This is a genomic window from Desulfurispirillum alkaliphilum (assembly GCF_055378285.1).
The window spans coordinates 403,700-459,257 of record NZ_AP042405.1; the positions used below are offsets into that span (position 1 = coordinate 403,700).

A 55,558-nucleotide genomic window follows, 5' to 3' on the forward strand; every position below is an offset into this window, starting at 1 on the left:
CACCTTGCCATACTCTCCAGATGAAAAAGGGCAGACCGATTCCTGACAGTTTGCTGAAATACCTCAAAACACGCAGACAATTGAAAAATACTCAGGTGCAAGGCGCTCGCGAAGCGAGGAATGAAGCGTACTCCCCGTACGTTGCAGTGCGAGCAACACCGCAGATGAGGGTTTTTCAACAGCCTGCTAACGAACCTGCCCACGAGAACCTATCGCGGAGAGAACATTGCAACTGTTTCTACTGTTTATTGTCATTCCCCTGGTTGAGCTCTTTTTGCTGCTGCGGGTCGGCGCCATTATCGGCGCCCTCAACACCGTCGCCCTGGTGATTATCACCGCCGCTGTGGGAGCTTACTACGCCCGCAGCGAGGGTATGTCCGTGGTCTATCGCATGCAGCAGATGACTGCCCGGGGAGAAGTTCCCACCGTGGAACTGGTGGACGCCCTGATGATTTTCGGCGGTGGCGCGCTCCTGCTGACGCCCGGCTTTCTGACCGACGCCCTGGGGCTGGCATGCATCCTGCCCATGACACGGCCCTGGATGCGCCAGGCCATTCTCGGCCACTATCGTTCCCGCATACGGGTGTATCACACCGGAGAATCACACTCGGAGCAACAATCCCGTCGGTCACAACAGAATCAGGTGATTGATGTGGACTTCAAAGAAGAGAAAAAGGAATCCCGATTCCATGACCAGGATAGATCTGACAGGCAGTGACGCCTCCGGCGAGACCGCCTTTTTACTGCTGGGGAGCAACCGTACCCCCCGCGAACACTTCCTGCAACAGGCCATCGAGCTGCTCGGACAGCTGCCGGACACCCACATCACCTGGCAGTCTCCCGTGCTGCGGACGCCGCCCTACGGCTATACCCAGCAGGAAGACTTTCTCAATCAGGTGCTCCACCTGAAAACAGGTCTGCTGCCCCGCCAGCTCCTGCGGGCTGTCAAGGAGACGGAACAGCAGGTGGGAAGACGGGAAAGTTTCCGCTGGGGACCGCGGGAGATAGATATCGACATCATCTTTTACGGAAACTGGATGGTGCAGTCGCCGGAACTCATGATCCCCCATGGGGACTACCGGAACCGGGACTTTGTCCTGAAGCTCCTGCTGGAATTCGACAAAGGCCTGAAAGACCCGGTCACCGGAGAGGCCCTCCGGGATCGTTTACAGGAGCTTGAGAGAAAGACTCACGAGGGGTTGCACGAACCCGGCGGACAGGGATAGCTGCCCTTGCGCGAAGCGCTTTGGGACGTCCTGGAGCGCACCTTCATGAGAAGCCGGTAGAAGACAAAGCACAGGAAAATACCGACGATGATGGAACCGACTTCCCTGTCCATGCCGTCAGCCCTTTGCCCGCTCTTTGTACTCCCGAATAACCACTGAAAACTTCTCCAGGCCCTTCATATCAATGTGATGCTCCAGCATGCACGCCAGCTCCGAAGCCTTGGTCGAGGGAATATCCACAACGCTTTCAAAGAACTCCTTCAGAGTGTGGTGCTTCTGCAGTGTCTGCTTGGCGTGGCGCTCACCTTCTTTGGTCAGGGTAATGTACTGGTAGGGGTAGTAGTTGACCATGCCCAGATCCGAGAGCTTTTTCAAAGCCGATGTTACCGACGGCATCTTGACGGAAAGTGAGAGGGCGATATCCCTGGTACGGGCAACCTTGTTCTCCTGAACCAGGCTGTAAATTGCCTCAAGATAGTCTTCCATTGACGGTGTCATTTCAGGATGGCTCATGTTGTGTTACCTGCTTTCGCTATTTTACCAATTTGGATATGGCTTTGAACTCGCCTGTGCCCGCTTTGCCCAGCAGGTCAAACAGAACGCTTTCGGTATTTGTCACCACAGCGCCCATTTGCCTTGCCAGATCAAGGCCGCTCAGGTAATTTTCCTCGGAGCGGCTGCCGGCAGCGTCCTGCAGGAGATATACGCCAAAACCCGCTCCCGTGAGACTGCGGATGGTCTGGAACACGCAGATATGGGTTTCGATTCCGGCAATCACCACGTTGGCAATGCGCTTCTGCTCCAGCATCTGTTGTACTTCGTCGGTGAAGGCGGAAAAAGTGATTTTTTCCAGGACAGGGTCTTCCTCGCGCAGCAGCTCCAGCAAAGCAGGATCCGTGTGCCCCAGTCCAGCGGGATACTGCTCCGTGACACACAGCGGCACGCCGAGCATGTGGCAGCTCTGAATCATGATGGAGGTGTTCTTGAGGATACTTTCGCGGCGCGGCATAATCTGCGCCAGTTTCCCCTGTATATCAATAACCATGAAAAGCGTCGTAGCGGGATCAAGTGGATGGTACACGCGCCCTCTCCTTCTAACGGGGATTCTCGGTGCTGAAAGGAAAGTGAGTAAACCTTCCCCACGCACAACTCACAAAAGAAGACAGCCACAGCTGAGAACAGCCTGCTGGCTCAAAATAAAATCGCATTATACTGCTGCGCTTTCCCGCTAACCTTATACCATTTCGAGAAAAACACAAAGAGGATTTCACCTCCATGGGCACAACCGGTTTCCTTTTCATCATTGTCAGTGCATTTTCCCATGTACTCTGGAACGCCTTCCTGAAAGTTTCCAAGGATAAAGTCAGCGCCATTGCCATCATGATGATCGTCACCGTTCTGATTATGGGAGGTTTTGTGATCGTCAGCGGAGAGCTCCGCAATACCCTGCAGCCACCGGTCATTCTGGCCGCTGCAGGCTCCGGCTTTTTTTTCTTCCTCTACCAGTTTTTTGTGGCCCGCTCCTATATGCGCGGCGACCTGAGCGCCGTCTATCCTCTGACCGTCACAGGACCAATCTATATCCCCATCTGGGGCTACCTCTTCCTGGATGAACGCATCAGCCTCATCGGCTTTGCCGGCATCCTGCTCATCCTCTACGGCGCCGTCTCCATCCAGGCTAATCAGTTTCTACCGGGATCAAAGAAGCTGGTGCGCGGCAACTTCCGCGAAACGGGCGCCCACTTTGCCCTGCTGGCCGCCTTCTTCTACTCTTTTGGGGCCATCACCGACAAGATCGGCGTCACCGTCGGCACTGTCTACGCCTACACCTTTAACGTGTGCGTCGTCATGCTCCTGTTCCACCTGCTCTGGATGGTCTACACCCGCCATGGCGCCCACCTGCTCCAGGAAATGCGTCAGCAGCCCGGCATCCTTCTCCTGGGAGGCGTTGCCATGGCAATTTCCTTTGTCACCTTCCGCATAGGCCTGCAGGATATCCCCGCCAGCTACGCCACTGCCCTGCGTCAGGTCAGCAGCCTTTTCAGCATCGGCATCGGTTTCTTTATCTTTCGCGAAACTTTTGGTATAACGCGCATTATCGCTACGGTTATCATTGTGGCGGGAGTAATCCTGATCCGAATGGGGTGAGCCATGCTGTCCTTTGAAGGCTATGAACTGTTTCAAGAATACCATGACGAAAACACCGCCAATCTCACCATGTCCCTGCTGCGCAGCGCCGATATCGACTGCAAGCTGGAAAAGGCCAAATTTTCCGCAGAGCCGGTGAACTTCGCCGCCATGAGCCGTTTCAATGTCTATGTGCGCAAGGGTGAGCTGGAGACCGCTGAAAAAATCATGCAAACCCACGTAAGCGAGGAATAAAGCGCATGGAAGACTGCATCTTCTGCAAAATCGCGGCAGGCACCATTCCCTGCCGCAAAGTCCTTGAGGATGACGACATACTGGCCTTCCACGATATCAACCCCACGGCCCCCGTGCATGTTCTTATCATCCCGAAACGCCATATCCCGACCACCCTGGACTTCGAAGCCGGAGCCGACGACGCCCTGGCGGGCAAACTTATCACCGCCGCCGCCCGCATTGCCCGCGAACTGGGCATCGATCAGAGTGGCTACCGCCTGGTGTTCAACACCAATGGCGATGGCGGGCAGGAAGTCTACCACGTCCACCTGCACCTGCTGGGCGGACGTAAGTTCAGCTGGCCAGCGGGCTAGCCTCATCTTTGTGAATCAGAATTTTCTCATATATTCCAAGGAGCACCACAATGACCATCAAAGAGCAGTTGAACGAAGATATAAAACAGGCCATGCGCGCCAAGGACAAAATGACCCTGGAGGCCCTGCGCTTCCTGATGGCCGCTTTCAAGGACTTTGAAGTCAACAATCAGAAACGCGAAGCCGGCCTGAGTGACGAAGAAGCCGTGCAGATCATCCAGTCTTCCATCAAAAAGCGCCGCGAATCCATCGAGCAGTTTGAAAATGGCGGGCGCGCCGAGCTGGCCGAAAAGGAAAAAGCCGGACTGGAAGCTATCATGCGTTACCTTCCCGAACAGCTTGGTGAGGATGCCCTGCGCGCCATCATCAAGGAATCCGTTGCCGAGGCTGGTGCCAGTGGCCCCCAGGATATGGGGAAAGTCATGAAGGTCATTATGCCCAAAGTCAAGGGCAAGGCCGATGGCGCCCTGGTGAACCGACTGGTGAAAGAGGCCCTGGGATGAGCTTTACCGTCATCGACATCATCATTGTCGTCGCCCTGCTCCTGGCAGGAATCAAGGGTGCCCTCTCCGGATTTATGCGCGAAGTGTTCGGCCTGCTGGTGATCCTGGCCTCCCTGGTGGTCGCCTATTTCGGCTATGAAACCGTCCACGGCTCGCTGCTGAGCAACCTGCCCGAAGAGATCCCGGCCGGCGTCGTCGCCACCGTCGCCTTTGTCGTGGCATTTCTCATGGTATGGGCCACCCTCAACATCGTCACCATGATCGCCCAGCGCTTCATGAAGTTCAAGGAAGCATCCCCCGTCGGGCGCGCCCTGGGAGCCGTTATCTCCGCCGGCAAAGTGCTCGTCATACTCTCTTTTGTCCTGGCCGGTTTCCAGTACATTCCCCACAACCCCATGGAATTACGCCAGAAAGTGGAACAGAGCACCATTGGCAGTCCGCTGGCGAAAATGGCCCCCATTATCTTCCAGGGCTTCACCAGCATTCTGCCTGATCGCGAGGGACCCTCGCCCTTCAGTGGCCTGACTCAGCTGGGAGAGCTGGTCCCGGATATGGAGCGCCTTAAGCAGGAAGCCCGCAAAATCGGCAACAGCAACCAGGACTTCATGAGGAACCGCTGATGCTGGGATTTTACCGCATTGCCACAGCCCTCCCCGGATTGCGTGTGGCCGATGTGGCCTGGAACCGCGCGCAAATTGAAGAGCTGGCGATCAGAGCTCACCAGCAGCAGTGCGCCGTGGTCGTCTTTCCGGAACTCAGCCTGACCGGCTACACCTGTGCCGACCTGTTTCACCAGGAGAGCCTGCTGCAGGCTGTCCGCAAAGCGCTGGAGAGCCTGTGCCGGTTCAGCCGCGAACTGGATACCGCCCTGGTGGTTGGCGCTCCACTGCCCCAGCAGGGACGCCTGTACAATTGCGCCCTGGTCATACAGCGCGGCCATATCCTGGGCGCTGTCCCTAAAACTCACCTGCCCAACAAGCGTGAGTTCTATGAGCGACGCTGGTTTACCCCTGCCAGCGCGCTGCCGGAAAACAGCACCATCACCATCGGCGACGACAGCGTTCCCTTTGGCAGCAGACTCATCTTCCGCTGCGACCAGCACTATGCCTTCGCCATTGAACTCTGTGAAGACCTGTGGAGTGTCATCCCCCCCAGCTCCAGCCACGCCCTGGCCGGAGCCACCGTTATCCTCAACCCCTCCGCCAGCAACGAACTGGTAGCCAAGGCCGACTACCGCCGCGAACTGGTACAGAACCAGAGCGCTCGCTGCCTGGCGGCGTACGCCTACGCCGGCAGCGGTATCGGCGAATCCTCCACCGACCTGCTCTTCGGCGGACACCACCTTCTCTGTGAAAACGGCCTGGTGCTGGAGGAAAGTCCGCGCTTTGAGCGGGGCAACCACCTTTTCAGCGCCGATGTCGACTGCCAGAAACTCAGCCAGCTGCGCATGAGCGAAACCAGCTTTGCCGACAACCCCATCCCCACTGGATACCGCACCATACCCCTGCACCCCGTCCTTCCCATCGGTGAACTGCAGCGCTATATACCACCCCACCCCTTTGTTCCCGGCGACCCCCAGCGCCGCGACGAACGCTGTGAAGAGATCTTCAGCATCCAGACCGCAGCCCTTGCCAAACGCCTGAAGCACATAGGCTCACCCAAAGCCATCATCGGCATTTCCGGCGGACTGGACTCCACCCTGGCCCTGCTGGTAACCCACCGCACCTTTGCGCTGCTGGAACGGAACCCCAGCGATATCATCGCCATCACCATGCCCGGTTTCGGCACCACCAACCGCACCTATGAAAACGCCGTCACCCTGTGCAAAGCCCTGGAGACCGACTTCCGCGAAATCGCCATCAGCCAGGCTTCATTGGAACACTTCAAGCTCATCGGCCACGACCCCGCCATCCATGACGTCACCTACGAGAACGTCCAGGCCCGGGAGCGCACCGAAATTCTCATGAACATCGCCAACAAACACGGCGGCATCGTCATCGGCACCGGTGACCTCTCGGAAATCGCCCTGGGCTGGTCCACCTACAACGGCGACCACATGTCCATGTACTCCGTCAACTGCGGCGTCCCCAAAACCCTGATCCGCTACCTGGTGGAGTGGGTAGCCAGTCGCAGTGAAGACGCCATGGAAGAACTCCTCATGGATATAGTGAACACCCCCATCACCCCCGAACTGCTGCCCCGCGACGAGCAAAAGGAGTGCACCCAGAAGACCGAAGACATCATCGGCCCCTACGAGCTGCACGACTTCTTCCTCTACCACACCGTCAAGTACGGAGCCAGCACCCCCAAAGTACGCCATCTGGCCGCCCTCGCCTTTGCCGGAAAATACGACGAAGCCAGCATCGCCAGGTGGCATGAAATCTTCGTCAAACGCTTCTTCACCCAGCAGTTCAAACGCAGCTGCATCCCCGATGGCCCCAAAGTGGGCACCATCGCCCTGTCGCCCCGTGGCGACTGGCGCATGCCAAGCGATGCCAGCTTTGGCGGATGGCTGTAGGTATTGGGCGACATCCAGCAGGAGCAGACCAGAATCTATAGTCAATGACATTGTCCTGAATAAAGCAGAGAGCATTGAACGCTGCATTCGAAAAGTCGAAGAATACTCTTCGCGGGAAACCGGGCTTCACTTTGAGGCAGACCACCTGAAGCAGGATGCCATCGCGTTCAACCTGGTGCGAGCTGCCGAGCAGTGTATTGACCTGGCCAACCACGTGGTCAGGCGCAGAAAACTGGGCATACCTAAGGAAAGCCGTGATGCGTTTCGGCTACTGGCCAGCGGAGGTATCATTCCTGCCGAACTGGCCGATAAACTGGTGAAAATGGTGGGGTTCCGCAATGTGTTGGTGCACGAATACCAGCAGGTGAATCTCGCGCTCGTTATTGACGTGATTGAAAACCGCCTTGATGATCTGATTGACTTTACCCAACACGTGATACACACACAAAATGAGCTGGGCACCTGAACAACCATCATCACCCTTGCTGCCATTTGCGTCTATTGGCGTTCATTCGCGGTTCAGCGACCCTTGCCTTTTCAGCCGACGGCCAATGCGTCACAGTTTGTCGCTTCACTCTGCTATCAGGTAGGGTACAGTGATGAAGTCTTTTGTGGAGGAGCAGCCATGGACAAGAAATTCGACACCCTCCTGCGTCAGTGGAAAATGCTGCAGATGCTGCGGCGAAGACCCGTTCTCAGCACTCGTGAAATTCAGCAGAAGCTTCGCGATGATGGCTTCGAGGTAACCCTCCGCACCATCCAGCGCGACCTGCAGAAGCTCTCCGCCGTCTTCCCCATTGCCTGTGATGAGAAAAAACCCATTGGCTGGAAGTGGGCAAAGGATGGTGAATCATTTAGCATTCCCGGTATGGATACCACCACGGCCCTGACCCTGCGCATGGTGGATGAATACCTGGGCAAGCTGCTGCCAAAATCCTGCATGGCCTCCCTCTCCCCCCACATGGCACGCGCCAAAGCCATTCTGAGTGAGCAAGCCAGCAACACCCTTGGCCACTGGCCAGAGAAAATCCGTGTCATTCCCCGCTCCATGCCCCTGATTGCGCCACAGGTTGAACCGGAAGTTCTGGAAACACTCTACGACGCCCTGCTTGCCGGTCGGCGCTGCGAAGCACAGTACCGCAGACGTGGCGAAGAGCAGACCACTGAGTACATGGTGAACCCCCTGGGGCTGGTGGTAAACGATCAGATATTCTACCTGGTGTGCACCCTGCGCGAATACGACCATGTGGTGCTGCTGGCCCTTCACCGCTTTGAAAGCGCCCAGATGGTTGACACGCCCTCCCGCAAGCCAGCAGGATTTGACCTTGACGAATACCTGGCCAGCGGTGCCCTGGGCTTCGCCAACACCCCATCAAAAACCATTTCTCTGCAACTGCGCATATCCAGAGAGCTGGCGGAACACCTGCAGGAATGCCCCCTCAGCACAAATCAGACCCTGTCAGGCCAGGCCGATGCCGATGACCAATTCCTGCTCAAAGCACGCGTGCTGGACACACGGCAACTGCGCTGGTGGTTGCTGGGTTTTGGTGATCAAGTAGAAGTGCTCGCACCCAAGTCGCTGCGGCAGGAGTTTGCAGAAAAGTCAGCGAGGATGGCGCAGCGGTACGGGTAAAGATGAATTGGGGGTAATCGGTATCAGGGTAACTTGATATGCATAGAAGATACTACTTTCCTATACATATCGTGTTACTATGTATAAATAATCTGCCAAAACTATACAAAACAAGCCAGCGGAGCTCTCAAATGACATCTTTACCATCACTTACCGAGCTTGACCCTAACCGGTTTTTCAGTCGGTCAATCTTGAGGCAACTGGCCGCGTCCACTCGGCAGCTGGCGGAGTTGAAGGGTGTGGCTGCGTCTATCCCCCATCAAGAGATACTTATCAACACTCTTGGCATTCAAGAAGCAAAAGACAGCTCAGAAATTGAAAACATCATTACCACCCACGATGAGCTGTACAAAGATGACATTGCTTTGACGAACGCAGGAAATGCCGCAGCCAAAGAAGTCATGCGTTATCGCCAGGCTCTCTGGATAGGCTTTAAATCCGTGCAACAGACCGGATTGCTCCTTAACCAGCATATACTGGCAATGCAGTCTGAACTGGAGCTCAATGCAGCGGGGTTTCGCAAACTGCCAGGTACCGTTTTGAAAAACAGCTCCGGCCAGGTAGTCTACTCTCCACCCCAGAACGCTCAGGAAGTGATCAAACTGATGCGCGACCTGGAAGCATTTATCAATGAGCCGGAACGCTTCGATGTAGACCCACTCATAAAAATGGCGCTCATACACCATCAATTTGAAAGCATCCATCCCTTTTATGACGGCAACGGCCGCACCGGACGACTCATCAATGTACTCTACCTGGTCAAGGAAGGCCTACTTGACATTCCAGTGCTGTACCTCAGTCGCTATATCTCCCGCCACAAGCTCGACTACTACCGCTTGTTGCAAGCAGTCCATGAAAATGGGTACTGGGAAGAGTGGGTGCTGTATATGCTGCAGTCAGTCGAACACACCTCACGGGAAACCATCGCCACGATCAGGGCAATTCAGAACCTCTTTACAGACATGAAGCGCCACCTGCGCAGCACATATCGCTTTTACAGCCAGGATCTTCTGAACAACCTTTTCACCCATCCCTACACCAAAATCCAGTTTATCGAACAGGAACTGAATGTATCCCGCCTGACAGCCACAAAATACCTGGACACCCTGGCCAATGATGGAATATTGCAAAAACACAAGGCCGGCCGTTCCAGTTACTACGTCAATTCACAACTCTACCGCATACTGGCAGATATGGATTAATCGCCTACGGCACTGCGGCAGGAGTTTGCGGAAAAGGCGGCGAAAATGGCAGAGCGTATAGACAGAAAGGATGAGATTTGCTTCAAGAATTGTCTTTTCCGGAAAGACAGTTTTCAGAAAATTGGCTTTCAATTAGCGACATACTGAAATCCCTCGATATATGCAGGAAATGAAAATGCTCAGGTGCAAGGCGCTCGCGGATCGCAAATGAGGGTTTCTCTGCAACCCACTAATGATTTAAAGGATAGGTGATATGGTGAAATTAATATTCAACGTTCCTCCTTATTCGCGCTACTACCCTAATCTAAAGGAAACGGTAAGCGTTGCCTATTTAATGGCTAGTAACTGGGATGATTTTGGTTTTAAGTCGACATTTCATCTTATCGTTTATGATGCAAACGGAAAGGCACATGACATCGGGGTAGTGAAAATTGGCTATGTCGGTCAGATGAGTGGATGGACTCAAGAGAAACTCCCTAGTGACTTTTCAGCATTAGATGAAGCTTTCTTTGCGCTTGGTCAAAGCGATGAATATTATCAAAACCTGTATGCTTTGGATGAAGAGCTAAGGATATACATTTTAATACATTTAAATGACGTAGTGTATAATCATACTGTTTATGAACTCGCTATCAATGAAAAGGTAATGAAAGAATCTTTGCTCCGCGATGTGAGTATTGCTTCAATAAAAGGTCAATTTAGGCGAATACTTGAGGGAGGGAAACTGCGTTCAGAGTTCGATTTCTCTTATTCGCTACCGCAAGGAAAAAATACCGCTGGATTAGATATAAATTTTTATGTCAACCCAGAATCTAACCCGCCATCAAATATTCATGTTTTAATTGGCCGAAATGGCGTTGGCAAAACACATCTTCTTTATAAAATGGTTAAGGCTCTTGTATATAATAACACTACACAAGAAAATAACGGATTTTTTTTAGTTGGTCGCAGAAAATCAACAAGACGAGAAGATCTTCAAGAAATGTTTGCTGGCGTTGTATCTGTAGCATTTAGTGCATTTGACCCTTTTGAGCCGATACCAGAGCGACAGGATAAAACTGAAGGGTTAAGTTACGCTTATGTCGGCTTAAAACAAAAGTCTATAGCCAAAGGTGACGAGCACATTCCTATGAGCCGACCAATGCTTGATAGAGAGTTTTCCCTTTGTTTGAATAATATTCGCCGATTTGGATACCAAGATCTATTGATTAAGTCCATTCGAGATCTAGAAACTGATAGCCTTTTTAAAGACACTGCTCTCGCCGACATAGTACTTTCTTCGGCCCAAGATTTCGAGGAGAAGACAGGGAAGGTTTTTTCCGAGCTAAGTTCTGGGCATGCAATTGTTTTACTTACCATTGCTAAGCTAGTTGAAAAAACCGAAGAGAAAACCCTGATTCTATTAGATGAGCCTGAATCACACCTGCACCCGCCGCTACTTTCGGCGTTTGTACGCACGTTATCTGAATTACTATCTTATCGAAATGCGGTAGCGATTATTGCCACACATTCCCCAGTAGTGCTTCAAGAAGTACCAAAAAGTTGCGTATGGAAGTTGAGGCGCAGTGGTCTGAGCGCTATTGCTGAAAGACCGGAAACCGAAACTTTTGGTGAAAATGTTGGAGTGTTAACACGCGAGGCATTTGGGTTGGAAGTAACAGATTCGGGTTTCCATCGGATGTTAAAGAAAGAAGTTGAATCGGCAGACACCTATGAGCAAGCACTACGAAGGTTTGATGGTCAACTTGGCGCTGAGGCTCGAGGAGTATTGCGGGGACTGTTTCTCGACAAGGAGTCGGAAAAAGGTGAAGCATGAGAGTAGTTGTTAAACCAAAACTGACCGCAAAAGATGTGTATGAAACTTGCACAAGCAAAGTTCGAGATAAGACACTCAGGAAGAGTTTTCGTCAAATCACAGATTCTATAGAGGCAGCTGACTGGGAATACCAAGAGAAGTCTGCGGAGAAAAAATGGTTCTTGATTGAAATTGGCGATGATGTTGACAGCATGGTGAGCAAGGCCGAGATGGAGAAAGTTTACACGCAAAGAATGGTTGGACAAAAAGCACCTGGAAGACCAATATACGACCAACTAAAAAACGCTGCGCCAAATGGTATCTGTCCGTTATGTGGTCAGCGAACAGTCACAGATTTAGACCATTTTCTACCAAAAGTTAATTTTCCCTTGCTAGTCGTCGTGCCGCTGAATTTGACACCAGCATGCTCGGATTGCAATAAAGCAAAATCAGATAAGGTTCCTGGCTGCGGAGGCGAACAAACTCTGCATCCTTATTATGATGATGTTTCTCGTGAACAGTGGCTCTTTGCTGAAGTAAAAGAAACAACCCCCGGATCTATTCGGTTTTATACATTGGCTGTTGATAATTATGATGAAGTGTTAAACGAAAGAATTAAATTTCACTTTAAAGAATTGAATCTTGGAAACTTGTATATGTCGAATGCAAACGCGACCGTGTCGGAAATCCATTTTCGATTAAATTCACTTCATAGTAAAGGTGGAAAAGATGCCGTAAAGGCCTACCTCAAAGAAGAGGAAGAATCACGGCGAAACAATCACGTTAACTCTTGGAACACAGCAGCTTACCAAGCGATGATGAACAGTGATTGGTTTTGTGATGGTGGGTTTAATGAATTTAAAAGAAATTAAAGCGTGTTAAAGCAATAGAACTGCCACCTTGCTCTCAACATGCCCCCTGAAACACTTTTCAAACTGGACGGCATCTCCTAACAGCTTACTGAAATACCTCAAACCAGGCAGGCAATTGAAAAACCTTCAGGTGCAAGGCGCCCGCAAAGCAAGGAGTGAAGCGTACTCCCTGTACGTTGCTTCGCGTGAGCTTCCAGCGAGCAACACCGCAGATGGGGGTTTTTCAGCAGCCTGCTAAGCGACACATCCTGTCGCCGCCCTATGTCAATATGCCCCCATAAACACTTCAGGAGGGCGACATGGATCGGTTCGAACAACTCACAATCTGCCAGTATATCCTCAATATGCTTCAGGCCAGGGCTTTGCAGAGTGTGCGCCAGCTCACAGAGGTTGTGGATTTTCTTGATGCCCGCAGTGAGGATATCGGCCTGCGGTTGCCGCCGTCCCTCTCCGAATTGGCCAACAGCGGGTATGATGATCGCCCCAAGGCCGACAGGAGCAGCCGAAAGAAAGTCCATGGAGCGCTTGTAAAGCTTCTCGAGGCTGCGGTAGCAGAGCTGCCAAAAACCCTTCCGGGCATGCTGGAGCGCAACATTCGCCAGCTCTGCAAGGCCCTTGGGCTGGAGGAGGTTGACCAGCAAATCCTGGGCATTATGTTGCGCTGTGACTGCTATGAGCCACTTGAAGAAATACTCAACTCCTGCTACCGAAAATTCGACAGTGTTTCCAGCACACTTGCCGTCTTACTCGGCGTCAAACGCGACCTGATCAACAGCAGACTCAAAGCAGGCGCGCCATTGATGAGCCTTGGCATCGTTGAAAAGCTGGATCAGAGGTCCCGCCACTTTGTTCATTCATACGAAGTGGGGAGCACCTTCACCGATGCCATTTATGCATCTGAGGGCGATGCAGAAGATATCTGCCACTCCATCACCGGCAATCCCCTCCAGGCAAACCTGCGCTGGAGCGACTACGAACACATGGCTTCCACGCGCGAGAAGCTGGAGAGGTTTCTGACCCAGGCAGCGGGAAAGCACCTCAAGGGCGTCAACATTCTCATCTACGGGCCACCGGGAACGGGCAAGACCGAGTTTTGCAAAACCCTGGCCCAGCGCCTGAAGATGGAGCTCTATGCGGTTGCAGAAAGCGATAATGGCGGAGAAGAGCCTACCCGCCGCGAGCGCATCAGCTCCTACAATCTCTGCCAGCGGCTCTTTGCCAACAGTGGCGATAAGCTTCTGCTTTTTGACGAAATTGACGACCTGTTTGACATGTCTCCGTTTGCTGGACTCTTTGGCATTTCCCCGAAAGGCCGCTCGTCTTCAAAGGTTTACATGAACCGCATGCTTGAAGAGAACCCGGTCCCCACTTTCTGGATCATCAACAACGTCCAGCTTCTTGACGAGAGCATTGTGCGGCGCATGTCTTTGGCTATCGAAATGCCAAATCCCCCGGCAAATATGCGCAAGAAGCTCTGGCGGCGCATTATACGCAGCCAGAACATCAACCTCGGCAACAGGGATATCGAGCAGCTCAGCCAGGTGGATGTCTCCCCGGCCATAGCCAACAGTGCCACCATTTACGCCAGTGCCATGGACAACACCTTGGACGACTTTCGCTTTGCCGCTTTCGGCCTGATCAAGGCCATTAACGGCGGTAAAGAAAAAGCTGAAGTGGGATCAGGCGGGGCAAACCAGCCGTATATGGAGAACCTCACCAACTGCAGCGCAGACCTTGAAGAGCTGACCAGCGCTCTGATCAAAAGCCCATCCAGAAGCTTCTCCCTGTGTCTCAGTGGCCCGCCGGGTACCGGGAAAACCGCCTACGTGCGGCACCTGGCCAAAAAACTGGACATGCCCGTTCTCGTCAAGCGCGCCTCCGACCTGCTGGATATGTATGTGGGCCAGAATGAACGCAATATCGCAGCCGCTTTTACGGAAGCACGGAACACGGAAAGCTTTCTGGTCTTTGACGAGGCCGACTCCCTGCTTTCCGATCGCCGGAACGCTGTGCGCAGTTGGGAAGTCTCCCAGGTCAACGAAATGCTGACCTGGATGGAGTGCCACCCCCTGCCATTTGCCTGCACCACAAACCTGATGGATCGCCTCGACCAGGCATCACTGCGCCGCTTCACCATCAAGTGCCAGTTCACCAACCTCAGCACTGCACAGGTTGCCCAGGCCTGCAGGCACTTCCTGGGCATTCGGGTTCCCATGGAAACGCTGGGCGGACTTACGAGCCTGACACCGGGAGACTTTGCCGTCGTGAAACGCAAGGCGGAAATCCTTGGCAAGCTGCGCGACCAGCAGTACCTGCTGAAAATGCTGCGCGAGGAAATGGAGGCCAAAGAGGGAGTGGCGAATGCCAAAGGCATTGGATTTCTTTCCACTTGCGGTTGAGGAGTTCATGGCGTATTTACGCCAGTATGGCTCCCACCCACGAGCAGTTATTGAAGTGGATTGAGGCTGCGGTTACTCCATTGCCCCATGTACCCTTCCCATGATGCAGGACACATGGGGCAATTGTTTTACTGACAAAGAGCGGTTTTCTCTTTATTTTACCTGGTGCATACGTAACTATTCACGGTATACGGCAACAAAAAAAGAGGGTCTCACACAAAGCCCGCAAAGCCCCTCAAGAAAGGCTGTTAAGAGAGAAAACCATCTCCCTCGCCCGTTCGCTGTGCTCACTCAAGCTGCGCAGACGCAGAGAAAATACAAGGTTAACTCTGAAGTTTCGCACCCCCGAAGCGGCAGGTTGTCGGCGCCGACCTGGATGCCATGCTGGGATGCCCAAAATGGTTCTGCACAGACTGCGTTTCTTGACATTGCCCTCAGCTTGTTTGTGAGTTTCTTTTGCCACTTTTGGGTCGCCAAAAGTGGCGCAAAAGCGACCCCCAGTGCTGTCCTTTTCAGCCGTCCGCTCGCCTGGAACTGGGGACCGCAAACAACCGCCCTCCGTGGCTTTTGGTTTACGGTTGCCGCCCTCGTGGCGGCAACCCTGCGGGTCCATAGCGTTCCAGTCTTCGCGGCCTGGCTGGGCCAGCACACGGGGGAGATGCAGAAGCAGGCCGTTCCCCCCTGAGCCCGTCCGGTGAGTGCGACGCCTGGCTGGCAAGACCCGAACGGGACACTCACAGGAAGTGAGTGGTTCGGCAGCACTGCAGGGAAGCAGTGTCTGCCGGATCTCCAGAACAGGCGAGCCAACGAGCCGGAAAAACGGGCGTTCGGGGGGCGCGTTTTTGAGTCCTTTTTGCGCGGTCAAAAAGGACAATATCCGGAAACAAAAAGTGGAATACCAGATAAGTCAAGCATTCAAAATCAATACAGTTTTCGCGCGATAAATGTCAGAATAATAACACCTTAACCTAAGACAACAAGATGCGAAACTTGAATTAACTGATTTGGCTGCCCATCTTCTCCGCGCTCTCAGCGGCTTTGCGAGAGGAGATTGTCTTTTTACCTACGCCTCCCTGTATGATTACATGCATACTTACATTGCCGGTAAACAGCTTGCGAAAATACCTCAACCCATACAGGCAATTGAAAAACCCACAGGTGCAAGGCGCTCGCAGAGCGAGGCGTGAAGCGTACTTTCCGTACGTTGCAGCAACGAGCGACAGCGAGCAACACCGCAGATGGGGGGGGGGGGCAGCAGCCTGTTCCCGATGATCTGCCATCGAAAGGAGTTCGGACATGCAGCAAAAAGTATTCAAGCGACTTGACGCGCTGAAATCCAAGCTCGACGAATATCGCCCCCTCGATGCGCACGTGGTCAAAAACCTGCATGAAAATATGGTGTTACAGTGGACCTACCACAGCAACGCCATTGAGGGAAATACCCTGACCCCCAGGAGGGCCAATGCAGCACCTTTCCAAATCCCGTATCATTGAACACCGCCAGTGTGCCAGGCGGCTCTGGCTGCGTGTGCATCGTCCCGACCTCGACACTCAGGCATCCACATCTGCACAGAGCCGCATGCAGGCAGGAACCCACGCCGGGGAAGTTGCCTGCAGCCTGTTTCCTGGTGGAAGAATGATTGAGGCGGAAAAGCTGAGCGATGCCATTGCCCTCACCACAGACCTTTTGAACAGAAAGCCGAAACCAACACTTTTCGAAGCCACCTTCAGCCACCGCAGAGTTCTGGTGCGGGTAGATATTCTGCAACCCGTTCGTGGCGGATACGACATTGTGGAAGTAAAGTCGTCAACCGAGATCCAGGGCTACCATCTGGAAGATGCCGCCATCCAGACCTGGGTATGCCAACAGGCAGGCCTTCCCATAAAACGGACCCAGCTTGCCCATATCAACAAAACCTTCGTGTACCCCGGCAAACAACAATACGACGGCCTCTTTGCTTTTGCCGATATAACCAAAGACACAGATGCCCTGCTCAAGCAGGTTCCCCACTGGACCAAAGCAGCATTTGCCACCCTGAACGAAAAGAGTGAGCCCATAATCGAGCCCGGTGAGCACTGCAAAGAGCCTTTTAAGTGCCCATACGTGAAACACTGCGCCCATGAATACAAAGCCGCAAAGTATCCCCCGGAAGACCTCGGGAATCAGGGAAACACAGTAAACAGGCTGCGGGAACAGGGTTACACTGATCTGCGCAAAGTGCCCAAGGCCTTGCTTGGAAACAACAAGAAGCACCTGCGCATCTGGCGTGCCTGCCGCAGTGGCAAAGCAGAACTCGACCCCGCAGCCGGGGAACACCTCCGTTCGCTTGCATATCCCCGCTACTTCCTCGACTTTGAAACCATTCAGTTTATCGTTCCCACCTGGAAAGGCACCCGCCCTTACCAGCAGATACCCTTCCAGTGGTCATGCCACAAAGCAGGCAAGAACGGCACCGTCAGCCACACCGAATTCCTGGACATCAGCGGCAAAGACCCCAGTAAACCATTTCTGGAGACGTTAATTCCCTCCCTTGGCAAACGCGGGCCAATTTTTGTGTACAGTCACTTTGAAAGAGATAGGCTGAAAGCACTTGCCATCCGCTTTCCAAAATATGCCATCGACATTGAAGCCATTCTGGAGCGTATGGTTGACCTGCTGCCTCTTTCCAGGGCGCACTACTACCATCCCGCCATGCATGGCAGCTGGTCAATCAAGGCCGTACTGCCCACCATCGCCCCGGAGCTTGACTATAGCGCTCTGGAAGGCGTGCAGGATGGAGGAGAAGCCCAGCAGGCTTACCTGGAAGCCATACATCGCCAGACAACTGGTGAGCGCAAAACAGAATTGCAGCAGGCCATGCTGGCCTACTGCAAACTGGATACGGAAGCATTAGTGAGGTTGGCGGAGTATTTTGAAGGGCATTAATCCCCCCCGCTCTGCTTTCAGAGTGGGGAGAATCCAGGATCAGCTCTCAGGCTCACACTGGCGCATCTTTACGCGGAAGCCATAATCTTGCGAAGGCTCATAGCGGACAATACCCTCAATATCAACCAGTTTAGCACCTTCTACCCCTTGACCTTGGATGAGAGCAAATATCGGGTTGACGATTTTCTTTCTTATATCATCAAGGTCGTTGATTGAGGTCAATAACAAACTATAACCCCACTCTTGATCGACCCAAGGCTCAGCCTCAGGATTCCAGTTGAACAGTACTTCGTCTTGAAGTTTAAGCCCTTCATCATCCCACGATGGGACCATGTAATACTCATCAGTAAAAACAACATAGCCATCCCAGAACATAACGTGCAAAAGTGGCTCCTGGTTATTATCTTCTTTTGTCGACATACCATCGCCAGCTAAACTCACCTGCAGGCAAATATATCGTTTGGGGACTGTCTTGTCCTTTCTCCCCCCTATCCCAAGGTAACATGCGTAATCCTTGACTACCCAGTCATTGTCGTCTGATCGCCAATCGTATTCCCAGTCGTCGATGCTTTTCACAACTGCATGTTCTTCAATGGCATTGTTGATTTCATGCTGAATCATCTGGAAAAGGCTTTCAACTTCCCTCCCAACATTCTCGATCAGCTCTACGCTCTTTTTGATACTAGTGCCAATACTTATTTCACTCATGGGATTCTCCTTTCCAGAATACATTGCCCTGGCTAAAGGTATGATGAATAGAGCTCATGTGTCTGAAGCCAAGGAATCGGCGAATATTCAGTCTGTCCAGCGCTCTCTGAACCTGAAGTGCCCAAGGGTGTAATTCATGTAGATTGTGATCACGCTGAATTTGCTCAATAATACCTAATATCTGATACCAGCTGATGGGAAGCAATTTCCCCGCCCAGTTATCTCTTTTTGCAAGGGCAGTCTGAGCCCCACTTGTCTCAATACCAATAAACATGTGCCAGCCATAATTTCGCTCATTTCCGAAAAGGTACCTCTCCCATTGATCGTGTAATTGCCACTCTCCACTGAGTGGTGATCTCCACTTGAGCTCCACAAGCAATGAGTATTGTCTGTTTCCTGGCCATGTCAGCTTGACATGCAGGTCTGGCTCAATTCTTTTACCATCGCGCCCCCGTCTTGAAGGCCAAAAAGCCATTTCTGCTTTTTCGGGATAGCTCTCAGGTAAACCTGGTGCGCTGCGTGCACGCAATAATTCGCACCAGAACCGAGCGGAAACTGCTGGTGGCAGCAGTGCCAAAGGACCAAGTAAAATTGCCGTCAACTCATCTTCCTCGTGTACTTTTCCTTGACCATCTTCACGATGGCCAAGGTAGCGCTTGTAGAGAGTACCCTTTTTCTGTGTAATCGCATGCAGCATTCATATCTCCTTCCCTTGCAAAACATACAACGGACAGTCTATGCGTAGCATAGTACCATGCATAACTCAGTAAGTCACTCCGACGCAGCCGAATACAGAAAGGCCCAGACGGTTTCCAGGGGCTGGTTGCTGTACACACTCCTGATCATGCTGTAGTCGTCATCAGGCAGGTGTTGCTGAATGGGCTGGCCGGTTTCACGATGGGGGCCACTGAGCTGCAGGCCGCTGAAGTGCAGGTTGAAGGTTTTGACGTCCTTGGATACGGCGAATTGCGCCACATACTCCATGCGGGTATCCTGGAAGTACTTTTTGGCCACCGCCAACTGTTCAGCCGTGATTTCCATTCCCATCCACCGCGTCCCCTGGAATGCGTCGTAGTGTATTGGGCCAGTAAACTCCACAATCTGCCGCCCTTGGGGGTCGGTGAATGTTTTCCATGAGCTCCGCCGGAAGTACTGGTAGCCCTGCAGGGCATCCTCCACGGTGACTGACGGGTCAAGCTGCAGGGTTCCCTTGCGGACGGTTGTTTCCACGTCATCCTGACCGCAGCCACTCATCAAGAGTGCCAGAATCCCCACAAATACGACAATGATGGTTGCTTGAAATTTCCCTCTCATACTGCTCTCCTTTGATGTTTCTCAAGGCATGTGGAGAGCTTACCGGAGCACGGCGACAAGGCGTGTCGCATACACTTGGCGGGCAACAAGCTTTACCAGCAAGACGTTACGGCCTGCCGCTGTTGATTTGTGGGAATCATTCAGGGTTTTCGAATACAAGAAAGACGCTTTCCTCTCGCGGAGAAGATGGGCTGCCATATCAATTCCCATTGTATTTCTCTGCGCTCCCCGCGTCCCGAGTGAGCAAAGCGAACAGACGTAAAAAGCCCCGCTGCCATGATGGCAGCGGGGCTTTGTGCAAATACGAAAAACCGTTAGCAGTTTGCTGAAGTACCCAAAAAACACGCAGGCAATTGAGGAACCCACAGGTGCAAGGCGCCCGCAAAGCAGGGAGTGAAACGTACTCCCTGTACGTTGCAGCGACTTACGACAGCGGGCAACGCCGCAGATGGGTTTTTTTCAGCAGCCTGTCAGTATTTCTGATCGGCGAAGGCAACCCAGCCACCGGCGCGCACCAGGGCTTCGTCAAATTCGTTGATGGTATAGCTGAAGGTCTTGCTCTTGCCGCCGCCTTTGACGTACAGCTCCTTCTTGTCCAGGTCGGTGGTGATTTCCACGTCCCCGGCACCGGCAAACTCCTTGAAGAGGGTGTCCATATCGCCAGCGGAGAGTTCAATGGCCATCATGCCGCCGTTGAACATATTCTGGCGGAAGATGCGGGCGTAGCTCTGGGCGATGACCATGGTGATGTCGTTGACTTCAAAGGCCCAGGGGGCGTGTTCGCGGCTGGAGCCACAGCCGAAGTTTTCCCGGCTGACGACAACGCGGGCATTGGCCAGGGTGGAGCCTTTGGGGTCAAAGCCTTCCAGCTTCAGGTCTTCCAGCAGGTAGGGCTTGAGCGCTTCCTTGGTCAGTTCGGTCAGGTATTTGGCGGGAATGATTTCGTCGGTATTGATGTCATTGCGGTCGAGGAAGAGGGCGGGGCCGCCGAATGTCTTCATGTATGCGCTCCTTACAGGTATTTGCGGGGGTCGGTGATATGTCCGGTAATGGCGGCAGCGGCAGCGGCTGCGGGGCTCATCAGGTGGACCATGCCGCCTTTGCCCATGCGTCCGTTGAAGTTGCGGTTGGTGGTGGAAGCGCAGGCTTCCCCTTCGGCCAGGACACCGTTACTCATACCCAGGCAGGCGCCGCAGGTGGGGTTGGTGACGCAGAATCCGGCTTCCAGGAAGATGTCGATAAGACCCTCCTGGTTGGCCTGCTTGAAGATGTCGGGGGTGGCGGGGGAGAGGATGCCGCGCACGCTGTCGGCGATGGTTTTGCCCTTGAGGACGGCTGCGGCTTCGCGCAGGTCTTCAATGCGTCCGTTGGTGCAGGAGCCGATGTACACCTGATCTATTTTACTGTCGGTCATCTGGCTGACGGGCTTGACGCAGTCGGGCTTGTAGCCGTAGGTGCACATGGGTTCCAGGCTGCTGGCGTCAATTTCCAGTACCCGCTCATACTCGGCATCGGCGTCGGGCTGCCACTGTTTGTAATCTTCCAGGGCCGCTTCTTTGGAGGGGTAGTCGTCCTTGATGAAGGGCCACAGGTATTCCACGGTGGTCATGTCGGGGGCGCAGATGCCACTGGTGCCACCGGCTTCGATGGCCATGTTGCACAGGGTCATGCGCGATTCCATGGAGAGGTTTTCCACCACGTTGCCACCGAATTCAATAACCATGTCGGTGGCACCGTTAACGCTGATGGTGCCGATGATATGCAGAATCACGTCTTTGGCGTAGACACCCTTGGGCAGCGTACCGTTGACGTTAATGCGCAGGGTTTTGGGCTGACGGAAGGCGCAGACGCCCTTGAGGATGCCCACTTCCAGGTCGGTGGTGCCGACACCGGCGGCAAAGGCGCCGAAGGCTCCATGGGTACAGGTGTGGGAGTCGCCCATGATGATGGTATAGCCGGGGCGCACAAAGCCCTTCTCGGGGAAGATGGCATGGCAGACGCCGTTGCGCCCGATGTCGAAGAAGTCCTTGATATTGTGGCGGCGGGCCCAGTCGCGCAGAACCTTGCCCTGTTGGGCGGTTTTGGAGTCTTTGGCGGGGGTGACGTGATCGATGACCGCTTTGATCTTGTTGGGGTCGAAGACACGATCCTTGCCAAGGCGTACCAGGTCGTCTATGGCGATGGGAGTAGTGATTTCATGGCAGAATACCATATCAAGGCTGAGCACCTTGGTGCCGGGGAACGGTTCATCGCGCAGATGTGCGTCAAAGATTTTTTGCGCTACGGTTTTACCCATGTACGTCTCCTGAGTCTGATTTTGACGTATCTTACTGCGCACCCTGAACCAAGTCAAGAAGGGGCTTGAACAGCAGGTTTTCCTGCAACACCCCTGGTTTGCGTGACTTCACCCCGGCACCCAAGGGGAGTTCCTTTCACGAAAAAAAGCGCAGGCCAACAGGACGCTGCGCTTTCAGAACTTCCGTCAACTCCGCTTATTCAATCCCCATGGAATCAAGCTGCTGCTGAAAGTTCTGGATCATGACCTTTTTCTCGGAGAATTCTTCCATACGGATGCTGCCGAACTCACTGGCAATTTCCAGGCGAATCATCACTCGCTCTGTAACCTGCTGATAGGAGAAGTTCTCTTCGCTGAAGATGTCGCGGAACTCTTTTTCACCGGGATTATGCTCACCGATGATCATACCCACCTGACGTTTGACGTTGGCCAGAACCTGCTCAATGGAAAAGTCAATCTGCAGGGACGAGATGATGCTGTCCTCAAAGCCTTCCGTCGCCGCTCCCCACGCCTGCAGGAGTTTGTCAGAGGCGCTGGCCGGAGGAAAGTTCAGCAGGGAAGTGAAAGCATCGCTCTCGCTGCCCAGGGCCTGCTTGGCATCGGGGTCCAGCAGCGCCATGACTTTTTCGTGGGTGAGTGTGTGGAGTTTATCGGCAAGACTTGATACAGAAATATTTTCTGCTGCCTTGGCAGTCTTTTCTGCAATCTTCTGGAGGTCGACTTCGTTACTCTTCGTGGGGCCCTGACCCTTACGCACAAGAGCATCGTGGGCTCGCGGACTGCTGTTGAGTATGGATGCCAGGGACGAGGTGATGTTCATGGGAACCTCCTGATGTTGGTGTTTGCCAGTATACCTTGCATGATCCTTGCCACTTTCCCGGGATGCTGGATTTTCAGGTCAAAAACCCTGCCTTGCCCCCGTCGCCATTTCCCATTAAGATGCCCACAGTTTTCAGCGGCATACCCGACAACAGCACCAACCTTTCCCCGGAAGGAGCACCCGATGCAAAAGCGCATTCACACACAGGGAGAATTGTTTGACGAGCTGCGCAAGCTGCCCGACGAGGATCGCGACCATCTGATGCTGGCTCGCTATGATGGTGGGATCTTCCTGGAAACCATCCTGGAAAAAGAGCATAATTATGGCCTCGCCATCAGGGACTACTCCAACCGCCAGCTGGTCATCGCCTTCGGCATGCTCAAGGATGGAGCCTCCATGGAGGAGACCCTGAGAAAAATTCGTACGGAGTACTGATACATGGAAGATTTCAACAAGCCGCGCTGTGCCGTCCTTGAGTTTTACGGCCGCGATGTCTGGGAAAAGGCCGTCGAGGTGACGGGCGACCCGCGTTTTGTCTACTGCCAGGGGGAAAAGTGGTGGGATGAATTTGCCGTCGCCCAGGGCTTTGGCCACCTGGATGAGGGGGGCAGCTTTGTCCGGACCAGCCCCCGCAGCTGAGGAGTCCACTGGCTGGAAGAATGGTGTCTGGGTGCTCCTCAACAATATAGAGGGACCGGTCAATCTTGGTTTTATCAGCCGCGCCATGGCCAACACCGGCTTCGCGCAGCTTCGCTTCTGCGGGCCAGTCAGTGCCGATGACCCCGATGTACTGCGTTATGCCGTTCACTCGGGACACCTGCGGGAGAATTTTACCAGAGTAGAGGATATCGGCGGGCTGTGCCGCGCCATGGATGTGGTTATCGGCATGAGTCCCCGTCAGCCCTGGTCTGACGGATGCGACATCACCCTTGACCAGCTGCCCGCTCTGGTTGGGCAGTACGCTGCTGCCCACAAACGTGTAGGGCTGCTTTTCGGCAATGAAGCCCATGGCCTTGATAACGCGGCCCTGAGCCACTGCCGCTACCGTCTGGCCTTGCCCACCGACTCCGGCTACACCAGCATGAATCTGGCCCAGGCCGTGCTGATTGTGCTGTGGGAGCTGCACCGCCACGGCGCTTCTGGCGTCGGCATTGACCCGTCCATGCCGGCCGCTGCCCCGGCTTCCATGCGCGAGCAGTTCCTGGAGAAGCTGCACCAGTATCTGGAGCTTATCGACTACCTCGATCCCCAGAACCCCGACCACCTGTGGCAGGAGCTGGCGATCATGATCCGTAAGCGCGACTGGAGCGAGCGGGAGCTGACGCTCCTGATGGGTCTCATCCATACTTCCCGCAAACGCCTGCTCAGTGCCGGGCACAAGACCACCACGGAAAATTCGCGCCACCCTGCTCCATAAGCCCCGCTCCTGCTACTCCTCCACACCCAGTTTGCGATAGAGGGTTCGCCGTCCGATGCCCAGCACGCTGGCGGCCCGCCGCTTATTGCCCCCCAACTGCTCCACCACATACTGTATGTAGCGACGCTGCAGTTCTTCCAGACTCAGGAAACCGTCCTCGCCCGTCAGGGCAATGGGAAAAGGGGCAGAGGGATCGCTGCCGCTGCGGTACTGCCGAATACGGGCGGGCAGATGCTGCGGCTGAATCCGGCTTCCGCGACAGAAAGTGGCTGCTCGCTCCATGGCATTTTGCAGCTCGCGCACATTTCCCGGAAAAGGATACTGCCGCAGTTTGCTGAGCGCCTCTTCGCTGAATCCCTGGAAGCGACGCCCCAGGCGCTGCTCCATCTGTTCCAGGAATCCGGCCGCCAGGAGCTCCAGGTCATCACCCCGGTCCCGCAGGGGCGGAACGTGCAGTGCGAAGGTCTCCAGGCGGTAGAAGAGGTCTTCACGAAAGCGACCCTGACGCATCTCCTCTTCAAGGTCACGGTTGGTAGCCGCCAGCACCCGCACATCGACTTTCTCCTCCCGGTTCCCCCCCACCGGCCGCAGCACTCCTTCCTGAATGACCCGCAGCAGCTTGGCCTGCAAAGGCAAGGGCATCTCGCCGATTTCATCCAGCAGCAGGGTTCCGCCATGGGCATCTGAGATCAGTCCGCGGCGCTCGGAGCGCGCTCCGGTAAAAGAACCGGCAACATGACCAAAAAACTCACTTTCCATGAGATTTTCCGGTATTCCCGCACAGTTAATGGCCACAAAGGCCTCCTGGCGGCGCTCACTTTCCCGGTGAATGGCGCGCGCCACCAGCTCTTTGCCTACGCCGCTTTCACCGGTTATCAGCACCGGTCCATATGCCCTGGCTACCTGGCGAATCTGGGCATAGAGGTGGGTCATGGGATCGCTGTGGCCAACCATGCCATGAAAGCTCTCCTGCGTCGGAGCCAGGCGCAGTGTGGCCAGCTCCTGACGCAGCAGGCGATTTCCCAGAACCCGCCGGACACTGAGCATCAGGTGCTCCAGGTGCAGTGGTTTGGTCAGGAAATCATCGGCTCCGGCTTTGAGAGCCTGCACGGCCTGGCTGATGGTCCCGAACCCCGTGATCACAATACAGGCTGGTGGGGTGTCCTGCCTCTGAAGCGCCTCAAGAAACTCCAGCCCAGTCATACCCGGCAGACGCAGGTCGCTGATCACCAGATCCACCGCCTGAGCCCGCACCATGCGCAACCCCTGCTCCGCGGTCATTTCGCGGAACACCTGGTAGCCTGCGTCGGATATTTCATCCAGCAGCAGCTGAGAGAGGCTCTCGTCATCCTCCACCAGCAGAATACGGTATTGGCCGGGATCAAAATCACCCATGGGCGGCTCCCCCCTGCCCTATCGGCAGCACCACCTGAAAAAGTGCTCCGCCAAGGGCACTCCGTCCCACTTCAATGGTCCCACCGTGCTCCTCTATGATTCCATGGACGACGGCCAGACCCAGACCGGTTCCCTGCCCCACAGGCCGGGTGGTAAAGAAGGGCTCAAAAATGCGATGGCTGATGGACTCAGGAACACCAGGGCCGCTGTCTTCCACGGTGAAGCAGAGTCGATGGGAACACACCTCCCATGCAAGGTGAACTTCCCCGCCGGGAGCGGCCTCCATGGCGTTTTCCAGCAGATTCACCAGAACCTGCTCCAGGCGAATGGGATCAGCCCGGAAAAGCGGAGCGGTGCTCTCCCCGCGAAGCTGCAGCCTCACGGCGCTGCGCTTCTGCCGGTCTGCCAGGGCACTGGCAGCGCTCTGAGCCAGCCGGGCCGCAGAGGTGTTCCGGCAGTGCATGCTGTTCGTGCTGAAGTCCAGCAACTGGCGGACAATGTGCTCCATGCGCTGCACCTCATGGCGAACCTGCTGCAGGGCCTCCCGGCCATGTTCACACATATCCTGGCGGCGCAGTGCGCGCTGAGCCTTGCCGTCAATCACGCTGAGGGGAGTTCCCAGCTCATGGGCAACTCCCGCCGCCAGCTGTCCGATCGCCGCCAGTTTCTCTGTCTGCCGCAGACGCTGCTGCAGGCGCTGTTCCTCTTGACGCCGGGATTCAATCTCCCGCTGCGCCTCTTCTATGCCATCCAGCATGGAATTAAAACTTCCCGCCAGGGCCATGATCTCCCGAGGGCCTTCGACAATTGAGCGATGGCGGATATCTCCCTGCTTCACGCGGTGCATGCTGCTGACCAGCCGACGGAAAGAGATTCCCAGCGCCCGGTGGTGCCCGTAGAGCACCAGAACTGCCGTGACGAGAATACTGAATCCAAGGGCACCGATAAACCACAGACGCATTCTGGCAATATACTCCTGAAACTCGCTCTGCTGGCGAGTCAGCTGCAACAGACCATTAATGCGTCCTCCCGAGTCGGTAAGGGGGACGAAATACGAATACACATCCTGCCCGGCAACCTCCCCATACTCGCCATGGCGTTCACCGCCGGCGGCAAGCCGTGAAAGCACCCGTTGACGGGGCGCCGGGTCTATCGCCCCAGCCACGGCGATTCTCTCGCCATCGGCGTCATACACATAGGCACTGTACACCCTGCCAATGCGAAATGCCGACTCCAGCGCCCGCAGCACACTGCCACTGCGATCGCGCTCCAGCGCGTGGCTGATGGGCAGGCGAATGGCACGGGCAACCAGCTCAAGGTCCTTCTGCATTCGCTCTTCCACATGGCGCTCCAGGGCGCTGAAGGTCAGGTACCCCCCCACTCCCATCAGCACGCCCAGGGGGATGACAATATAGAGAATCAGCCCAAGTCGCAGACTGCCCATAGCCAGCTCCATTTCCACGGCGCGTCCGCGCCATTATGTCTCATGTGCCATATATATACACTTATTTCCCCGATATTCCAAGCCATCCACCTGCAGCAGGCAAGGTGAAATACTGCAGCAAAACAACATAGCCTGTCCATCCGCAAACTGGCATACCATGTGCTCTGTCCCTGGGCAGCGGAATACCCCATGGGGGATATCCAAAACCTACAGGAGGATTCTCATGAAATCACACCTTCAACTCCCCGCAGCGATCGCCTTTGCCTTTGCCCTGGTCTTTTCCGTCACCTCGATCGCCTCAGCCCAGCAGGCTCCACACCAGCAGGTGGAAATGCGTGACGTCAGCAGCCAGGAAATCCGGCAGGTCTCTGAAGCCTATGTGGAGATTTCGGCAATCCAGCAGGAGTACCAGGCGAAACTCGGCAACGTCCAGGACCCTGAAGAGGCACAGCGCCTTCAGCAGCAGGCCAATGAAGAGATGACCCAGGTTGTGGTTGACAGTGGCATGGAGGTGGACGCCTATAATGAAATCATGCTGATGGCACAGATGAACGAAGAGCTGCGCGATCGCATTCTGGAAAAAGTCGGACAGCTGCAACGCTGACCACAGCGCCCGGCATGGCACTTTCCCTGCGGTGCCGGGCCTTTCTTTTTGTGCTCTTTCGCGACTATTTCTTAAAATATCGCCCACGCGATGCGCAGTACTTTTCAAGTGCACTCATCCTGTGGTATAGATACTCATTATGAGCGAAGCACGTCACAGCATAGAACGCCACCGCAAACAGATTCAGCATAAACGCCAGCGCAAGATCAATGACGAGCAGTACATCTACCTCTCCACCGCTTCAGGTTCGGGAGGAATGGTTACCCATCGCAAGCTCTCGCGCCTGGTGGTACTGGTATTTGCCTACCTGGTCATCATAACGGGCGTGGCACTGTATTTTATTTTTGAAACAAAGCTCAGCCATCAGCGCATCCTCACCCTTCATGACAAGATCGGATTCCTCAATAAAAGCATCGACGACCTCATCGACGAAAGCGCCCGCAAGGAGAGCGCCCTGGAACTGGCGCAGCTTGAGCTGCAGGAGAACTACTCCCTGCTCAACCGCTACAAGGAAGAGCTCTCCCAGTACGTTCTGCTCAATGAGAATTTCATTCTGCAGGGCGCCCTGCGCCGCGTTGACGACCCCAGCGCCAATCGCGCCATTGAGCGCGAGCTGACCTTTGCCCGCTCACAGCTGCAGCGGGTGGCCAGTCGCGTCATGGATATCGAAAGCAAGCTGGGGATGTCCCACAGCTCTTCGGTCAAGGAGGCCTCCCGCCTGACGGTTGATGATGTCTACGCAAAAATCGACAGTATTGAAAATGAAATCGTCCTGCGCAACAATCTCATCAAGGAGCTTCCCGTCTCCTTCCCCACGGAAGGGCGCATAAGCAGCCGCTATGGCCCACGCATCCACCCCATCACCGGGCGACCTTCATTCCACGCGGGCTATGACATCGCCAATGTCGAGGGAACTCCGGTCTTCGCGCCTGCTCCCGGCGTGGTCTCCCGTGCCGGATACGACAATCTGGCGGGGAACTATATTGAAATCCGTCACCAGCACGGTTTTACCACCCGCTATATCCATTTGTCAGAATATGTGCTAGAAAGAGGCGATCAGGTACTAGGAGGCCAGCTTATCGGCTACATGGGCAACACGGGAAGGTCAACCGCCTCCCACCTGCACTATGAAATCCACTACCGTGGCAGACACGTAGATCCCAGGGGCTTCCTCTACAGCTCCATTCTGAATCTGCATACATTTTTCTCATACCCGGAGGTCAAATGGCGATATTCTCAGCTGAAAAAGAGTCATCAGGAAACAACAGCAAAAGTGAACTGACACCTACCGTCATCGGTAACTGCGATACCGTTGTCGGGGAGATACGCTCCGAGACTGATGTGTTTATTGATGGAAAGTTCAAGGGCGACATCTACGCCAAGAAGACCATCAGCGTCATCACTGGCGGCAATGTCGACGGAACATTCAATGCTGATAAAATGGTCATTTCCGGTAAAGTTCAGGGGGTCGTTCGCGCCAACCAGGTCGTCATTAAAAGCGGCGGCTATTTTGAAGGCGAGATGGCCTACCGCATCCTCATCATTGAGGAGAATGGCTGGTTTGAGGGCAACTGCACCCTCCTCAAAGAGGATATCATCATTGAGGATCGAACCGGATCCGGCAGCACCAAAGACGCGGCGTCTGCCTGAAAAACCGTACACTCAAAAGCCCGGAGCACAAAGATGCTCCGGGCTTTTTCACGTTGACATGGGACGGTTCTCAGGGATGTTCTTCCGCCAGCACAACCACTTCAAGCTCCACGGACCCTTCACGTAAGCCAAAAATACCGATGGCAAGCTTCGGGCAGAACTCTGCGCATACGCCACAGCCCGTACACAGCGTTGACGCAAATGAAAGCCGCCGCAGACCGCTTTCGTTATCGTCCTCCATAATCAGAGCGCCTGTGGGGCAAATGGCACTGCACGCCGAACACACGTTGCAGTTCTCCGTGACACGGGCACCGTAATAGGCACGCGCCACCACCGGATCGACTTCCCCTGCGCGCTGCTGCTTTTCCACCTGATTCAGCAGGTGCCGCTTGAAAGGCAGGCGCTTATCGCTGTAGGAGAGACTCTGTGAGCTCTCGCCATGGAGCTGATGGAACATCCGCGCCGTCTCCTCCGTAGCCTTCTCCCGAAAGAGGGTGAAGAGTCCGCGTCGCCCCACAGCCTTCTCCTGAAAGCGCAGCTGCCCGGGGTCATCGATCAGTCGCAGTGCCCCGGCTGCCGGACCAATTTCCTTGATCCGCTGGCGCAGAACCTCAAGTGCAGGGGCATTGCGACAATCCGCACAGCGGGTGAGGTTCAGCTGAACCGGCTTTTTCACAAAATGCCCCAGAGCAATCAGATGTTCGGTGGAAAGAAACCCCACGCAGGGAACGCTGGCATGGCACTTGACCTCACCGGCACGAATCGTACAGCCGAGCACGGGCTGCTCAACCTCCCTGAGCTGCTTTACCATCAGGGAAAAATCCGTATATTTCACCTCTATCGCCTCGTTCACGCAGGTGGAAACGCACAGCATACACTCCGTGCAGACATCGTGGCGCAGCACCAGGGCCGGTTCCACCTCTATCGCGCCCTCTGCCGGGCAGATATCGACGCACTGGCGGCAGGCATTCTTGAAAAACCGCATGCGCAGACACCGCGATGTCTCCAGCCGCAGTGATGAGCCCAGGCGATTGACCGTCTCCAGCAAAGCATTGGGGTCTATCATAGCCCCACCAGGCTTTTATTCAAATGGACTCTGCTTCGTCCAGTGTGTTGACTCTGCGTAGGCGCGCAGTGCTTTTGCCAGTGCGCAGTAGAATTCATTATCGGTACCATTCAGAATATTCTCACAAAAAGGTTTCAACCAGGGAAGCAGAAAGTTATCCAGAAACATCTGCTGCGTCAGCGAGATGTTCTGAGCCTTCTGCAGGTCGTTGATCTGCAGATACTGTGCCTCCTGGAAGAGCAGATAGTACATGAATTCCAGCTCGGCCACAATATGGTCGGGAGCGTCTTTAAAGCTCCCGTCAATGGACAGACCATTCTCGCGGTAAATCTTGATGACTTCCAGGGTGGAGTCCCCCATCAGCTGCCGCTCCTCGTCCAGATACACCGACCCGTAGGGTGGCGCAATCAGTTCCGCCGGCCCCACAAACAGCTGTGCATATTCCACCAGGAGCTCCTGATCATGGTATTTCTGCAAAGCAGGCTCAAGAGCCGTAAAGAACTTCAGCTCATCGGGGCAGACCTTTTTCACTATTTCGGTGAGCTGCGCAAAAATTTTCTCGGAAGTAAACAGCTCCTTTTCCGGCTCATAGAACAGTGCCGCCAGCAGCTTGAAGCCATTGGCCCGCTGTGCTTCGTACTGGGCATATTCGAAAATTTCCACGTGACTATCCCCCATATAAAAGAGTTTCCTTCTCAGCACCGGACTCAAGCTCTGCGCTCATCCACAAAAATCCCCTGCTGAAAGGGAAAGAAAAGCGGGTGGGGGGATTATACCCACCCACCCGCAAAGTTCAATGATCAATCAGGTCAGCGCGCAGCATACTTGCGGATGTAGATCACATTCGGCTTGATGCCTTCACCGGGCTTCTGGGTAGCTCCCTTGTTGTCCTTCAGACAGACGGCGGTGCTGGCATACTGCTTGAGCAGCTTGCTGGCTTCGCTGTTGGGGTTGTCCAGATCGCCGAAGGTGCGGGCTTCCGATGGGCAGGCCTGGGCACAGTAGGGTTGCTGGCCACTGGCCACCAGGTGCTCACAGAAGATACACTTTTCCACCTTGTTGGTGGCGCGCACAGGATTGTAGTCGGGGTGGCTGAAATCCGTGCGGTAGGGAGGCGTTCCGCCGGATTTGGCCGCGATTTCCGCGCCGGACGTGGAGCCCTTGAACAGCTCGGTCTTGTCCTTGTATTTCGCCTGTACCTCACCACGGTTCATGTGGATAACATTGTACTTGGCCGCCTTATCGGCATCCAGGCTGGCAACGGTATAAGGGCAGGCAGACTGGCACATGCCGCAGCCGATGCAGCGGGCTTCATTGTGCATGGTGATGCCATTGTCCTTTTTGTACATGGCCTTGGGGTTAACGGGACAGGCCGTAACGCAGGGAGCATCGGTGCAGTGGTTGCACAGGGTGGGGTACATGGTGTACCTGGCATTGGGGTATTTCCCTTCAATGCTCTCGCAGTAGTCCGCCCAGTTGAAGGTCTGCCCATCTTTCGGATCATCTGTATTATTCTGCGTCTTGCAGGCCAGGCCACAGGCACCGCAGCCAGCGCACTTCAGCAGATCTATAACCATTCCGTATTTAGCCATTACTCAGTCCTCCTTCCCCTCAGACCTTTTCGATCTTGACGCCGGTAAAACCACCATTACGCGCGGTGGAACCGGTGATACGATCGTAGTCATCGGGCATGATTTCATTGAAGTTGGCGCCACGGGGTTCAGCCTTGGCGAAGTCCTTGGAAGCGAAGCGACCGAAAGCGTGGTGGCCCTGACCATAACACTTGGCGGCAACTCCGGGACGCACACCCTCCCACAGGCGGGCCTTGACAGTCAGGCTGCCGATGGTGGACGTGACGCGTACCATGTCGCCATCGCTGATACCCAGCTTTCTGGCGTCATCTGGGTTGAGCTGTACCACGTCTTCCTGGTTCACATCGCCCGGATCGCACTTCTTGAAGGCGTAGTACCAGCTGTTGTTGGCACTGCGACCCTCGCGGTTGAGGCGCGACTTCATGTCGATGAGGTCGAAGGGATACTCGCGACGGCTGCCGTGACGCACATCATCGGGGGACTCATAGTGGGGCACAAAGGCCAGCTCACCGCGAGCCGCATAATTGGTCAGCTCAAGTACGCGGTCAACGGAGACATTGTACTTGGCAGCGTGGGTCTCGAAGCCCTTCTTGAGGGTTTCGCTGTAGAACTCGAACTTCTTGGTCTCGGTGGGGAAGCCTTTTTCCCACTTCTGACGGAAGGTGAACCTGGGTGAGTTGACAACGCCTTTTTTCCTGAAGTCGTTCCAGCCATTGAGCTTGTCGCCTTTGTAATCCTTATTGAGGGCTGGATCCCAGCACGCTTGGGTGCGGATCTTGGTGGCATAGATGGCAAACTCAAGACTGTTGGTCGGCTTCTTGCCGGTTTCCGGGTCCTTGTACTCGTTGTGCAGCCAGTCGTACATGTTAGAGAAACCCTTGGCCTTCAGCTTCTCGGCCAGCAGCCAGGTCACTTCCGTTTCAATGCCCTTCACGTCGAACATGCGATCAATGACGGGCTGCTGGATGGAGGTGTGCCCATGGAGGTTGGCCTTGCTGCGCACCGCTGCCCAGTCTTCAGAATGGTGCAGGGCTGAAGGCAGGACGATGTCGGCAAAGTAGGTCATTTCCGAGAACATGGGCACGCAGTGAACCATAAATGGAACCTGTGCCAACGCTTTGTCCCAGCGAGCACCCTCAGTGCCGGAGAAGTTGACATTGATAAAATAGGCCAGGATCAGCTTGATGTCGTAGGGATCTTTGTCCAGGATGGCGTTGGCGACATTGTTCAAAACAACACCAGTGCCGGGATTGGCGCGGGCCATGGCCGGCATCTCCAGATAACCACGCTGGTCAATTTTGGTTTTGCCTGCGTTGCCTTTGGCCACATCATCCTGATAGTTGGCAAAGCCAGGATAATTTGTTGCAGGGCCACTTGCTCCTGTTACCAGGCCACCTTCACTGTCGGTGGCACCGACGAGGCCATTGAGGGCGTGGATGGCCATAACAGTGTAGGAACCGCGTGGGTGCATATAGGGACCGTACCAGATGGCGCACTGGGGTGCGGCAGCGGCAAAATCCTTGGCAATGCGCTCAATCTGACGGCGGTCAACGCCGGCTTCTTTGGCAGCCCAGGCAGGATCCTTGTCCTTGAGTTCAAGGTTCCACCACTTCACCAGGCCATTGGTGTGCTTCTCGTCGAAGTCAGCCTCATTAACGGTGCGGCCCTTGCGGAACTTGTTGCTGCCGTCCTTGAAGTCACCACAGAACTCCTTGTTCCACATGCCATTGACCAGAATGTAGTGGGCCATGGCCACGGCTACGGCACCATCGGTTCCGGGCTTGATGGGCATCCACTCGTGGGCCTTGGCAGCGGTGTTGTTCATGCGGGGATCGATAACCGCCACCTTGCCGTTGGTCAACACCTTGTTCATACGACGAATCGCATTGGGTGGCTGACGGTTGGAAGAGAGGGGGTCACAGGCCCAGCTGATGAGGTACTTCATGTTATCCAGGTCGTAGTCACGGTAGCCCCAGAAACCCTCTGTGGCATAGGAGCCCATCTTTTCGACTTCCGCACAGATGGAGCTGTGGGAGATGTTGTTGGGTGAACCGATCATGCGGGGCAGGTGGCCATAAAAAATGGTGTTATGCTCGGAGTAGCGTCCGCGCATTAACAGAAATTTATGGGTTTCGTTGTCCCTGCGCAGCTCCAGAACCTTGTCAGCGATGGTGTCCATGGCCTCATCCCAGGAGATGGGCACAAATTTGGGATCTTCGGTGCGACCTTTCTTGGGGTTGGTACGCTTCATGGGAGTCTTGATACGATCGGGGTCGTAGATCTGCTGCAGAATCATGTGACCGCGCACACAGCAGTAACCGTCATTGGCCTTGCTGAGCTGGTTGCCGCGCACCTTGACGGCACGTCCATTCTGCACAAAGATTTCAATGGGGCACCAGGTAGTGCAGCCCTGGCAGGTGTTGGGAATCCACTCACCAGCAGCCTCACTCATGCTGCCTGCACCACTTCGTGTCTGGGCGAAGGCGTTGAGAGTGGGAGAGGTCATGGCAACAGCACCGGCTGCCGCACCTGCCTTCAGAAACTCACGTCTTTTAATCCGCATTTCTACCTCCTTAAGATAGATGGGGTAATGGGATACTCATCCATTGGCGAGAAGAACTTTTCTTCACAAGGACACCAAGCAGATGGGATACCTGTGATGCATACGATAGGAGAGTGAGCAGTGAAAAACCATCGGTGAAAACCAGCTTTTTGCTCAGGGGAAAACCCCGAGAAACCCAATAAACCATTCCCTCACAGCCACATAGGCACACAAAGAAAAATCCTTGTTCTACTGGACGCCCCCGCCAATAGCCTTTATATTTCCCACTGAGATTCTATTTGCCACCTTTGCACCCATAACGAAAAAAAATCAGGTGTACACCATGAACAATAAAGTCATTATTCTGCTGTGGTCTGTTTCCCTGCTGCTCTTGATCAGCCTCACCCTCTACAACAGCCTTGATTTCAACGACACGGAAATCATCGCGATCGACAGCAGCAGGGTCATAGATTCCGATTCCATAACCACCCAGCCGGAAGTCTTCCGCGTGGCAGTGTCCTCCATGATCTCTCCCCTGGAAACGCTGCGGGGCTACGGCCCCTTGCTGGATCACCTGGAAGAGAAACTCGGCCGTAAAATCAAACTGGTGCAGCGACGCACCTACCAGGAAGTCAATGATCTGATTGAAGCGGGAAAAGTCGATATCGGCTTTATCTGCACCCTGGCCTATGTCAAGGCCTCTGAGCTTGGCGCCCGCCTGGTGGCGGCCCCCCAGGTAAACGGCCATGCGTCCTATCAGGCCTATGTCATCACCCGCAAGGACAGCGAAATTCACTCCCTGGAACAGCTCAAGGGCAAGCGCTTTGCCTTTACCGATCCTATCTCCTTTTCCGGTCACCTGGCACTGCGGGGCGAGCTGCTGAAGATCAATGAAACACCGGAAAACTACTTTTCCAGCACGTTCTTTACCTACAGCCATGATAACTCCCTGCGCGCCGTCCATGACGGCATCGTCGATGGAGCCACCATGGACAGCCTGGTGTTTTATTCCACTGCCCTCATCTATCCCGAGCTGACAGAAAATCTACAGGTCGTTCATGTTTCGCCCATGGTAGGCAGCCCACCGGTGGTGGCGCGACCGGGACTGAGTGATGAAGAGTTTGAGCTGATCCGCCGCATATTCCTCTATATGCACAACGAACCAACCGGACGTGACGCCCTGGATATCCTGTACATTGATCGCTTTGTCATGGGGGACGACACTCATTACAACTACATTCGCCAGCTCAGACGCGAACTGGAGCTCACCGCTCATGCTGACTAAAACCTGGGATATCTTCACCTGGCTCTCCGACCGCCTGAACATGGAAGCCAAGGTTCTGTGTATCACCGTGGGGTTTATCCTCTTCCTCGGCGTTGGAGTTACCTTCGAGATGCGCACCATCGTCAGCAACCTGATGCAGGATGAACTGGAAAAGCAGGGTATGTCCATTGCCAGCGACCTCTCCGCCCGCAGCGCTGATCTGCTGCTGACCAGTAACATCTTCGCCCTCCATCAGCTACTGCGCAATACACTCCAGAACAACTCCAACGTGGAGTATGCTTTTGTCCTCGATAACCAGGGTCAGGTCGTTGCCCACACCTTCAGGGACGGTTTCCCCATAGATCTGCTGGGTATTCATGACGATGCCGTACGACGCAAGGAATTACCCGGCAAGGCCCTGGTCCGCATTGAGGACCAGATTATCCACGATTTTTCCAGCCGCATCAGCACCGGCAATATCGGCACCGCCCGGGTTGGCCTGCACGAGCGCAATATCCAGGCCTCCATCCGCAAGGTCGTCATCACCATAACCCAGACCACCCTGCTGATGTCGGTTGTGGGTATTTTCGCTGCCAGTATTCTCACAAGCCTGCTCCACCAGCCCATCAACCTGCTGGTGGAGGCAACAAGGCGCATGTCTCGCGGCAATTACCGGCAGAGGGTCGAGGTGCAGACGAAAGATCAGATTGGCACTCTGGCCCAGGCGTTTAACGAGCTGGGCGTTACCCTGCACAATAAGGAGCAGGAAAATGATACCCTCTGGGCTGAGTTGAAGAAGAAAGAAGAGGTGCTGCGCACGCTCCTGAAAACGGTAATTACCGCCCAGGAAACAGAGCGCAAGCGCATCAGCCGTGAGCTCCATGACGAAACCGGTCAGGTGCTCAGTTCGCTGATGCTGCATCTGCAATCCATGAAGGATCGACCCATCACGGGGGAGATGCAGGAGGAGATGGAGAATATCCGCTCGCTGATTGCCCGCACCATTCATGAAGTGAAGCGTATCTCCCGTCAACTGCGCCCGAGCATACTGGATGATATGGGGCTCTTTTCCGCCCTGAATCACCTGTGTGAAGAATATCAATCCAATGGCTCTTTCGATGTGGATATGGTCGTGTATGGACAGAACACCGGAAAGCGGCTGCTGGCAGAATTGGAAATTGCTCTCTACCGCATTGTTCAGGAGTCCCTGACCAACATTTCCAAACACGCCCAGGCCCGCAATGTCAGTATCATCTTCACCCTGACACCCGATCAACTGTATCTTGTCATAGAAGACGATGGAAAAGGCTTCGATGTGGAGCAGCACTTCAGCAGCGATGCCTACAAAGAGCACCTGGGCCTGCACGGCATGCAGGAGCGCGTCGAAATTATCGGCGGTACCCTGCAGATAGAGTCGAGCCGGGAAACCGGAACCACCATATACGTGAATGTCCCATTGCAGTTTGCCACTGAGGAGAAACCTGATGATAAAAATACTGATCGTTGATGACCATATTGTCCTGCGCAGCGGGCTTGCCATGCTGCTGGGCGCCCAGGATGACATGGAGATCGTCGCTGAAGCCGCTACCGCTGCCGAAGCCATGGAAATTCTCAAGAGCAGCAAACCCGATGTCATCATTCTGGACATCAACCTGCCCGACAAAAACGGCATGGAGCTGGCCGAAGACATCCTGCGCAAACACGGTCTGGTGAAAATTCTCTTCCTCACCATGCACGATGAGCCTGAGTACGTAGGGCGCGTGCTGCATATTGGCGCCGCCGGCTATATCCTGAAGAATGCGGCGGACACTGAGCTCATCAATGCCATCCGGGCCGTCAAGCGGGGCGAGTTTGTCCTGCAGCGAGGGCTGATGGAAAATATCGCCCGCCAGAAAAGCCGGAAGCTCTCGGGCCACACGATTGAGGCAGCACCGCCCAAAGCGTCCCTCAGTAAGCGCGAGACAGAGGTACTCCAGCTCATCGCCCTGGGTTACACCCAGCAGGAGGTGGCTGATCAGCTTGGAATCAGCATCAAGACCATCGAGACCCACAAGGCCAATATCATGGAGTCTCTGGGAACCAAAAAACGGTCAGAACTGGTACGGTACGCCCTGGCACACGGGCTGATTACCGGACACCAGCATAAGGAGCTCTCATGACCCGCCCTCTTCTTTCTGCACTGCTTGCCCTGACCCTGTTCCCGCTCTTCGCCTGCAGTGAGCAGCTTCCTGACAACAACAACCTGGGGAAATATCTTGAAACCTTTGATTACCATGAGCGCCGAGCCATGAAGATCGACTCCTTCGAGAGCCTCCTTCTCCTTGAGGAAGGCCGTGCGCAGCTCCTTGACATAAGGTTTCACGAGGAGCACGCCATGTACTCCATTTCCTTCGCCAAGCATATTCCCCTCAATGAGCTCCCCCAGAGGCTCGACGAGCTGGACCGCGACAAACTTGTCATCACCATGTGCCCCATTTACGACCGGGCAGCCATAGCCAGGCTTTACCTGGTCCTCAACGGCTTTGAGGCGCGTTACCTGACCGATGGGATGCTGGGCATGATGAAGACGCTCCGAGGAGATACCGCCAGGGAGTATTATGAAGTATTGCGCCTGAACCGAGAGCCCCAGCCTGAGTGAGGGTGCGTCTGTGTCACTTGCGAACGCCGATGCCCAGGCAACAAGGCATCGGCTTTTCGTGTCACACCAGCAGCTTCTTGATATCCGCCGGACTCAACAGTTTTCCCGTCGACTTCAGCTCACCATCGATAGCAACGCCGGGGGTCATCATGACGCCCATCTTGACGATTTCATTGATGTCAGTGATCTTTTCCAGCTCATAATCGGCACCACTTTCCTCAATGGCCTTCTGGGCGTTCGCGGTGAGTTGTCGGCATTTGGCGCAGCCGGTACCGAGAATCTGCAGTTTTTTCATCCTATCCTCCCGAAAGTCAGAATATATACCCATACATCATGCCACTGAGTGTGGCCATGAGCACCACCAGCACCACGAACACCATGGTCTTGTAGGCTCCCAGAATACTTCTGATAACCAGCATATTGGGCAGGGATAATGCTGGGCCGGCCAGCAGCAGGGCCAGAGCTGGCCCCTTGTGCATGCCACTGCCCATCAGCCCTTGTAAGATGGGGATTTCCGTCAGGGTGGCAAAGTACATGAAAGCCCCAGCCACGGCTGCCAGAAAATTTGCCTGGAAGGAGTTATCGCCCACCACGCTGGTTATCCAGTGGGAGGGGATCAGAGCTTCCTGCCCGGGGCGCCCCAGCAGAGCTCCGGCAATGAGGATGCCGAAAAAGAGCAGGGGCATGATCTGTTTGGTAAAATCCCAGGCAGTCTGTATCCAGGTACCCATCTCCCCTTCCTGGCGGCTGAGAAACCACGAAAGAGCAACCACCACCACGGTAAAGGGTACCAGGGGCACATGGGGAAAAAGGGCAAAGGCGAGGGCTCCCAGGAGGGCAATCATGGCCAGGTACTGCCAGCGAAAACCAAACCAGCGAACCATGACGATGCCGAGCAATATAGCCAGTGCCGTGGTGATGAGCCACTTCAACGAGAAAATAAGGGCTGTCATGCCCGTGCCCGAAGCGGGCTCTGTCCAGTTGGCGAAGATCAGTATGCCCACCATGGCGCCAAAGAAGAGGGCGCTCTGCCCCAGGGGGCGACTTGCTTCGGCTTCAGGTAACTGGGCCTGAATGGCCTTTTTTTTCTGCTCTTCCCTGTGGAAAATAACATGCATACACAAGCCGATAAGAACACTGAATCCGATGGCGCCCACGGCACGGGCCACACCCATCTCAAAACCCAATACCCGGGTGGTGAGCACAATGGCCATAACATTTATGGCCGGACTGGCATAGAGAAAGGCCGTGGCAGGCCCCAGCCCGGCTCCCATGCGATAGATACCTGCAAAAAGGGGCAGTACCGTACAGGAGCATACTGCCAGCAGGGTTCCCGCAACCGAGGCCACTGAGTAGGAGAGCCACTTGCTGGCCTGGGCACCAAAGAATTTGAGAATGGCCCCCTGATTGAGAAAAGCCGCCAGGGCTCCCGCAATAAAAAACGCCGGGATCAGACAGAGAATAACGTGTTCCTGGGCATACCAGCGAAGCAGATACAGGGACTCCCAGAGAGCATTTTCCAGACGCTGTCCCTGCTGCATCCACTCCAGGGGGAGTGTGACGATGACCAGAAAACTGGCCACGATCAGCAACAGGGGTTTCCACTCCTCTTTCCAGGACACCATATTGATTCCCTTTCATATTCCGGGGTACTTCACCGAATGCTCCTTCTTGAACTCACCTGCCTCTATCCGTCGTGCCAGCTCCCGCACCTTGGCTTCGATGGTGCGGGCCGTCTGCACAAACACTTCATCACTCTGCCCCGTCGGATCATCCAGCCCCCAGTCCTCCCGGTGTTTGCAGGGCAGCATGGGGCAGTCCACATTACAGCCCATGGTGATGACAATATCCAGCTCAGGGATATCGCCGAGCAGCTTGGAGCGCTGGGTTCTGGCCATATCCACGCCATAGAGTTCACGGATAATACGCACGGCATCGGCATTGATTGCCGGTTTCACATGGGTTCCGGCGGAATAGGATTCAAAGACATCGGCTGCCAGCAGCGTACCCAGGGCCTCCGCCATCTGGGAGCGACAGGAGTTGTGCACACAGATAAAGCCAACACGTGGTTTCATGGCGTTTCTCCGAAGAATTTACGTTTGAAATAGAGGCTCACGTGCACCAGCCCGATCAGCACCGGTACCTCCACCAGCGGCCCGATGACCGTGGCAAAGGCGATGGGTGAGCCGATACCGAAAACGGCGATGGCTACGGCGATGGCCAGTTCAAAGTTGTTACCGGAGGCGGTGAAGGCCAGGGAAGTGGTGCGGGGATAGTCGGCCCCCAGCTTCATGGCCATAAAGAAGCTGATGAGAAACATGAAGGCGAAGTACAGCATCAGGGGAAGGGCAATCCACATCACGTCCAGGGGACGCTGCAGGATCTGCTGCCCCTGAGTGCTGAACATGACCACGATGGTGAAGAGCAGGGCCACCAGGGTGATGGGGGAAATGGTCGGGATAAATTTCTTCTCGTACCACTCTTCTCCTTTGGCTGGCACCAGCAGTACCCGGCTGAGGATACCGGCAGCAAAGGGAATACCCAGGTAGATCATGACGCTGACAAAGATATCCCTGATGCTCACATCCACCACCATGCCCTCCAGACCGAACAGGGGCGGCAGCACGGTGACGAAAATCCAGGCGTAGAGGCTGAAGGTGACGATCTGGAAGAGGCTGTTAATGGCCACCAGCCCGGCGGCGTATTCGCTGCTGCCACGGGCCAGCTGGTTCCACACCAGCACCATGGCGATGCAGCGGGCAATGCCCACCAGAATCAGCCCCACCATGTAATACCCCCAGCGCGGGTCGGGGCCCAGCACGGCCGGAGCGAGAAATCCAAAGAAACCCACCGCCAGCGCAAACATCAGCAGCGGCCCCGCCACCCAGTTCTGGAAGAATGACAGACCCAGGACGCGATAGTCGGCAAAGACCTTGGGCATAAGGCCATACTTCACCTTGGCCAGAGGCGGATACATCATCAGGATCAAGCCGACCGCAATCAGCAGGTTGGTGTGTTCCCCCACCGTCAGAGCTTCATTAAAAGCGGCAATACCAGCGGGAAAGAGGGAGCCAAGCCCCACTCCCACCGCCATGGCCAGAAAAATCCACAGGGTCAGATAGCGATCGAGAAAGGTCATGCGGTGGCTGACGCGGGGTTGCGCCGGACAGTTCTTCATTGGTAAGTTCCTTGTGTTGCGTGGGGTGCTTTGGTTGAGGGTTCAGGCTGTTCGCAGCACTTGCGGCGCGCCTCCTGGGCACGGAACAGCTCTGCGCGATCGCACTGCACAATCCTGCGCAGCTTCTGCCGGTCAGCCTCAATCAGCGGAGAATCATGAGTGCTCCCCTGGAGCCAGTGGTGAAGGAGCGAAGGAAAAGACTCTGATATGGCATAATACATCCAGCGCCCGTCGCGCCGACTGCGCACCAGATTGGCCTCCTGCAGAATAGCCATGTGCCGGGAAACAGTGGCGGCGGCCAGGTCCAGCATTTCAATCAGCTGGCAGGCGCACAGCTCATCATGGGAGCTCAGCGCCAGGATAACGCGCATGCGACTGGCGTCGGAAAGCGCTTTGAGGGTGTCCAGGGTTTGTTCCACAGGGGCTCCTTGATATTTCGCTATTTGACGAAACGTATACGCCCATCACCGGGAACTGTCAAGGAAAGAGACAGAGGCTATTTCAACATATTCCTGATTACTGCTATAGTGTCTCCAGACAGCTGAAATTTCACAGGAGGCACACATCATGGCACCTATCACGATCCACCGCGCCGAAACACGGGGCACTGCCGACCATGGCTGGCTCCTGAGCAGGCATACCTTCAGCTTTGCCGACTACCACGATCCTGAGCGCATGGGCTTTGGCCTGCTGCGTGTGATCAACGATGATATCGTGGCTCCGGGCAAGGGTTTTGACACCCACCCCCACCGTAATATGGAAATCATTTCCATCCCGCTGCAAGGGGCCCTCCGCCACGCCGACAGCATGGGCCACAATACGGTAATACCAGCCGGAGAGATTCAGCTGATGTCAGCGGGCAGCGGCGTTTCCCACTCCGAGTACAACGCCTCTGACCACGAGAGCGTCGCTTTCCTGCAAATCTGGGTCTATCCGGCCACCAAGAATACAGAGCCACGCTACTTCCAGAAGGCCTTTGACCCCGCCCGCCGCCATAACCGCTTTCAACTGCTGGTTTCACCCGATGGCCGCGAAGAATCCCTGGTGATCAACCAGCAGGCCTGGTTCTCCATGATCGACCTGCAGGCCAATACATCGGCGATCTACCATCTGCACGGGAAACATTCCGGGCTGTACCTGTTTGTGCTGGAGGGAAATGTCAAAGCCCACGGCGAAGCTCTGGCGAAGCGTGATGGAATGGGTATCAGCGCCGAGTCCACGGTGATGCTGCAGGCATCCAGTGCCACCAGGATTCTGTGCATGGAAGTTCCCATGGAGGCTCTGGAAGCCTAGCAGCTCGGAATAGCGCACAGTCAGGCAATTGAAAAAAATGCTCAGGCGCAAGGCGCTGGCGGAGCGAAGAAAGCGCCCGTCGCCGTGCTTCACGACGGCGGGCAACGCCGCAGATGAGGGTTTTTCTGCAACCTCTCAGCGCTGTGGCTCCTGTACCCCGTCTTCCACCCGCCTGGCGGGATGAAAGGCAAAACGGTAGAAGGTGTGATCGGAAACCCGGCTGAGCAGGCGCATGATCAGGTAGACCGCCACCAGAGAAAAGAGCAGCCTTCCCCAGAAAAGCCCGGAAAAATGACCACCAATAAGCATCATCAGCAGAGTGTCCTCAATCAGGCTGTGAGTCAGACCCATGAGGGTCAGGGAAGCAAAGATATCCCGGTGGGGAATATTCCCTGACTGGGCTTCACGGATGATCAACCCCCCGCCGTAGGCCAGCCCCAGCATCATGCCCACCAGGGTGATGTTGGTGGCCTCCGGCCCGATACCCATTCGCCCCAATAGTGGGCGCAGCGCCCACTTCAGGAATTCATTGACCCCAAGACGCTCCAGGATTTTCAGCACCAGCAGCAACGCAAAGATAATCACGAAGATGATCAGCAGCTTCTGCACTTCTCCCAGCGCCCACTGCACCAGGGTGGGATTCTCATAGGGCGGACGCCACAGCAGCACCGCCTCCTGCTGCAGCCAGCCTCCCAGTCGGTAGGTGTGGTACAGGACGGCCCCCAGCACAAATGCCCCCACCATGCGCACGCCAAAAGCCACTCCCACCCGCATGCCAGCCTTGCGTGCCACCGCCAGCTCGATGGGGAAGTTATGGGCCACCAGCATCATGGTGGCAATCACCGTCACCTGGGCTACCGTCAGCTGCTCCGACGCGAAAATAGCCGCAAAGGCCACCATGCCACCGTAGATATTGGTGAATATGGCCGTAGCCAGCACAATGCCCATGCTGCCCGGCAATCCAGCCAACGACATCAGGGGAGCCAGCACCGAGCCGATCACGGCAATCAGGCCCAGCTCCTCCAGGATCTTGATGATGATCACAATGGGAATCAGAATACGAAAGAGCACCATACTGATGCGAATGGTGTCCTTGAAGATATTCGCTATGCCTCTGGCAAGCAGGGAAAAGGCAACGGGATAGTGGTGAGTCATTCTGGCACCGATTTCCTTCACGGTATTTTGGACTCCCCTTATACTCCAGTCAGTGGAAAAAACAAGAGCCACGGCATTGGCTCCTCCTCGGAAGTACCTCAATACAAGCAGGCAATTGAAAACCTCCAGGTGCAAGGCGCCCACAGAGCGAGAATTGCAACGTACTCCCCGTACGTTGCAATGACAAGCAACACCACAGATGGAGAATTTTCAGCTGCCTGCTTCTATGCGAAAATCTGGCTGGAGCCTTTTCCAATGGGCAATGAGCTGAGCTTTGTGCTCCTGATTCATGGGTAAATCGCTGAGCGCATCGGGCCAGAGTGATCGCGCCTTTTCCATGGTATCTTCCAGATGAAGCCTGATGGCTTTCCATGGAATATCCGCTTTTCCGGCCCATGCTTCGAAGTGGGTAGAATCAACATCATACCACTGCCTGGTCTTACCCAGATTCAAGGCAAACTGGCTTTCGTCGGGAATGTAGACGCTGGTGGTCACCATATCGTAGGCAGGGGAGAGTTCAGGAGTGACCGTATCGGCGTACAGCAGGCTCCAGTTTTTCAGGTGCGCATCGCCATTGGCCAGCAGAATATTCACCAGCAGCCTGCGGGCAAACTGCTGCGCATTCCCAAGCCCATCGCCCGTGTACTGATAGAGCACCTTGCCGATCTGCTCATAGTTGGCAGAGCCATACTTTTCATGGGGATACTTCACCAGAACCTGGGCAAAGTCCTCCATGTGGATGCGCTGCCCGTCATGACGATCGAAGCGGCGAATGGCGAAGGCAAAGCGTTCAGCGGGCAGGTTGATCTGGGGCAGGGTATCCAGTTTTTCAAGGGGCACCAGGGCGATATCGGGAATATTCACCCCAGCGTGCTTCGCCAGGGTCATGGCGGTATACTCATTCAGAGGGACGTCCCGGTGCCGCGTGGAGGGTGTTTTGAGAATCCAGTCACCCAGGCCTCCGCTGTGGGCAAGCCGGTAGCGACCATCCTTTTCCTGCATGGAAAACTTCATCTGCACACCGGCGAGGGAGAAGTGCCCCTGCCTCAGCGGTGACGCCAGGGAAATTGGAGCCGCGTTCTGGTAATTGCCAAGGACATGGGCGGGAATCTGATCCGGCTCCAGGGCAGTAGCGACCAGGGCACCGGGAAGGTCCTGCCCCAGGCTGGCAAAAAGCTCAAATTCATTATCCACATGAATTTTCAGCGCCTGAGCCAAAAGCTCACGCAGTGCCCCTTCCGGCAGTAAATTGGACAGTATGGGATGAAGCCGCTGGTTGCGCACCCAGGGCTCACCGATCAGTTTATCAGCACCGGGAAAATCCCTATGGATGGTCAAGCTGAGGGTAGGGCGATGAGGGTTCTTGCGAAATCCTTCATCGAATACCAGCGCGTTTCGCCCTCCCTGGGAACCAACGAGATGCCCAACCAAGTAACCATGGAGATGCAACTGGAGGACGCGCACCTGCTCTGCCGCTTTCATTCTTCATCCTCCAGCAGGCCCTTCCAGGGATTTTCTCCACCGGACACTTCTGCCTGGGCGGATGGAGAATCTCCAGGCTCTGCACCACCTTCAAGAAGGGCCTTCACAGCTGAGAGTTTTTCCTGGGGAATCAGCATCAGCTCAAGCTTCAGCCCCTTGGCGAGCAGCTCAAGATTATCGAGACGCGGATTCCCCTTTGACTCCAACCGCTGGTATTGCTGGCGTGACATGCCGACACGCAGCATCATCTGTGCCTGCGTCAGCCCCAGTTCCTTGCGTCGCTGTCTGAGTTGTTCAAGTATTTTGCTCATACCAAGCACCCTGCAATATATACGTTGCTTATGGCCACATAAGGAAGCTTATATATTGCTTTTACTGATAAAGCAACTCATATGCTGCTATAAATACTGGGACGATTATGGAACAAGCAGAAATATGTACGAAATTCCCGGAATGATGCCTTTGCACTCTCTGGAGAATATTCAGCCCTGCCAGCTTCAGATAACTCTGGATGTAGCCCTCAGCCATGCTCCCGGGTCTTCAGGAAGCGGATATCGGGCCACTGTTCCATGACGTAGTCCAGGTTCCACTTGTTGGGGGCCAGGTAGGTGAGGTGATCTTCGGCGTCGTGGAAGAGGTTGGCGCGCAGCTTTTTCTCAAACTCGGTCAGCTGCTTCTTTTCGCCGTCGATCCAGCGGGCGGTGAAGTACTGGGCGGGCTGGTAGATGGCATCCACGTTGTATTCGTTTTTCAGGCGGGCCATGGTGACGTCGAACTGCAGAACGCCCACGGCACCCAGGATAATTTCGTTCCCCATGAGGGGGCGGAAGACCTGCACGGCTCCTTCTTCCGAAAGCTGCAGAAGGCCTTTTTGCAGCTGTTTGGAACGCAGGGGGTCACGCAGCACGACTTTCTGGAAAATTTCGGGGGCGAAGTTGGGGATGCCGGTGAACTGCAGGAGTTCCTTGGCGGTAAAGGTATCGCCGATCTTGATGGTGCCGTGGTTGTGCAGGCCGATGATATCGCCGGGGAAGGCTTCCTCCACGCCGGTGCGGTCCTGGGCCATGAAGATGGTGGCGTTGGAGATGGTCACATCCTTGCCGATGCGGTGGTGGCGCACTTTCATGCCACGGGTGAAGGTGCCGGAGCAGATGCGCAGAAAGGCGATGCGGTCGCGGTGGGCCGGGTCCATGTTGGCCTGGATCTTGAACACAAAGCCGGAGAAGTCCTCTTCGGCGGGTTCAACCATGCGCTGCACGGTCTCGCGAGGTCCGGGGGCCGGGGCCATTTCCACGAAGGCGTCCAGCAGTTCGCGCACGCCGAAGTTATTGATGGCGCTGCCGAAGAAGACGGGGGTCTGGCTGCCCTTGAGGAACTCCTCCCGTTCCAGGGGTGAAGAGGCTTCCAGCAGTTCCAGCTCAGCGCGCAGCTCATCGGCCTGGCTGCCCAGAATTTCATCCAGGCGAGGGTCATTCAGGTCATTGATCAGGATGCCCTTTTCGTCACCGCGCATGGCCTTGCCTGCGGTAAAGAGCTGAATCTGGCGTCGATAGCGGTCGTAGACGCCGCGAAAGCGTTTGCCCATGCCAATGGGCCAGGTCATGGGAACGCACTCCACCTGCAGCTTGTTTTCTATGTCAGCCATGATATCCAGCGGGTCCATGCCTTCGCGGTCCAACTTATTGATAAAGGTGATGATGGGCGTGTTGCGCATGCGGCACACTTCCATGAGCTTTTCGGTCTGGGCCTCCACGCCTTTGGCGCTGTCGATGATCATCATGGCGCTGTCCACGGCGGTCAGCACGCGGTAGGTGTCTTCGGAGAAGTCCTTGTGGCCGGGGGTGTCCAGCAGGTTGACGTCGAAGTCGCGGTAGTGGAACTTCATAACCGATGAAGTCACGGAAATGCCGCGCTCCTTTTCTATGGCCATCCAGTCGCTGGTGGCGTGGCGGTCGGATTTGCGGGATTTGACGGTTCCAGCCATCTGAATGGCACCGCCGAAGAGCAGGAGTTTTTCGGTGAGGGTGGTTTTCCCGGCGTCGGGATGGGAGATGATGCCAAAGGTACGGCGCTTTTGGATTTCAGTGGAAAGGCGTGACACGGTTACTCCTTGGCAGGTTGCCTGATGAAAAGTATTTCCAAAACGGTTATGGTGCAATGCAGTACGCCTGCACCCACTGGCTGCTGCCAGAAAAGTACAGGCGCGAGGTTGAGGTATCAACAATTAAAACGGCTCTCAGCCTTCCTTGCCATAGGAGTCCCACTGGCTGGGCAGTTCGTTGGGATCGACGCCCAGGGCGTCATCTATGGTTTCAATAATGGTGAACATGTCTTTCTTGGCGAGGATTTTCGGCTGACCGGCGCGCTGGCTTTCATCCTGCTGCTCCTGCAGGGTGACCAGATTGGTGAGTGAAGTGGCAATCAGCCCGGGAATATCCTCGATATCGCGATCATGGCGCACGGTGGCCAGGAGTTCGCCGCCATCCATCTGAGGCATTTCCAGGTCCGTAAAGATAAAGTCAACCCGGGTACCGCCCCGCAGCATGTCAAGGGCTTCCACCCCATTGGCGGCAGTGACGACCTGATAACCGATGGTCGTGAACACCCGCTGAGCATAGTTGCGGGAGAAAACGGAGTCATCCACGACCATGATCGTGTGCTCTTCACGCTTGGCAAAGTACATGGGTTCAAAGCGGGAGATATCATATTTGATTTCACTCTGGGAGAGTTCCGCAAAGATGGTTTCAAAGTCCAGCATCATGATCAGGCGGCCTTCGGTGCTGATAATACCGGCAATAAACTCCGACTGGTTGCGGTCGATCTTGTCGGGAACCTTGACATTATCCCAGCTGAGATGGTGGATTTTCTTGATGCTGTGAACCACAAAGCCGTTGAGATTATCGCCAAGGTCCGTCACGATAACCACGTCACCGGGCTTTTCGCTTTCCAGGCCCAGCCAGCCAGGCAGGTCAACCAGGGGAATCAGGTCTTCACGCAGGTGGAAGACACCCAGCACGTTGGTTCCGGATTCAATGATTTTCGTCACCCGTGGACGCTTGATAATCTCCTTGACGCGAATGACGTTTATGGCAAAGGACTTCTCAACCAGGACGCCCTTTTCCTGACTTTGAATAATAAATTCAAGTACTTCCAGGGGGCGCTTGGGAATATGGTCACCACGGTAGTTTTCAGTTCGCTTGGCGTCCGGCATGGGGCGTCCTCCAGTCATGGGTGTTTGTGGGAGTCAATGCGCTGTCGTGTGTGTTCAATATCCTTGTGGATCTGAGCGATCAGGTCCTGTGCGGAGGCAAACTTCACCTCTCCCCGAATGCGTTCCAGGAAAAGCAACTCCAGGGGAAATCCGTACAGGTTTCGTGAAAAATCAAGGATATGGGTTTCCACGGAAACAACTCGACGCTCCACAAAAGTAGGATTATACCCGATATTGGTCAACGCCACAAATGACTTGTTGCCGACCCTGGCCACAGTGGCATAGACCCCAGTGGGGGGCAGAATCTCCTGAATATAGGCGAGATTTGCCGTGGGAAACCCGATCTTCTTGCCGCGCATGTCCCCCTCAACCACGGTGCCCGAGAGGCAATAGGGACGCCCCAGGTACCTGGCCACGGCAGACATGTCGCCATCCTGCACCAGTTGCCGGATCAGCGAAGAGCTGACAATGGTCCCATCCACGCTCACCGGTTCCACTATTTCCACATCAAGCAGCCCCTGTTGCCGCAAATGCCGGAAAAAATGGTGATCACCGGCGCGGTTTCTGCCAAAGGCATAGTCGTAACCGACCACCAGCTTGCGGATACCCAGCTTCTCCAGCAGCACCTGTTCCACAAAGCGCTGCGGTTCAAGGGCAGCAAAATCCATGTCAAAGGGGTGCAGGATCAGGCCGTTCACGCCCAGGGAGCGGATAACCTGGATCTTCTCCTCACGGGAAATAAGGAGTTTGAGGTCACGTCGGCCAAGGACTTTCAGCGGGTGGGGGTCGAAACTCAGACACAGCGCAGGGCTGCCGGTCTCATCGGCACTGGCCAGCAGCCGCTCAAAAACACGACGGTGCCCGAGGTGCACTCCGTCAAAATTCCCGATGGTGAGCACCGGGCACTGATAACGCCCCGGCGGTACCTGATCAATGCTTGTGTAAACTTCCATGATCAGCGGCTGCGTATTACCCAGGCATTCATGATTCCCGGAACACGGTTCAGACGAGTAAGCAGTTCTGCGGATACGGCCACTCCGGTATTCACAACACCAAGCGCTGTCTCTCCACGGGGGTGACGGTTCAGGGCAAAGTGGGAAATATTGATACCGGCCTCACCCAGCAGCGTTGCCACCTCTCCAATCAAACCATTGCGATCCTGATTTTTGAAGATCAGCATGGGCGCTTCGGGGTTGAAGTCCACATCGTATTCGTCAAGGCGGATAACCCGTGCCATGGCGTTTTCAAATACGGTACCCACAATGGAACGGGTGGAGTTCTCTGTCTTGACGATGATTTCCACGCTGGAAAGATAGTCGCGACTCTGGGAGATCTTCTTCTCTTCTATGGCGACACCGCGCTCCCGCATGATATAGGGTGCGGAAATATAACTGACGCCCTCCTGCATCTTCGGCTCCAGAATTCCCTTGAGGGCTGCGACAGAAAAGGGCATCAGGTTCAGTGGCACGTCAAAGGAGCGGGGGCCGAACTCACGATCAAAGAGGCTGCCGCGATACACAATGGAGCACTCCTCAATGGCTTCGCCGATCATGCTGCCGAGTACCTTGCCCATTTTTTCCGCCAGCTCGAAGTAGACGCGGAAGTCATCGGCCAGCTTGGTGAGTACCGAGGGAATATTCACCGCGCCTTCATAATCTCTGTCCTTCAGCACGTTGATCACCTGCTGAGCCACCATGACCGCCACGTTGATCTGGCTGGCATCGGTATTCGCTCCCAGGTGGGGGGTGACGATCACATTATCAAGTCCCAACAGAATATTATCCGTGGCGGGTTCCTTATCAAATACATCCACAGCCGCAGCACGCAGTTTGCCGGACTTCAGGGCATCGTGGAGATCCTTTTCATTGATCAATCCGCCCCGGGCCACATTGACCACAATAGCGCCATCGGGCAGAAGCTCCAGCTCACGCTTGCCGATCATGCCAAGCGTCTCGGGCGTTCGGGGAGTATGCAGGGTGATAACATCCACCGTCCGCAGCAGTTCATCAAGACTGCCCAACAGCTTCACACCCAGCGCCTCAGCCTTGTCCTTGAGGATATAGGGATCATAGGCGTAAACATCCATCTCAAAGCCACGGGCGCGGCGCGCAACCTGGCTGCCAATGCGACCAAGACCGATAACTCCAAGCTTTCGCTTGTAGAGCTCAAATCCCATGAAGCTTTTACGATCCCATTTGCCTCCAACCAGGGTGTTATGGGCCTTGGGAATCATGCGGCACGCTGCCAGCAGCATGGCCATGGTGTGTTCCGTGGCCGCCAGAGTGTTTCCGGTTGGCGTATTCAGTACCACAATACCCTTCTTGGAAGCGGCTTCCACATCAACATTATCCAGCCCAACCCCTGCTCGACCCACTACGCGCAAGCGTCCCGATGTATGGTCAAGCAGCTCCTGGTCCACGGTGGTCATGCTGCGCGTCACCAGACCATCGTAATTGGCGATAATGGCGTAAAGCTCCTCGCGGGTCAGCTTGGTCTTCACGTCAACATGGATGCCCGGCTCCTGTTCCAGCAGCTCGATACCCTTTTCAGATATATCATCAGATACCAGTACGTTGAATTGCTGTTCCAATGTGGTACTCCTGAGTAATAGTGACGTTCGCAGAGAACGAAAAAAGGCATTGCACCCGTAAAAAGTACAATGCCCGCTTCTCGTTTACAAGAGGCGATTATTCAGCTGCAGAAGTTTCCTGCTCGCCTTGCCCTTGGTTGACTTGCAGCTCAGTGGTGTCTGCACCTTCCACCAGCTCGATGATCGCCATGGGAGCATTGTCCCCGGCGCGATATCCCGTCTTGTAGATTCGCGTATAGCCACCAGCACGCTCGTTGAAGCGCGGAGCCACTTCATGGAAAAGCGTTCCGACAACATTCTTGTTGGGAACACGGCTCAGCACGACGCGACGCGCGTGAAGATCGCCTTTTTTTCCAAGTGTGATAAGCTTTTCCACATAAGGACGAATCGCCTTGGCGCGAGCCAGGGTGGTCTCAATGCGACCATGGAGAATCAGGCTGGAGGCCAGATTTCTCATCATCGCCTTGCGGTGCGAACTGTTACGCCCGAGTTTTTTGTAACCGTTATTGTGACGCATGATTAACCTCGTGTACTTTCTTCGGTTTCTTCCACGGTTTCATCGTCACTGTCCTGCTCATCACCAGACTCAGCGGCGACAACCGGTTGATAACCCAGGGCATCAAGATCCATTCCCAGGGTCAGGTTCATCTCTTTGAGGATTTCCTTGATTTCCAGCAACGACTTTTTGCCGAAATTCTTGGTTTTCAGCAGCTCGTTCTCAGAGCGCGCTACCAGGTCGGCAATCGTGCGGATATCGATATTGTTCAGGCAGTTGTAGGATCGGACACTCAGCTCCAGCTCCTCAACGGATTTGCTCAGAAGCGCAAACAGCTCCTCGCTGCCATCTTCAACGCTTTCCAGTGCCACCGGCTCTTCCACATCTTCAAAGTTAATAAAGATGGCCAGCTGATCCTTGATGATCTTGGCGGCAAAGGCCACTGCATCCTCAGGCTTCACGCTGCCGTCAGTCCACACCTCGAGAATGAGCTTATCGAAGTTTGTGTCCTGAACAACCCGCGCCTGCTCGACCGTGTAATTCACCTTGACCACCGGATTGAACAGGGAGTCCACCGGGATCATGTCAATCACATCGTCCGCTTTCTTGTTCTCTTCAGCCAAACGGTACGCCCGTCCGATGTCAACGCGCAGCTCCATGTTGAGCTCCGCATCTTCACGGCCCAGGGTGGCAATCACACAATCGCTGTTGAGCACCTTCACATCAGGTGGGCACTCAAGGGATGCCGCGGTGACGGGGCCAACAGAGCTGGCCTTCAGGGTCAGCACCTTTTCGCCGGGACTCAACAGTTTGAAGCGCAGCTGTTTCACGTTCAGGATGATATCCGTCACATCTTCCACCACACCAGAAACCGTAGAAAACTCATGCAGGACGTTATCAATGCGAATGGCCGTTACCGCCGCCCCTTCAAGGCTGGAGAGCAGTACACGGCGCAGCGCGTTGCCTAGAGTTATTCCGAAACCGCGCTCAAGGGGTTCCGCAATAAACTTCCCGTATGAATCCGTCGCAGTTTTGGTATCACATACCAAGGCTCTTGGGCGTATGACTTCATTCCAGTTCATCATCATAATATATCAGGCCCCACTCGCTGTTGTGTTCGTTGTGATTACCTACTGTACAGTTCGACAATCAGGTTTTCTGTCACAGGCTCTGTGACATCTTCGCGTACAGGCAGCTGCTTGACTTTGCCGGTAAGCTTTTCCGCATCAAACTCCAGCCACTGGGGAACAGTACGGCTGGGACCTGCTTCAACGCTTCCTCTGACCACATCAAGATTGGCAGACTTTTCACGCAGCGAAATCACGTCACCAGCACGCAGCTGGATAGAGGGAATATTGGCTTTCTTGCCGTTGAGCAGAAAGTGACCGTGTGTGATCAGCTGGCGGGACTGGGAGCGGCTGACGCCGAGGCCAAGACGATACACCACGTTATCGAAACGCAGCTCCAGCAGGGTCAGCAGATTGCTGCCGGTAACACCCTTCATGCGAACCGCTTTGTCAAAGGTACGGCGGAATTGTGTTTCCAGCAGACCGTAGGTGCGGCGAACCTTTTGCTTTTCGCGCAGCTGAATGGCGTAGTCACTGGGCTTTCCGCGGCGTTGACCATGGCTGCCCGGCGCGTAGGCGCGTCGCTCAAATGCACATTTGCTGGTTTCGCAACGCAGCCCCTTCAGATAGAGTTTTTGATTTTCCCGTCGGCACATGCGGCAGACTGGGCCAGTATATCGAGCCAATGCTTCCCCCTTACACTCTTCTACGTTTCGGTGGCCTGCAGCCATTATGCGGAATAGGTGTCACGTCCTTGATGGACAGGATCCTCAAACCAGCAGCCTGCAGTGCGCGGATGGATGACTCACGGCCGGATCCCGGTCCGCGTACTTCCACTTCAACTTCTTTCATTCCATGGTCAACAGCTGCCTTGGCTGCCACGTCTGCAGCAACCTGGGCGGCAAAGGGTGTGGACTTCTTGGAGCCCTTGAAGCCCTGGGAGCCAGCGCTGTTCCAGGAAACCGCATTCCCCTGAGGGTCGGTTATGGTGATCAGGGTATTGTTGAAAGAAGCTTTTATGTGTACTACACCCTTGGGTACATTTTTCTTTTCCCTTTTACGGGTCCGAGGCTTCGCCATAAAGCGTACTCCTTACTTTTTCTTGCCCACAGTCCGCTTGGGACCTTTGCGGGTACGTGAGTTGTTCTTGGTGTTCTGTCCTCTGACAGGCAGGCCTGAACGGTGACGCAAGCCACGGTAACAACCCAGATCCTTCAGGCGCTTGATATCAAGGGAGACATTCTTGCGCAGATCACCTTCGACATCGTACTCTTCGAGGGCCTTACGCAGGGTATTCACTTCATCTTCAGACAGCTCGCCGACCTTCTTGTCCATGTCGATGGACACATTGGCCAGAATCTGGCGGGAACGGGAACGTCCAACACCGTATATATACGTCAATCCAATCTCAACACGTTTGTTTTTTGGTAAATCAACACCAGCAACTCGCGCCATGCTACCTCCAGCTTATCCTTGCCGTTGTTTATGTCGGGGATTATCACAGATAATCCTCACGATGCCTTTGCGTTTAATGACCTTACACTTATCACACAAAGGCTTCACACTTGCCTTAACCTTCATGGCATCCCACTCCTATACTACTTAAAACGATACGTAATTCTCCCACGGGTCAGATCATAGGGAGAGAGCTCTATAGTCACTTTGTCGCCAGGAAGAATCTTGATAAAGTGCATTCGCATCTTACCAGAGATATGGGCCAGTACCCGATGCCCGTTTTCCAGTTCAACCCGGAACATCGCATTGGGCAGCGGTTCCACAACCGTGCCTTCAACCTCTATCGCACCTTCCTTCGCCATCAACATCCTCTATTGCTCACAGGTAATTCCTCCGCGCGACTGTCATTGTCGCTAAAGCGCTCCACAAAAGGAGCTTCGCTATTATCGCCACGCCAAAACGGCACCAGAAACAAAACGTTCTATATGTACACTATTCAAATGCCATATGCAAGTCTATTTTCCAATGGCGGTTAGGATAGCGCTGAAGATGTGTTCCACATCGCCTGTCGCACGGATGGTACGCAGAAGATTATGGCCGCCATAGTAACCGATCAGCGGCTCCGTCTGACTCTGGAAGACCTGCATGCGTTTACGCACCGTCTCTTCGCGGTCATCGTCCCGCTGCACGACATGGCCTCCACACTGATCGCATATTCCCTCCACCCGGGAAGGAGCAGCGACTACATGGTAGGTCGCACCGCAACCGGAACAGACGCGGCGACCAGCCAGGCGACTCACCAGTTCCGTTTCAGAAACTTCAAGGTTCAGGACGTGGTCGATACGCACGCTGAATGCATTCTTCAGCATCTCGTCCAAGGCCTGCGCCTGAACAACCGTGCGGGGAAAACCATCAAGGATGAATCCGTTTGCCGCATCATCCAGGGCTAGGCGATCGCGCACGATTCCGATGATCACATCATCGGGCACCAGTTCACCTTTATCCATGAACGACTTGGCAAGTACACCCAACTCACTGCCCGCAGCTACCGCAGCGCGCAGAATATCCCCTG

The 55,558-nt window shown here is 54.9% G+C and carries 60 protein-coding genes and 1 pseudogene (1 of these 61 only partly in view); 27 read left to right on the forward strand and 34 right to left on the reverse strand.

Features of this window, described 5'->3' with window-relative positions:
- The first annotated feature begins 226 nt into the window (after positions 1-226).
- Together ACZ46I_RS01930 and folK are read left to right on the forward strand one after the other, a co-directional pair.
- Positions 227-718 carry an FxsA family protein gene (locus tag ACZ46I_RS01930; RefSeq protein ID WP_464281255.1) on the forward strand — a complete coding sequence of 164 codons (492 nt, stop codon included), beginning with the start codon at positions 227-229 and terminating at the stop codon, positions 716-718.
- Positions 690-1,226, forward strand: a complete 537-nt coding sequence (gene folK / locus ACZ46I_RS01935) for a 2-amino-4-hydroxy-6-hydroxymethyldihydropteridine diphosphokinase (protein WP_464281256.1) — start codon at positions 690-692, stop codon at positions 1,224-1,226. The genes ACZ46I_RS01930 and folK overlap by 29 nt, the downstream gene beginning before the upstream one ends.
- Positions 1,227-1,343: 117 nt before the next feature.
- Here the strand turns inward: folK and ACZ46I_RS01940 are convergent, their stop codons facing one another.
- Positions 1,344-1,739, reverse strand: a complete 396-nt coding sequence (locus ACZ46I_RS01940) for a metal-dependent transcriptional regulator (RefSeq protein WP_464281257.1) — start codon at positions 1,737-1,739, stop codon at positions 1,344-1,346.
- A 19-nt stretch (positions 1,740-1,758) separates the two neighbouring features.
- On the reverse strand, positions 1,759-2,307 hold the full coding sequence (locus ACZ46I_RS01945; protein ID WP_464281258.1) for an isochorismatase family protein: 549 nt from the start codon (positions 2,305-2,307) through the stop codon (positions 1,759-1,761).
- A 194-nt stretch (positions 2,308-2,501) separates the two neighbouring features.
- Here ACZ46I_RS01945 and ACZ46I_RS01950 point away from each other — a divergent pair, with 194 nt between their 5' ends.
- The 14 genes and pseudogenes from ACZ46I_RS01950 to ACZ46I_RS02015 all read left to right on the forward strand — a co-directional run bounded on the left by ACZ46I_RS01950 (position 2,502) and on the right by ACZ46I_RS02015 (position 17,809).
- Complete coding sequence (locus ACZ46I_RS01950) at positions 2,502-3,374, forward strand: DMT family transporter (protein WP_013505055.1); 873 nt, start codon at positions 2,502-2,504, stop codon at positions 3,372-3,374.
- Positions 3,375-3,377: 3 nt separating this feature from the next.
- Positions 3,378-3,608 carry a hypothetical protein gene (locus ACZ46I_RS01955; protein WP_013505054.1) on the forward strand — a complete coding sequence of 77 codons (231 nt, stop codon included), beginning with the start codon at positions 3,378-3,380 and terminating at the stop codon, positions 3,606-3,608.
- Positions 3,609-3,613: 5 nt separating this feature from the next.
- Positions 3,614-3,961: a histidine triad nucleotide-binding protein gene (locus tag ACZ46I_RS01960; RefSeq protein ID WP_013505053.1), complete on the forward strand. Its 348-nt coding sequence runs from the start codon at positions 3,614-3,616 to the stop codon at positions 3,959-3,961.
- 50 nt (positions 3,962-4,011) lie between these two features.
- Positions 4,012-4,464 (forward strand): GatB/YqeY domain-containing protein, encoded by a 453-nt coding sequence (locus tag ACZ46I_RS01965; RefSeq protein WP_013505052.1) that lies wholly within the window; start codon positions 4,012-4,014, stop codon positions 4,462-4,464.
- A complete protein-coding gene (locus ACZ46I_RS01970) occupies positions 4,461-5,084 on the forward strand; it encodes a CvpA family protein (RefSeq protein ID WP_464281259.1) in 624 nt (207 codons plus the stop codon). Before ACZ46I_RS01965 ends, ACZ46I_RS01970 begins: the two co-directional genes overlap by 4 nt.
- The gene (locus ACZ46I_RS01975; protein ID WP_013505050.1) at positions 5,084-6,982 is read left to right on the forward strand and encodes an NAD(+) synthase; all 1,899 of its coding nucleotides are present in this window, start codon (positions 5,084-5,086) and stop codon (positions 6,980-6,982) included. The genes ACZ46I_RS01970 and ACZ46I_RS01975 overlap by 1 nt, the downstream gene beginning before the upstream one ends.
- Complete coding sequence (gene hepT / locus ACZ46I_RS01980; protein WP_464281260.1) at positions 6,957-7,448, forward strand: type VII toxin-antitoxin system HepT family RNase toxin; 492 nt, start codon at positions 6,957-6,959, stop codon at positions 7,446-7,448. Before ACZ46I_RS01975 ends, hepT begins: the two co-directional genes overlap by 26 nt.
- 159 nt (positions 7,449-7,607) lie before the next feature.
- Positions 7,608-8,615, forward strand: a complete 1,008-nt coding sequence (locus ACZ46I_RS01985; RefSeq protein ID WP_464281261.1) for a helix-turn-helix transcriptional regulator — start codon at positions 7,608-7,610, stop codon at positions 8,613-8,615.
- 131 nt (positions 8,616-8,746) lie between these two features.
- Positions 8,747-9,817 (forward strand): Fic family protein, encoded by a 1,071-nt coding sequence (locus ACZ46I_RS01990; RefSeq protein ID WP_464281862.1) that lies wholly within the window; start codon positions 8,747-8,749, stop codon positions 9,815-9,817.
- 253 nt (positions 9,818-10,070) lie between these two features.
- Positions 10,071-11,633, forward strand: coding sequence for an AAA family ATPase (locus tag ACZ46I_RS01995; protein ID WP_464281262.1), 1,563 nt, complete (start codon positions 10,071-10,073; stop codon positions 11,631-11,633).
- Positions 11,630-12,484, forward strand: a complete 855-nt coding sequence (locus tag ACZ46I_RS02000) for an HNH endonuclease (RefSeq protein WP_464281263.1) — start codon at positions 11,630-11,632, stop codon at positions 12,482-12,484. The genes ACZ46I_RS01995 and ACZ46I_RS02000 overlap by 4 nt, the downstream gene beginning before the upstream one ends.
- A gap of 299 nt (positions 12,485-12,783) precedes the next feature.
- Entirely contained in the window at positions 12,784-14,883 is a 2,100-nt protein-coding gene (locus tag ACZ46I_RS02005; RefSeq protein ID WP_464281264.1) for an AAA family ATPase, read from the forward strand.
- Between the two features lie 1,296 nt (positions 14,884-16,179).
- Positions 16,180-16,332 (forward strand): annotated as a pseudogene (locus ACZ46I_RS02010) (Fic family protein); the annotation flags it as partial.
- 13 nt (positions 16,333-16,345) lie between these two features.
- Positions 16,346-17,809 carry a DUF2779 domain-containing protein gene (locus ACZ46I_RS02015; RefSeq protein WP_464281265.1) on the forward strand — a complete coding sequence of 488 codons (1,464 nt, stop codon included), beginning with the start codon at positions 16,346-16,348 and terminating at the stop codon, positions 17,807-17,809.
- A 39-nt stretch (positions 17,810-17,848) separates the two neighbouring features.
- Here the strand turns inward: ACZ46I_RS02015 and ACZ46I_RS02020 are convergent, their stop codons facing one another.
- The 6 genes from ACZ46I_RS02020 to ACZ46I_RS02045 form a co-directional block, all read right to left on the reverse strand.
- Entirely contained in the window at positions 17,849-18,517 is a 669-nt protein-coding gene (locus ACZ46I_RS02020; protein ID WP_013505042.1) for a hypothetical protein, read from the reverse strand.
- A complete protein-coding gene (locus tag ACZ46I_RS02025; protein WP_464281266.1) occupies positions 18,510-19,214 on the reverse strand; it encodes a hypothetical protein in 705 nt (234 codons plus the stop codon). The genes ACZ46I_RS02020 and ACZ46I_RS02025 overlap by 8 nt, the downstream gene beginning before the upstream one ends.
- A gap of 74 nt (positions 19,215-19,288) precedes the next feature.
- Positions 19,289-19,831 carry a hypothetical protein gene (locus tag ACZ46I_RS02030; protein WP_464281267.1) on the reverse strand — a complete coding sequence of 181 codons (543 nt, stop codon included), beginning with the start codon at positions 19,829-19,831 and terminating at the stop codon, positions 19,289-19,291.
- A gap of 470 nt (positions 19,832-20,301) precedes the next feature.
- Complete coding sequence (locus ACZ46I_RS02035; RefSeq protein ID WP_464281268.1) at positions 20,302-20,832, reverse strand: 3-isopropylmalate dehydratase small subunit; 531 nt, start codon at positions 20,830-20,832, stop codon at positions 20,302-20,304.
- A gap of 11 nt (positions 20,833-20,843) precedes the next feature.
- The gene (locus tag ACZ46I_RS02040) at positions 20,844-22,127 is read right to left on the reverse strand and encodes a 3-isopropylmalate dehydratase large subunit (protein WP_464281269.1); all 1,284 of its coding nucleotides are present in this window, start codon (positions 22,125-22,127) and stop codon (positions 20,844-20,846) included.
- 196 nt (positions 22,128-22,323) lie between these two features.
- A complete protein-coding gene (locus ACZ46I_RS02045; RefSeq protein ID WP_464281270.1) occupies positions 22,324-22,947 on the reverse strand; it encodes a hypothetical protein in 624 nt (207 codons plus the stop codon).
- Between the two features lie 183 nt (positions 22,948-23,130).
- On the opposite strand from ACZ46I_RS02045, the gene ACZ46I_RS02050 reads away from it, so the two are divergent.
- From ACZ46I_RS02050 to ACZ46I_RS02060, 3 genes are read left to right on the forward strand one after another with little or no spacing between them, the layout of a single operon-like run.
- A complete protein-coding gene (locus ACZ46I_RS02050; RefSeq protein ID WP_013505034.1) occupies positions 23,131-23,382 on the forward strand; it encodes a hypothetical protein in 252 nt (83 codons plus the stop codon).
- 3 nt (positions 23,383-23,385) lie between these two features.
- Entirely contained in the window at positions 23,386-23,586 is a 201-nt protein-coding gene (locus ACZ46I_RS02055) for a hypothetical protein (RefSeq protein WP_013505033.1), read from the forward strand.
- A complete protein-coding gene (locus ACZ46I_RS02060) occupies positions 23,561-24,364 on the forward strand; it encodes an RNA methyltransferase (RefSeq protein ID WP_464281271.1) in 804 nt (267 codons plus the stop codon). The genes ACZ46I_RS02055 and ACZ46I_RS02060 overlap by 26 nt, the downstream gene beginning before the upstream one ends.
- Before the next feature lie 12 nt (positions 24,365-24,376).
- Here ACZ46I_RS02060 and ACZ46I_RS02065 read toward each other — a convergent pair whose 3' ends face one another.
- Complete coding sequence (locus tag ACZ46I_RS02065; RefSeq protein WP_464281272.1) at positions 24,377-25,759, reverse strand: sigma-54-dependent transcriptional regulator; 1,383 nt, start codon at positions 25,757-25,759, stop codon at positions 24,377-24,379.
- Complete coding sequence (locus ACZ46I_RS02070) at positions 25,752-27,203, reverse strand: ATP-binding protein (protein ID WP_464281273.1); 1,452 nt, start codon at positions 27,201-27,203, stop codon at positions 25,752-25,754. The genes ACZ46I_RS02065 and ACZ46I_RS02070 overlap by 8 nt, the downstream gene beginning before the upstream one ends.
- 223 nt (positions 27,204-27,426) lie before the next feature.
- On the opposite strand from ACZ46I_RS02070, the gene ACZ46I_RS02075 reads away from it, so the two are divergent.
- From ACZ46I_RS02075 to ACZ46I_RS02085, 3 genes are all read left to right on the forward strand, one after another.
- Positions 27,427-27,807: a DUF4168 domain-containing protein gene (locus ACZ46I_RS02075; protein WP_464281274.1), complete on the forward strand. Its 381-nt coding sequence runs from the start codon at positions 27,427-27,429 to the stop codon at positions 27,805-27,807.
- A gap of 139 nt (positions 27,808-27,946) precedes the next feature.
- Positions 27,947-29,089 carry a M23 family metallopeptidase gene (locus ACZ46I_RS02080; protein WP_013505028.1) on the forward strand — a complete coding sequence of 381 codons (1,143 nt, stop codon included), beginning with the start codon at positions 27,947-27,949 and terminating at the stop codon, positions 29,087-29,089.
- On the forward strand, positions 29,032-29,457 hold the full coding sequence (locus ACZ46I_RS02085) for a bactofilin family protein (protein ID WP_013505027.1): 426 nt from the start codon (positions 29,032-29,034) through the stop codon (positions 29,455-29,457). The genes ACZ46I_RS02080 and ACZ46I_RS02085 overlap by 58 nt, the downstream gene beginning before the upstream one ends.
- A gap of 70 nt (positions 29,458-29,527) precedes the next feature.
- Here the strand turns inward: ACZ46I_RS02085 and ACZ46I_RS02090 are convergent, their stop codons facing one another.
- The 4 genes from ACZ46I_RS02090 to ACZ46I_RS02105 all read right to left on the reverse strand — a co-directional run bounded on the left by ACZ46I_RS02090 (position 29,528) and on the right by ACZ46I_RS02105 (position 34,678).
- Complete coding sequence (locus tag ACZ46I_RS02090; RefSeq protein WP_464281275.1) at positions 29,528-30,523, reverse strand: 4Fe-4S dicluster domain-containing protein; 996 nt, start codon at positions 30,521-30,523, stop codon at positions 29,528-29,530.
- A 15-nt stretch (positions 30,524-30,538) separates the two neighbouring features.
- Positions 30,539-31,186 carry a TorD/DmsD family molecular chaperone gene (locus tag ACZ46I_RS02095; protein ID WP_198007107.1) on the reverse strand — a complete coding sequence of 216 codons (648 nt, stop codon included), beginning with the start codon at positions 31,184-31,186 and terminating at the stop codon, positions 30,539-30,541.
- A gap of 146 nt (positions 31,187-31,332) precedes the next feature.
- Positions 31,333-32,115 (reverse strand): 4Fe-4S dicluster domain-containing protein, encoded by a 783-nt coding sequence (locus ACZ46I_RS02100; RefSeq protein WP_464281276.1) that lies wholly within the window; start codon positions 32,113-32,115, stop codon positions 31,333-31,335.
- Between the two features lie 19 nt (positions 32,116-32,134).
- Positions 32,135-34,678: a molybdopterin-dependent oxidoreductase gene (locus tag ACZ46I_RS02105; protein WP_464281277.1), complete on the reverse strand. Its 2,544-nt coding sequence runs from the start codon at positions 34,676-34,678 to the stop codon at positions 32,135-32,137.
- A 322-nt stretch (positions 34,679-35,000) separates the two neighbouring features.
- Here ACZ46I_RS02105 and ACZ46I_RS02110 point away from each other — a divergent pair, with 322 nt between their 5' ends.
- Genes ACZ46I_RS02110 through ACZ46I_RS02125 form a run of 4 tightly spaced genes read left to right on the forward strand, consistent with a single transcriptional unit; the run spans position 35,001 to position 38,559 of the window.
- On the forward strand, positions 35,001-35,942 hold the full coding sequence (locus ACZ46I_RS02110; RefSeq protein WP_464281278.1) for a substrate-binding domain-containing protein: 942 nt from the start codon (positions 35,001-35,003) through the stop codon (positions 35,940-35,942).
- Complete coding sequence (locus ACZ46I_RS02115; protein ID WP_464281279.1) at positions 35,932-37,428, forward strand: HAMP domain-containing sensor histidine kinase; 1,497 nt, start codon at positions 35,932-35,934, stop codon at positions 37,426-37,428. Before ACZ46I_RS02110 ends, ACZ46I_RS02115 begins: the two co-directional genes overlap by 11 nt.
- A complete protein-coding gene (locus ACZ46I_RS02120; RefSeq protein WP_013505020.1) occupies positions 37,406-38,080 on the forward strand; it encodes a response regulator transcription factor in 675 nt (224 codons plus the stop codon). The genes ACZ46I_RS02115 and ACZ46I_RS02120 overlap by 23 nt, the downstream gene beginning before the upstream one ends.
- Positions 38,077-38,559 carry a rhodanese-like domain-containing protein gene (locus ACZ46I_RS02125; protein ID WP_013505019.1) on the forward strand — a complete coding sequence of 161 codons (483 nt, stop codon included), beginning with the start codon at positions 38,077-38,079 and terminating at the stop codon, positions 38,557-38,559. The genes ACZ46I_RS02120 and ACZ46I_RS02125 overlap by 4 nt, the downstream gene beginning before the upstream one ends.
- 61 nt (positions 38,560-38,620) lie before the next feature.
- On the opposite strand, the gene ACZ46I_RS02130 is transcribed toward ACZ46I_RS02125, so the two are convergent.
- From ACZ46I_RS02130 to ACZ46I_RS02150, 5 genes are read right to left on the reverse strand one after another with little or no spacing between them, the layout of a single operon-like run.
- Positions 38,621-38,854, reverse strand: coding sequence for a thioredoxin family protein (locus tag ACZ46I_RS02130; RefSeq protein WP_013505018.1), 234 nt, complete (start codon positions 38,852-38,854; stop codon positions 38,621-38,623).
- Positions 38,855-38,870: 16 nt separating this feature from the next.
- Positions 38,871-40,184 carry a permease gene (locus tag ACZ46I_RS02135; RefSeq protein ID WP_464281280.1) on the reverse strand — a complete coding sequence of 438 codons (1,314 nt, stop codon included), beginning with the start codon at positions 40,182-40,184 and terminating at the stop codon, positions 38,871-38,873.
- A gap of 12 nt (positions 40,185-40,196) precedes the next feature.
- Positions 40,197-40,634 carry an arsenate reductase ArsC gene (locus tag ACZ46I_RS02140; RefSeq protein WP_464281281.1) on the reverse strand — a complete coding sequence of 146 codons (438 nt, stop codon included), beginning with the start codon at positions 40,632-40,634 and terminating at the stop codon, positions 40,197-40,199.
- Positions 40,631-41,737 (reverse strand): ACR3 family arsenite efflux transporter, encoded by a 1,107-nt coding sequence (gene arsB, locus ACZ46I_RS02145; RefSeq protein WP_464281282.1) that lies wholly within the window; start codon positions 41,735-41,737, stop codon positions 40,631-40,633. The genes ACZ46I_RS02140 and arsB overlap by 4 nt, the downstream gene beginning before the upstream one ends.
- Positions 41,734-42,156 carry an ArsR/SmtB family transcription factor gene (locus tag ACZ46I_RS02150; protein WP_464281283.1) on the reverse strand — a complete coding sequence of 141 codons (423 nt, stop codon included), beginning with the start codon at positions 42,154-42,156 and terminating at the stop codon, positions 41,734-41,736. The genes arsB and ACZ46I_RS02150 overlap by 4 nt, the downstream gene beginning before the upstream one ends.
- Before the next feature lie 148 nt (positions 42,157-42,304).
- Here ACZ46I_RS02150 and ACZ46I_RS02155 point away from each other — a divergent pair, with 148 nt between their 5' ends.
- Positions 42,305-43,030 carry a pirin family protein gene (locus ACZ46I_RS02155; RefSeq protein WP_226508476.1) on the forward strand — a complete coding sequence of 242 codons (726 nt, stop codon included), beginning with the start codon at positions 42,305-42,307 and terminating at the stop codon, positions 43,028-43,030.
- A 135-nt stretch (positions 43,031-43,165) separates the two neighbouring features.
- Here the strand turns inward: ACZ46I_RS02155 and ACZ46I_RS02160 are convergent, their stop codons facing one another.
- The 15 genes from ACZ46I_RS02160 to ACZ46I_RS02230 form a co-directional block, all read right to left on the reverse strand.
- A complete protein-coding gene (locus ACZ46I_RS02160) occupies positions 43,166-44,206 on the reverse strand; it encodes a nucleoside recognition domain-containing protein (protein ID WP_464281284.1) in 1,041 nt (346 codons plus the stop codon).
- A gap of 189 nt (positions 44,207-44,395) precedes the next feature.
- Positions 44,396-45,667, reverse strand: coding sequence for a type II toxin-antitoxin system HipA family toxin (locus tag ACZ46I_RS02165; RefSeq protein WP_464281285.1), 1,272 nt, complete (start codon positions 45,665-45,667; stop codon positions 44,396-44,398).
- Positions 45,664-45,978 carry a helix-turn-helix transcriptional regulator gene (locus ACZ46I_RS02170; protein ID WP_013505010.1) on the reverse strand — a complete coding sequence of 105 codons (315 nt, stop codon included), beginning with the start codon at positions 45,976-45,978 and terminating at the stop codon, positions 45,664-45,666. Before ACZ46I_RS02170 ends, ACZ46I_RS02165 begins: the two co-directional genes overlap by 4 nt.
- 209 nt (positions 45,979-46,187) lie before the next feature.
- Entirely contained in the window at positions 46,188-47,768 is a 1,581-nt protein-coding gene (locus ACZ46I_RS02175) for a peptide chain release factor 3 (RefSeq protein ID WP_464281286.1), read from the reverse strand.
- Between the two features lie 135 nt (positions 47,769-47,903).
- On the reverse strand, positions 47,904-48,878 hold the full coding sequence (locus ACZ46I_RS02180; protein ID WP_013505008.1) for a chemotaxis protein CheV: 975 nt from the start codon (positions 48,876-48,878) through the stop codon (positions 47,904-47,906).
- A gap of 14 nt (positions 48,879-48,892) precedes the next feature.
- The gene (locus ACZ46I_RS02185; RefSeq protein WP_013505007.1) at positions 48,893-49,831 is read right to left on the reverse strand and encodes a bifunctional riboflavin kinase/FAD synthetase; all 939 of its coding nucleotides are present in this window, start codon (positions 49,829-49,831) and stop codon (positions 48,893-48,895) included.
- Positions 49,832-49,833: 2 nt separating this feature from the next.
- Positions 49,834-51,468, reverse strand: coding sequence for a phosphoglycerate dehydrogenase (gene serA, locus ACZ46I_RS02190; RefSeq protein ID WP_013505006.1), 1,635 nt, complete (start codon positions 51,466-51,468; stop codon positions 49,834-49,836).
- A gap of 97 nt (positions 51,469-51,565) precedes the next feature.
- Positions 51,566-51,985 carry a 50S ribosomal protein L17 gene (rplQ, locus tag ACZ46I_RS02195; RefSeq protein WP_013505005.1) on the reverse strand — a complete coding sequence of 140 codons (420 nt, stop codon included), beginning with the start codon at positions 51,983-51,985 and terminating at the stop codon, positions 51,566-51,568.
- A 2-nt stretch (positions 51,986-51,987) separates the two neighbouring features.
- Positions 51,988-53,052: a DNA-directed RNA polymerase subunit alpha gene (locus ACZ46I_RS02200; RefSeq protein WP_013505004.1), complete on the reverse strand. Its 1,065-nt coding sequence runs from the start codon at positions 53,050-53,052 to the stop codon at positions 51,988-51,990.
- 38 nt (positions 53,053-53,090) lie between these two features.
- Positions 53,091-53,717, reverse strand: a complete 627-nt coding sequence (gene rpsD, locus ACZ46I_RS02205; protein WP_013505003.1) for a 30S ribosomal protein S4 — start codon at positions 53,715-53,717, stop codon at positions 53,091-53,093.
- A gap of 10 nt (positions 53,718-53,727) precedes the next feature.
- The gene (gene rpsK / locus ACZ46I_RS02210; protein ID WP_013505002.1) at positions 53,728-54,111 is read right to left on the reverse strand and encodes a 30S ribosomal protein S11; all 384 of its coding nucleotides are present in this window, start codon (positions 54,109-54,111) and stop codon (positions 53,728-53,730) included.
- Between the two features lie 12 nt (positions 54,112-54,123).
- Positions 54,124-54,486 carry a 30S ribosomal protein S13 gene (rpsM, locus tag ACZ46I_RS02215; protein ID WP_013505001.1) on the reverse strand — a complete coding sequence of 121 codons (363 nt, stop codon included), beginning with the start codon at positions 54,484-54,486 and terminating at the stop codon, positions 54,124-54,126.
- Positions 54,487-54,498: 12 nt separating this feature from the next.
- On the reverse strand, positions 54,499-54,612 hold the full coding sequence (gene rpmJ / locus ACZ46I_RS02220) for a 50S ribosomal protein L36 (protein ID WP_013505000.1): 114 nt from the start codon (positions 54,610-54,612) through the stop codon (positions 54,499-54,501).
- Between the two features lie 17 nt (positions 54,613-54,629).
- Complete coding sequence (gene infA / locus ACZ46I_RS02225) at positions 54,630-54,848, reverse strand: translation initiation factor IF-1 (RefSeq protein WP_013504999.1); 219 nt, start codon at positions 54,846-54,848, stop codon at positions 54,630-54,632.
- A 153-nt stretch (positions 54,849-55,001) separates the two neighbouring features.
- Positions 55,002-55,558, reverse strand: partial view of an adenylate kinase gene (locus tag ACZ46I_RS02230; protein WP_013504998.1) — the 3' portion only. 91 nt of this gene lie beyond the right edge of the window; only the last 557 of its 648 coding nucleotides appear in the window; the start codon falls outside the window, past its right edge; its stop codon occupies positions 55,002-55,004.

Coding starts and splice junctions, on each gene's coding strand:
- folK (WP_464281256.1), top strand. CDS start 690: ATGACCAGGATAGATCTGACAGGCAGTGACGCCTCCGGCGAGACCGCC.
- ACZ46I_RS01940 (WP_464281257.1), bottom strand. CDS start 1,739: ATGAGCCATCCTGAAATGACACCGTCAATGGAAGACTATCTTGAGGCA.
- ACZ46I_RS01950 (WP_013505055.1), top strand. CDS start 2,502: ATGGGCACAACCGGTTTCCTTTTCATCATTGTCAGTGCATTTTCCCAT.
- ACZ46I_RS01955 (WP_013505054.1), top strand. CDS start 3,378: ATGCTGTCCTTTGAAGGCTATGAACTGTTTCAAGAATACCATGACGAA.
- ACZ46I_RS01960 (WP_013505053.1), top strand. CDS start 3,614: ATGGAAGACTGCATCTTCTGCAAAATCGCGGCAGGCACCATTCCCTGC.
- ACZ46I_RS01965 (WP_013505052.1), top strand. CDS start 4,012: ATGACCATCAAAGAGCAGTTGAACGAAGATATAAAACAGGCCATGCGC.
- ACZ46I_RS01970 (WP_464281259.1), top strand. CDS start 4,461: ATGAGCTTTACCGTCATCGACATCATCATTGTCGTCGCCCTGCTCCTG.
- ACZ46I_RS01975 (WP_013505050.1), top strand. CDS start 5,084: ATGCTGGGATTTTACCGCATTGCCACAGCCCTCCCCGGATTGCGTGTG.
- hepT (WP_464281260.1), top strand. CDS start 6,957: ATGCCAGCTTTGGCGGATGGCTGTAGGTATTGGGCGACATCCAGCAGG.
- ACZ46I_RS01985 (WP_464281261.1), top strand. CDS start 7,608: ATGGACAAGAAATTCGACACCCTCCTGCGTCAGTGGAAAATGCTGCAG.
- ACZ46I_RS01990 (WP_464281862.1), top strand. CDS start 8,747: ATGACATCTTTACCATCACTTACCGAGCTTGACCCTAACCGGTTTTTC.
- ACZ46I_RS01995 (WP_464281262.1), top strand. CDS start 10,071: ATGGTGAAATTAATATTCAACGTTCCTCCTTATTCGCGCTACTACCCT.
- ACZ46I_RS02000 (WP_464281263.1), top strand. CDS start 11,630: ATGAGAGTAGTTGTTAAACCAAAACTGACCGCAAAAGATGTGTATGAA.
- ACZ46I_RS02005 (WP_464281264.1), top strand. CDS start 12,784: ATGGATCGGTTCGAACAACTCACAATCTGCCAGTATATCCTCAATATG.
- ACZ46I_RS02015 (WP_464281265.1), top strand. CDS start 16,346: ATGCAGCACCTTTCCAAATCCCGTATCATTGAACACCGCCAGTGTGCC.
- ACZ46I_RS02020 (WP_013505042.1), bottom strand. CDS start 18,517: ATGAGTGAAATAAGTATTGGCACTAGTATCAAAAAGAGCGTAGAGCTG.
- ACZ46I_RS02025 (WP_464281266.1), bottom strand. CDS start 19,214: ATGCTGCATGCGATTACACAGAAAAAGGGTACTCTCTACAAGCGCTAC.
- ACZ46I_RS02030 (WP_464281267.1), bottom strand. CDS start 19,831: ATGAGAGGGAAATTTCAAGCAACCATCATTGTCGTATTTGTGGGGATT.
- ACZ46I_RS02035 (WP_464281268.1), bottom strand. CDS start 20,832: ATGAAGACATTCGGCGGCCCCGCCCTCTTCCTCGACCGCAATGACATC.
- ACZ46I_RS02040 (WP_464281269.1), bottom strand. CDS start 22,127: ATGGGTAAAACCGTAGCGCAAAAAATCTTTGACGCACATCTGCGCGAT.
- ACZ46I_RS02045 (WP_464281270.1), bottom strand. CDS start 22,947: ATGAACATCACCTCGTCCCTGGCATCCATACTCAACAGCAGTCCGCGA.
- ACZ46I_RS02050 (WP_013505034.1), top strand. CDS start 23,131: ATGCAAAAGCGCATTCACACACAGGGAGAATTGTTTGACGAGCTGCGC.
- ACZ46I_RS02055 (WP_013505033.1), top strand. CDS start 23,386: ATGGAAGATTTCAACAAGCCGCGCTGTGCCGTCCTTGAGTTTTACGGC.
- ACZ46I_RS02065 (WP_464281272.1), bottom strand. CDS start 25,759: ATGGGTGATTTTGATCCCGGCCAATACCGTATTCTGCTGGTGGAGGAT.
- ACZ46I_RS02070 (WP_464281273.1), bottom strand. CDS start 27,203: ATGGGCAGTCTGCGACTTGGGCTGATTCTCTATATTGTCATCCCCCTG.
- ACZ46I_RS02075 (WP_464281274.1), top strand. CDS start 27,427: ATGAAATCACACCTTCAACTCCCCGCAGCGATCGCCTTTGCCTTTGCC.
- ACZ46I_RS02080 (WP_013505028.1), top strand. CDS start 27,947: ATGAGCGAAGCACGTCACAGCATAGAACGCCACCGCAAACAGATTCAG.
- ACZ46I_RS02085 (WP_013505027.1), top strand. CDS start 29,032: ATGGCGATATTCTCAGCTGAAAAAGAGTCATCAGGAAACAACAGCAAA.
- ACZ46I_RS02090 (WP_464281275.1), bottom strand. CDS start 30,523: ATGATAGACCCCAATGCTTTGCTGGAGACGGTCAATCGCCTGGGCTCA.
- ACZ46I_RS02100 (WP_464281276.1), bottom strand. CDS start 32,115: ATGGCTAAATACGGAATGGTTATAGATCTGCTGAAGTGCGCTGGCTGC.
- ACZ46I_RS02105 (WP_464281277.1), bottom strand. CDS start 34,678: ATGCGGATTAAAAGACGTGAGTTTCTGAAGGCAGGTGCGGCAGCCGGT.
- ACZ46I_RS02110 (WP_464281278.1), top strand. CDS start 35,001: ATGAACAATAAAGTCATTATTCTGCTGTGGTCTGTTTCCCTGCTGCTC.
- ACZ46I_RS02115 (WP_464281279.1), top strand. CDS start 35,932: ATGCTGACTAAAACCTGGGATATCTTCACCTGGCTCTCCGACCGCCTG.
- ACZ46I_RS02120 (WP_013505020.1), top strand. CDS start 37,406: ATGATAAAAATACTGATCGTTGATGACCATATTGTCCTGCGCAGCGGG.
- ACZ46I_RS02125 (WP_013505019.1), top strand. CDS start 38,077: ATGACCCGCCCTCTTCTTTCTGCACTGCTTGCCCTGACCCTGTTCCCG.
- ACZ46I_RS02130 (WP_013505018.1), bottom strand. CDS start 38,854: ATGAAAAAACTGCAGATTCTCGGTACCGGCTGCGCCAAATGCCGACAA.
- ACZ46I_RS02135 (WP_464281280.1), bottom strand. CDS start 40,184: ATGGTGTCCTGGAAAGAGGAGTGGAAACCCCTGTTGCTGATCGTGGCC.
- ACZ46I_RS02140 (WP_464281281.1), bottom strand. CDS start 40,634: ATGAAACCACGTGTTGGCTTTATCTGTGTGCACAACTCCTGTCGCTCC.
- arsB (WP_464281282.1), bottom strand. CDS start 41,737: ATGAAGAACTGTCCGGCGCAACCCCGCGTCAGCCACCGCATGACCTTT.
- ACZ46I_RS02155 (WP_226508476.1), top strand. CDS start 42,305: ATGGCACCTATCACGATCCACCGCGCCGAAACACGGGGCACTGCCGAC.
- ACZ46I_RS02165 (WP_464281285.1), bottom strand. CDS start 45,667: ATGAAAGCGGCAGAGCAGGTGCGCGTCCTCCAGTTGCATCTCCATGGT.
- ACZ46I_RS02170 (WP_013505010.1), bottom strand. CDS start 45,978: ATGAGCAAAATACTTGAACAACTCAGACAGCGACGCAAGGAACTGGGG.
- ACZ46I_RS02180 (WP_013505008.1), bottom strand. CDS start 48,878: ATGCCGGACGCCAAGCGAACTGAAAACTACCGTGGTGACCATATTCCC.
- ACZ46I_RS02185 (WP_013505007.1), bottom strand. CDS start 49,831: ATGGAAGTTTACACAAGCATTGATCAGGTACCGCCGGGGCGTTATCAG.
- rplQ (WP_013505005.1), bottom strand. CDS start 51,985: ATGCGTCACAATAACGGTTACAAAAAACTCGGGCGTAACAGTTCGCAC.
- ACZ46I_RS02200 (WP_013505004.1), bottom strand. CDS start 53,052: ATGATGATGAACTGGAATGAAGTCATACGCCCAAGAGCCTTGGTATGT.
- rpsK (WP_013505002.1), bottom strand. CDS start 54,111: ATGGCGAAGCCTCGGACCCGTAAAAGGGAAAAGAAAAATGTACCCAAG.
- rpsM (WP_013505001.1), bottom strand. CDS start 54,486: ATGGCGCGAGTTGCTGGTGTTGATTTACCAAAAAACAAACGTGTTGAG.
- rpmJ (WP_013505000.1), bottom strand. CDS start 54,612: ATGAAGGTTAAGGCAAGTGTGAAGCCTTTGTGTGATAAGTGTAAGGTC.
- infA (WP_013504999.1), bottom strand. CDS start 54,848: ATGGCGAAGGAAGGTGCGATAGAGGTTGAAGGCACGGTTGTGGAACCG.